The 57,212-nt window shown below is 70.6% G+C and carries 49 protein-coding genes and 1 riboswitch (2 of these 50 cut by a window edge); of the genes, 22 read left to right on the plus strand and 27 right to left on the minus strand.

Annotated features, from left to right (window positions below; all coding sequences use genetic code 11):
• From PV682_RS26400 to cobI, 9 genes are all read left to right on the plus strand, one after another.
• A protein-coding gene (locus PV682_RS26400; protein ID WP_319734058.1) for an inorganic phosphate transporter crosses the window boundary here: on the plus strand, positions 1-1,002 show its 3' portion. It extends 198 nt beyond the left edge of the window; 1,002 of the gene's 1,200 nt are visible here — the last part of the coding sequence; its start codon lies off the left edge, out of view; the stop codon is at positions 1,000-1,002.
• A 20-nt stretch (positions 1,003-1,022) separates the two neighbouring features.
• The gene (locus tag PV682_RS26405) at positions 1,023-1,244 is read left to right on the plus strand and encodes a hypothetical protein (RefSeq protein ID WP_055723602.1); all 222 of its coding nucleotides are present in this window, start codon (positions 1,023-1,025) and stop codon (positions 1,242-1,244) included.
• Between the two features lie 114 nt (positions 1,245-1,358).
• Positions 1,359-1,499, plus strand: a riboswitch (cobalamin riboswitch).
• Between the two features lie 98 nt (positions 1,500-1,597).
• Positions 1,598-2,629 carry a cobalamin biosynthesis protein gene (locus PV682_RS26410; RefSeq protein ID WP_319734061.1) on the plus strand — a complete coding sequence of 344 codons (1,032 nt, stop codon included), beginning with the start codon at positions 1,598-1,600 and terminating at the stop codon, positions 2,627-2,629.
• Positions 2,626-4,134, plus strand: coding sequence for a cobyric acid synthase (locus PV682_RS26415; RefSeq protein WP_319734064.1), 1,509 nt, complete (start codon positions 2,626-2,628; stop codon positions 4,132-4,134). The genes PV682_RS26410 and PV682_RS26415 overlap by 4 nt, the downstream gene beginning before the upstream one ends.
• Positions 4,131-7,781, plus strand: a complete 3,651-nt coding sequence (cobN, locus tag PV682_RS26420; protein ID WP_319734066.1) for a cobaltochelatase subunit CobN — start codon at positions 4,131-4,133, stop codon at positions 7,779-7,781. Before PV682_RS26415 ends, cobN begins: the two co-directional genes overlap by 4 nt.
• A complete protein-coding gene (locus PV682_RS26425; RefSeq protein WP_319734068.1) occupies positions 7,778-9,760 on the plus strand; it encodes a putative cobaltochelatase in 1,983 nt (660 codons plus the stop codon). The genes cobN and PV682_RS26425 overlap by 4 nt, the downstream gene beginning before the upstream one ends.
• On the plus strand, positions 9,760-10,359 hold the full coding sequence (cobO, locus tag PV682_RS26430) for a cob(I)yrinic acid a,c-diamide adenosyltransferase (RefSeq protein WP_319734070.1): 600 nt from the start codon (positions 9,760-9,762) through the stop codon (positions 10,357-10,359). The genes PV682_RS26425 and cobO overlap by 1 nt, the downstream gene beginning before the upstream one ends.
• Complete coding sequence (locus PV682_RS26435; RefSeq protein WP_319734072.1) at positions 10,353-11,834, plus strand: cobyrinate a,c-diamide synthase; 1,482 nt, start codon at positions 10,353-10,355, stop codon at positions 11,832-11,834. Before cobO ends, PV682_RS26435 begins: the two co-directional genes overlap by 7 nt.
• Positions 11,831-12,562 carry a precorrin-2 C(20)-methyltransferase gene (gene cobI / locus PV682_RS26440; RefSeq protein WP_319734074.1) on the plus strand — a complete coding sequence of 244 codons (732 nt, stop codon included), beginning with the start codon at positions 11,831-11,833 and terminating at the stop codon, positions 12,560-12,562. The genes PV682_RS26435 and cobI overlap by 4 nt, the downstream gene beginning before the upstream one ends.
• A 68-nt stretch (positions 12,563-12,630) precedes the next feature.
• Here cobI and PV682_RS26445 read toward each other — a convergent pair whose 3' ends face one another.
• Positions 12,631-13,356, minus strand: coding sequence for a ZIP family metal transporter (locus PV682_RS26445; protein WP_109363000.1), 726 nt, complete (start codon positions 13,354-13,356; stop codon positions 12,631-12,633).
• A gap of 115 nt (positions 13,357-13,471) precedes the next feature.
• Here PV682_RS26445 and cobM point away from each other — a divergent pair, with 115 nt between their 5' ends.
• From cobM to cobC, 6 genes are read left to right on the plus strand one after another with little or no spacing between them, the layout of a single operon-like run.
• Positions 13,472-14,293, plus strand: coding sequence for a precorrin-4 C(11)-methyltransferase (gene cobM, locus PV682_RS26450; protein ID WP_055720271.1), 822 nt, complete (start codon positions 13,472-13,474; stop codon positions 14,291-14,293).
• Complete coding sequence (gene cbiE / locus PV682_RS26455; protein WP_319734077.1) at positions 14,290-15,525, plus strand: precorrin-6y C5,15-methyltransferase (decarboxylating) subunit CbiE; 1,236 nt, start codon at positions 14,290-14,292, stop codon at positions 15,523-15,525. Before cobM ends, cbiE begins: the two co-directional genes overlap by 4 nt.
• Complete coding sequence (gene cobJ / locus PV682_RS26460; protein ID WP_319734079.1) at positions 15,522-17,204, plus strand: precorrin-3B C(17)-methyltransferase; 1,683 nt, start codon at positions 15,522-15,524, stop codon at positions 17,202-17,204. Before cbiE ends, cobJ begins: the two co-directional genes overlap by 4 nt.
• Positions 17,201-17,791 carry a precorrin-8X methylmutase gene (locus tag PV682_RS26465; RefSeq protein WP_112474040.1) on the plus strand — a complete coding sequence of 197 codons (591 nt, stop codon included), beginning with the start codon at positions 17,201-17,203 and terminating at the stop codon, positions 17,789-17,791. Before cobJ ends, PV682_RS26465 begins: the two co-directional genes overlap by 4 nt.
• A complete protein-coding gene (locus tag PV682_RS26470; RefSeq protein WP_319734082.1) occupies positions 17,788-18,717 on the plus strand; it encodes a sirohydrochlorin chelatase in 930 nt (309 codons plus the stop codon). The genes PV682_RS26465 and PV682_RS26470 overlap by 4 nt, the downstream gene beginning before the upstream one ends.
• Complete coding sequence (gene cobC / locus PV682_RS26475) at positions 18,707-19,753, plus strand: Rv2231c family pyridoxal phosphate-dependent protein CobC (protein ID WP_319734084.1); 1,047 nt, start codon at positions 18,707-18,709, stop codon at positions 19,751-19,753. Before PV682_RS26470 ends, cobC begins: the two co-directional genes overlap by 11 nt.
• A 153-nt stretch (positions 19,754-19,906) precedes the next feature.
• Here cobC and PV682_RS26480 read toward each other — a convergent pair whose 3' ends face one another.
• From PV682_RS26480 to PV682_RS26500, 5 genes are all read right to left on the minus strand, one after another.
• Positions 19,907-20,818, minus strand: coding sequence for an SCO1860 family LAETG-anchored protein (locus PV682_RS26480; RefSeq protein WP_319734086.1), 912 nt, complete (start codon positions 20,816-20,818; stop codon positions 19,907-19,909).
• A 126-nt stretch (positions 20,819-20,944) separates the two neighbouring features.
• Entirely contained in the window at positions 20,945-22,036 is a 1,092-nt protein-coding gene (locus PV682_RS26485; RefSeq protein WP_319734088.1) for an amidohydrolase family protein, read from the minus strand.
• A 10-nt stretch (positions 22,037-22,046) separates the two neighbouring features.
• The gene (locus PV682_RS26490) at positions 22,047-22,838 is read right to left on the minus strand and encodes an amino acid ABC transporter ATP-binding protein (RefSeq protein WP_319734090.1); all 792 of its coding nucleotides are present in this window, start codon (positions 22,836-22,838) and stop codon (positions 22,047-22,049) included.
• The gene (locus PV682_RS26495; protein ID WP_319734092.1) at positions 22,835-23,638 is read right to left on the minus strand and encodes an amino acid ABC transporter permease; all 804 of its coding nucleotides are present in this window, start codon (positions 23,636-23,638) and stop codon (positions 22,835-22,837) included. The genes PV682_RS26490 and PV682_RS26495 overlap by 4 nt, the downstream gene beginning before the upstream one ends.
• Positions 23,635-24,486 (minus strand): transporter substrate-binding domain-containing protein, encoded by an 852-nt coding sequence (locus PV682_RS26500; protein WP_319734222.1) that lies wholly within the window; start codon positions 24,484-24,486, stop codon positions 23,635-23,637. Before PV682_RS26500 ends, PV682_RS26495 begins: the two co-directional genes overlap by 4 nt.
• Before the next feature lie 194 nt (positions 24,487-24,680).
• Between PV682_RS26500 and PV682_RS26505 the strand changes: the two genes are divergently transcribed.
• Entirely contained in the window at positions 24,681-25,784 is a 1,104-nt protein-coding gene (locus PV682_RS26505; RefSeq protein ID WP_319734094.1) for a pyridoxal-phosphate-dependent aminotransferase family protein, read from the plus strand.
• A gap of 182 nt (positions 25,785-25,966) precedes the next feature.
• On the plus strand, positions 25,967-26,509 hold the full coding sequence (locus PV682_RS26510) for a DinB family protein (protein WP_319734096.1): 543 nt from the start codon (positions 25,967-25,969) through the stop codon (positions 26,507-26,509).
• 45 nt (positions 26,510-26,554) lie between these two features.
• Here PV682_RS26510 and PV682_RS26515 read toward each other — a convergent pair whose 3' ends face one another.
• The 4 genes from PV682_RS26515 to PV682_RS26530 all read right to left on the minus strand — a co-directional run bounded on the left by PV682_RS26515 (position 26,555) and on the right by PV682_RS26530 (position 30,996).
• A complete protein-coding gene (locus PV682_RS26515; RefSeq protein ID WP_319734098.1) occupies positions 26,555-27,613 on the minus strand; it encodes an aminotransferase class V-fold PLP-dependent enzyme in 1,059 nt (352 codons plus the stop codon).
• A 92-nt stretch (positions 27,614-27,705) separates the two neighbouring features.
• On the minus strand, positions 27,706-28,437 hold the full coding sequence (locus PV682_RS26520; protein WP_319734100.1) for a DsbA family oxidoreductase: 732 nt from the start codon (positions 28,435-28,437) through the stop codon (positions 27,706-27,708).
• A 325-nt stretch (positions 28,438-28,762) separates the two neighbouring features.
• Complete coding sequence (locus PV682_RS26525; RefSeq protein ID WP_319734102.1) at positions 28,763-29,371, minus strand: DUF1349 domain-containing protein; 609 nt, start codon at positions 29,369-29,371, stop codon at positions 28,763-28,765.
• A gap of 95 nt (positions 29,372-29,466) precedes the next feature.
• Positions 29,467-30,996, minus strand: a complete 1,530-nt coding sequence (locus PV682_RS26530) for an aldehyde dehydrogenase (NADP(+)) (protein ID WP_319734104.1) — start codon at positions 30,994-30,996, stop codon at positions 29,467-29,469.
• 140 nt (positions 30,997-31,136) lie between these two features.
• Here PV682_RS26530 and PV682_RS26535 point away from each other — a divergent pair, with 140 nt between their 5' ends.
• Both PV682_RS26535 and PV682_RS26540 read left to right on the plus strand, forming a co-directional pair.
• On the plus strand, positions 31,137-31,910 hold the full coding sequence (locus tag PV682_RS26535) for an IclR family transcriptional regulator (RefSeq protein ID WP_010355548.1): 774 nt from the start codon (positions 31,137-31,139) through the stop codon (positions 31,908-31,910).
• Between the two features lie 77 nt (positions 31,911-31,987).
• Positions 31,988-33,436, plus strand: a complete 1,449-nt coding sequence (locus PV682_RS26540) for a peptidoglycan D,D-transpeptidase FtsI family protein (RefSeq protein ID WP_319734107.1) — start codon at positions 31,988-31,990, stop codon at positions 33,434-33,436.
• A gap of 16 nt (positions 33,437-33,452) precedes the next feature.
• On the opposite strand, the gene PV682_RS26545 is transcribed toward PV682_RS26540, so the two are convergent.
• The gene (locus PV682_RS26545) at positions 33,453-34,910 is read right to left on the minus strand and encodes an NCS2 family permease (RefSeq protein ID WP_319734110.1); all 1,458 of its coding nucleotides are present in this window, start codon (positions 34,908-34,910) and stop codon (positions 33,453-33,455) included.
• Between the two features lie 247 nt (positions 34,911-35,157).
• Between PV682_RS26545 and PV682_RS26550 the strand changes: the two genes are divergently transcribed.
• The 3 genes from PV682_RS26550 to PV682_RS26560 all read left to right on the plus strand — a co-directional run bounded on the left by PV682_RS26550 (position 35,158) and on the right by PV682_RS26560 (position 38,316).
• Complete coding sequence (locus tag PV682_RS26550; RefSeq protein ID WP_055721616.1) at positions 35,158-35,724, plus strand: SigE family RNA polymerase sigma factor; 567 nt, start codon at positions 35,158-35,160, stop codon at positions 35,722-35,724.
• Positions 35,721-36,563: a hypothetical protein gene (locus PV682_RS26555; protein WP_319734112.1), complete on the plus strand. Its 843-nt coding sequence runs from the start codon at positions 35,721-35,723 to the stop codon at positions 36,561-36,563. Before PV682_RS26550 ends, PV682_RS26555 begins: the two co-directional genes overlap by 4 nt.
• 91 nt (positions 36,564-36,654) lie before the next feature.
• Complete coding sequence (locus PV682_RS26560; RefSeq protein WP_319734114.1) at positions 36,655-38,316, plus strand: rhamnogalacturonan lyase B N-terminal domain-containing protein; 1,662 nt, start codon at positions 36,655-36,657, stop codon at positions 38,314-38,316.
• Positions 38,317-38,412: 96 nt separating this feature from the next.
• Here PV682_RS26560 and PV682_RS26565 read toward each other — a convergent pair whose 3' ends face one another.
• From PV682_RS26565 to PV682_RS26640, 16 genes are all read right to left on the minus strand, one after another.
• Positions 38,413-39,534: a right-handed parallel beta-helix repeat-containing protein gene (locus PV682_RS26565; RefSeq protein ID WP_319734116.1), complete on the minus strand. Its 1,122-nt coding sequence runs from the start codon at positions 39,532-39,534 to the stop codon at positions 38,413-38,415.
• Between the two features lie 55 nt (positions 39,535-39,589).
• Positions 39,590-40,621 carry a pectinesterase family protein gene (locus PV682_RS26570; protein ID WP_319734118.1) on the minus strand — a complete coding sequence of 344 codons (1,032 nt, stop codon included), beginning with the start codon at positions 40,619-40,621 and terminating at the stop codon, positions 39,590-39,592.
• 1 nt (position 40,622) lies between these two features.
• Complete coding sequence (locus PV682_RS26575) at positions 40,623-41,747, minus strand: pectinesterase family protein (protein ID WP_319734119.1); 1,125 nt, start codon at positions 41,745-41,747, stop codon at positions 40,623-40,625.
• Positions 41,748-41,823: 76 nt separating this feature from the next.
• On the minus strand, positions 41,824-43,158 hold the full coding sequence (locus PV682_RS26580) for a pectate lyase family protein (RefSeq protein ID WP_319734121.1): 1,335 nt from the start codon (positions 43,156-43,158) through the stop codon (positions 41,824-41,826).
• 52 nt (positions 43,159-43,210) lie between these two features.
• The gene (locus PV682_RS26585) at positions 43,211-43,999 is read right to left on the minus strand and encodes a rhamnogalacturonan acetylesterase (protein ID WP_319734123.1); all 789 of its coding nucleotides are present in this window, start codon (positions 43,997-43,999) and stop codon (positions 43,211-43,213) included.
• A gap of 142 nt (positions 44,000-44,141) precedes the next feature.
• On the minus strand, positions 44,142-45,482 hold the full coding sequence (locus tag PV682_RS26590) for an ABC transporter substrate-binding protein (protein WP_319734125.1): 1,341 nt from the start codon (positions 45,480-45,482) through the stop codon (positions 44,142-44,144).
• 47 nt (positions 45,483-45,529) lie between these two features.
• On the minus strand, positions 45,530-47,518 hold the full coding sequence (locus tag PV682_RS26595) for a pectinesterase family protein (RefSeq protein WP_456154976.1): 1,989 nt from the start codon (positions 47,516-47,518) through the stop codon (positions 45,530-45,532).
• Between the two features lie 96 nt (positions 47,519-47,614).
• Positions 47,615-49,114 carry a glycoside hydrolase family 43 protein gene (locus PV682_RS26600; RefSeq protein WP_319734129.1) on the minus strand — a complete coding sequence of 500 codons (1,500 nt, stop codon included), beginning with the start codon at positions 49,112-49,114 and terminating at the stop codon, positions 47,615-47,617.
• Positions 49,111-50,055, minus strand: coding sequence for a DUF6807 domain-containing protein (locus PV682_RS26605; RefSeq protein WP_319734131.1), 945 nt, complete (start codon positions 50,053-50,055; stop codon positions 49,111-49,113). Before PV682_RS26605 ends, PV682_RS26600 begins: the two co-directional genes overlap by 4 nt.
• Entirely contained in the window at positions 50,052-51,221 is a 1,170-nt protein-coding gene (locus PV682_RS26610; RefSeq protein ID WP_319734133.1) for a Gfo/Idh/MocA family protein, read from the minus strand. The genes PV682_RS26605 and PV682_RS26610 overlap by 4 nt, the downstream gene beginning before the upstream one ends.
• Complete coding sequence (locus tag PV682_RS26615; protein WP_319734135.1) at positions 51,218-52,501, minus strand: pectate lyase family protein; 1,284 nt, start codon at positions 52,499-52,501, stop codon at positions 51,218-51,220. The genes PV682_RS26610 and PV682_RS26615 overlap by 4 nt, the downstream gene beginning before the upstream one ends.
• Complete coding sequence (locus PV682_RS26620) at positions 52,498-53,394, minus strand: carbohydrate ABC transporter permease (RefSeq protein WP_407705745.1); 897 nt, start codon at positions 53,392-53,394, stop codon at positions 52,498-52,500. Before PV682_RS26620 ends, PV682_RS26615 begins: the two co-directional genes overlap by 4 nt.
• Complete coding sequence (locus tag PV682_RS26625; protein WP_319734137.1) at positions 53,391-54,326, minus strand: carbohydrate ABC transporter permease; 936 nt, start codon at positions 54,324-54,326, stop codon at positions 53,391-53,393. The genes PV682_RS26620 and PV682_RS26625 overlap by 4 nt, the downstream gene beginning before the upstream one ends.
• A gap of 97 nt (positions 54,327-54,423) precedes the next feature.
• Complete coding sequence (araD, locus tag PV682_RS26630; RefSeq protein WP_319734139.1) at positions 54,424-56,157, minus strand: L-arabinonate dehydratase; 1,734 nt, start codon at positions 56,155-56,157, stop codon at positions 54,424-54,426.
• The gene (locus PV682_RS26635) at positions 56,154-57,065 is read right to left on the minus strand and encodes a dihydrodipicolinate synthase family protein (RefSeq protein WP_319734141.1); all 912 of its coding nucleotides are present in this window, start codon (positions 57,063-57,065) and stop codon (positions 56,154-56,156) included. Before PV682_RS26635 ends, araD begins: the two co-directional genes overlap by 4 nt.
• A protein-coding gene (locus tag PV682_RS26640) for a GntR family transcriptional regulator (protein ID WP_319734143.1) crosses the window boundary here: on the minus strand, positions 57,062-57,212 show its end. Its footprint extends 506 nt past the window's final position; 151 of the gene's 657 nt are visible here — the last part of the coding sequence; its start codon lies off the right edge, out of view; it ends in the stop codon at positions 57,062-57,064. Before PV682_RS26640 ends, PV682_RS26635 begins: the two co-directional genes overlap by 4 nt.

Genomic DNA, 57,212 nt, shown 5'->3' on the forward strand with positions numbered 1-57,212 from the left:
ATCTCCAAGGGGCTTGTCGACGAAAGCGGTATACGACCCGAGGTGATCTTCGCGGCGCTGGTCGGCGCGATCCTCTGGAACCTGCTGACCTGGCTGGTCGGCCTCCCCTCCAGCTCCTCGCACGCTCTGATGGGCGGCCTGATCGGCGCGACGCTGGCCTCGGCCGGCACGGGCGCGGTGCACGGCGACGTCCTGGTCACGAAGGTGCTGATCCCCGCGGTCGCCGCGCCGATCGTCGCCGGGGTCGCCGCGATGCTGGCGACGCGGCTGTCGTACACCCTGGCGAAGAAGGCCGACGGGAAGGCCGCGGAGAAGGGCTACCGGTTCGGGCAGATCGCCTCGGCCGGGCTCGTCTCGCTGGCGCACGGCACGAACGACGCGCAGAAGACGATGGGCATCATCACGCTGGCGCTCGTCGCGGGCGGCTCGCTCGCGCCCGACTCCGACCCGCCCACCTGGGTCATCCTCTCCGCCGGTCTCGCGATCGCGCTGGGCACGTACCTGGGCGGCTGGCGCATCATCCGCACGATGGGCAAGGGCCTCACCGACCTCCAGCCGCAGCAGGGCTTCGCGGCGCAGACGTCCGCCGCTACGGTCATCCTCGCCTCCTCGCACCTCGGCTTCTCCCTCTCCACCACGCACGCGGTCTCCGGGTCCGTGATGGGCGCGGGGCTCGGCCGCAAGGGCGGGGTCGTGCGGTGGTCCACCGCCACGCGGATGTTCGTCGCGTGGGGGCTGACGCTGCCGGCCGCCGCGCTGGTCGGGGCGCTCGCGGAGTCGGTCACGGACCTCGGTGACTGGGGTACGGCCGCCGTCGCGGTGTTCCTCGTCGCCTCCAGCGCGGCGATCTGGAAGATCTCGCGGCGTGAGGTCGTGGACCACACCAACGTGAACGACGACTCCTCGACACCCGATGCCGGTGCCGCCGACATCAAGGTCGTGATCCCCTCCCCGGCGACCGCCGCCACCGACCCGGCCGCTCCCCCGGCCGCGACCGTCTGACCCCGAAGGACACCGCAACCATGAAGATCGACTGGTCCGCACTCGGCTCCGTCTTCGGTGTCAGCCTCGTGGTCACCGTCGGGCTCGTGACCCTCTTCACGCTCGGCGTCATGGGCCTGTCCCGCCACGAGCGCGCCCAGGCCGACGGCGGCTCCGCCGCGCTCGCGGTGACGGGGGCGTACGCCTGCTTCGCCGCGTGCCTGGGGGCCGTGGCGTACGGCATCAGCCTCATCGTCGCCTGAGCGCCCGGAAAACCGGCAGCAACCGTTTGCACAACCCCGTACGGCACCCGCTGTACGGGGTTTCGTGTGGGGTTCTGCACACTCCGCTCTCGCAGGTCAACGGTGAGTTGACGGGTCTTCGAGGCCCGTGGTGGACTGCCAGGGCCATGTACGGCGGCTCAGGAGGAAGTCCGGTGCGAATCCGGCGCGGTCCCGCCACTGTGACCGGGGTAGTCATCCCCGGGAGCCAGGAACTCCCACCGCCGGTCTCGTCGAACCAGGGCGTGGACACCCTGAGTGAGGACATATCGCCATGCTCGGCCGCCGATTGAGGTACCGACTCCGACCGCTCACCCCTACGGCCGGCTGAGCCGATGGGTGCCGGTCGCATCTACGCGTACGGCGCCGCCGCCGGACTCCTCGGTGACCTGCTGCTCGGCGATCCCCGCCGGGGTCATCCGGTCGCCGCGTTCGGGCGTGCCGCGGCGTGTGCGGAGCGGGCGTTGTGGCGTGACCACCGGGGGTGGGGTGCGCTGCACACGGCCGTCTGCGTGGGGGGCGCGGTGGCTCTCGGGGCCGTCTCGCAGGCTGCTGTGCGCCGCTCCCCCGCCGCTTCCCTCGCGTTGACCGGCCTCGCCACGTGGGCGGTCGTCGGCGGTACCTCCCTCGCGCGCGAGGCCCGGCACATCGGGCGGGCCCTGGAGGCCGGGGACGTCGAGGCGGCGCGGGCCCGGCTGCCGCATCTGTGCGGGCGCGATCCGCAGGCGCTGGACGCGGACGGGATCGCGCGCGCGGTTGTGGAATCGGTTGCTGAGAACACCTCCGACGCCGTGGTGGGCGCGCTGGTGTGGGGGGCCGTGGGCGGGGTGCCGGGGCTGCTCGGGTTCCGGGCCGTCAACACGCTCGACGCGATGGTGGGGCACCGGTCGCCCCGTCATCTGCGGTACGGGTGGGCGTCCGCCCGGCTCGACGACGTCGCCGGGTGGCCGGGGGCCCGGCTGACCGCCGTGCTCGCGTGTGCCGCCGGAGACGATCCCCGGGGTGCCGTACGGGCCTGGCAGGCGGACGCCGTGAAGCATCCGAGCCCCAACGCCGGGCCGGTGGAGGCGTCGTTCGCGGGGGCGCTGGGGGTGCGGATGGGCGGGACGTTGTCGTACGCGGGGCGGGTCGAACACCGGCCCGTGCTCAACGGGGGTGGGCGCGGGGTGGTCGTCGGGGACATCGAGCGGGCGGTACGGCTGTCCCGGCGGGTGAGTTGGCTGGCGCTGGGGGCGACGGTCGCCGGGCGGGCGTTGGCGGGGAGGGCGCTGGCGGGGCGTGGCGCTGCCGGGCGTGGCGCTGCGGGGCTCGGTGCTGCCGGGCGTGGTTTGTGCAAACGGTTGCTGAAAAAGGGGGCCAGCGTATGAGCGGCGGGCTACTGGTCGCCGGGACCACCTCCGACGCCGGTAAGAGTGTCGTCACCGCCGGGATCTGCCGGTGGCTCGTACGGCAGGGCGTGAAGGTCGCGCCGTTCAAGGCGCAGAACATGTCCCTCAACTCGTTCGTGACCCGCGAGGGCGCGGAGATCGGGCGGGCGCAGGCGATGCAGGCGCAGGCGTGCCGGATCGAGCCGACCGCGCTGATGAACCCGGTGCTGCTGAAGCCCGGCGGGGAGCGGAGCAGTCAGGTCGTGCTGATGGGGAAGCCCGTCGGCGAGATGGACGCGCGCCGGTATCACGGGGGCCGCCAGGAGCAGTTGCTCGGAACGGTGCTCGACTGCCTCGCCGAACTCCGGTCCACGCACGACGCGGTGATCTGCGAGGGCGCCGGATCGCCCGCCGAGATCAACCTGCGGCGCACCGACATCGTCAACATGGGGATCGCGCGCAACGCGGCGTTGCCGGTGCTGGTGGTCGGGGACATCGACCGCGGCGGCGTCTTCGCCTCGTTCTTCGGGACGGTCGCCCTGCTCTCGCCGGAGGACCAGGCCCTGGTCGCCGGGTTCCTGGTGAACAAGTTCCGCGGCGATGTGTCGCTGCTGGAACCGGGGTTGGAGATGCTGCGCGGGCTGACCGGCCGGCCGGCGTACGGGGTGCTGCCGTTCCGGCCGGGCCTCGGGATCGACGAGGAGGACGGCATGGCGGTGTCCCTGCGGGGCGCCGTACGGGAGTCCTCGCTCGCGCCGCCGGTCGGGGACGAGATCCTCCGGGTCGCCGTCTGCGCCGTGCCGTTGATGTCGAACTTCACGGACGTGGACGCGCTGGCCGCCGAACCCGGCGTGGTGGTGCGGTTCGTGGACCGGCCGGAGGAACTCGCGGACGCGGACCTGGTCGTCGTACCCGGAACCCGGGGGACGGTGAAGGCACTTGAGTGGCTTCGCGAGCGGGGGCTAGCCGTCGAGTTGGCTCGCAGAGCTGCCGCCGGGAGGCCGACTCTGGGGATCTGCGGCGGTTTTCAGCTCCTCGGCGAGCGCATCGAGGACGACGTCGAGTCGCGTGCCGGCGTCGTCGACGGGCTCGGACTGCTGCCCGTGCGGGTGCGGTTCGCCCGCGAGAAGACTCTGACCCGGCCGGTGGGCGAGGCCCTCGGGGAGCGGGTCGAGGGGTACGAGATCCATCACGGGGTCGCCGAAGTCGTAGGCGGGGACCCCTTCCTGGACGGCTGCCGGGTCGGCGCCGTCTGGGGTACGCACTGGCACGGTTCGCTGGAGTCGGACGGGTTCCGGCGGGCGTTCCTGCGCGAGGTGGCCGCCGCCGCGGGCCGCCGCTTCGTGCCCGCCGACGACACCTCGTTCGCCGTGCTGCGCGAGCAACAGCTCGATCTGCTCGGCGATTTGATCGAACAGCACGCGGACACAGACGCGCTCTGGCGGCTCATCGAGTCGGGAGCGCCGCAAGGACTGCCCTTCATCCCCCCGGGAGCGCCCGCATGAGCACAGTTTTGCTGTTGTCGACCGCCGACACGGACCTGCTGGCGGCGCGCGCCTCCGGCGCCCCGTACCGGATCGGGAACCCGACCCGGGTGGACGTCGCCGGGGAGCTTCCGGCGCTGATCGAGGGCGCCGACATCGCTGTCGTACGGCTCCTGGGCGGCAAGCGGGCCTGGGAGGACGGGCTCGCGGCGCTCAGGTCGGCGGGGATTCCCACCGTGTTGCTGGGCGGCGAGGCCGTGCCGGACGCGGAGCTGATGGCGGAGTCGTCGGTGCCGGCCGGGGTGGTGGCGGAGGCGCTGCGGTATCTCGTCGAGGGCGGGTCGGCGAACCTCGTCGAGCTGGCCCGATTCCTCTCCGACACCGTGCTGTTGACCGGTGAGGGGTTCGAAGAGCCGCAGAAGATGCCGGAGTTCGGGGTCCACGGGTCTTTCGAGATCCGCGAGGGCCGTCCCACCGTCGGCGTTCTCTTCTACCGGGCCCACGAGTTGAGCGGCAACACCGCCTTCGTCGACACCCTGTGCGACGCGATCGAGGCGCGCGGCGCCAACGCGCTTCCCGTGTACTGCGGTTCGCTGCGCGGCGCGGACGCCGGGCTGTACGAACTCCTGGGTGGGGCCGACGCGTTGGTGGCGACGGTCCTCGCGGCCGGCGGCACGCACGCCTCGGAGGCGTCGGCTGGCGGCGACGAGGAGGCGTGGGACATCGGCGCGCTGGCCGATCTCAACATCCCTGTGCTGCAAGGGCTTTGCCTCACCTCGTCGCGCGCGGCGTGGGACGAGTCGGACGCGGCCCTCTCCCCCATGGACGCGGCGATGCAGGTCGCGATCCCCGAGTTCGACGGGCGGATCATCACCGTCCCGTTCTCCTTCAAGGAGCAGGGCCCGGACGACGTCCCGGTGTACGTCGCCGACCCCGAGCGGGCTGGGCGGGTCGCCGGAATCGCCGTGCGCCACGCGCAGTTGAGGCACAAGCCGAACGCGGAGAAGCGCGTCGCGCTGGTCTTCACGGCGTACCCGACGAAGCACTCCCGGGTCGGCAACGCGGTCGGTCTGGACACGCCCGCTTCGGCGGTGCGGGTGCTGGACGCGCTGCGGGACGCCGGGTACGGGGTGTCCGAATACCCCTCCGAGGGCGACGAGTTGATCCACCGGCTCATCGAGGCCGGTGGGCATGACGTGGAGTGGCTGACCGAGGAGCAGTTGGCGTCCGCGCCCGCGCGGGTGCCGCTCGCCGACTACCAGGCGTGGTTCGACAAGCTCGATCCGGAGCTGCGGGACGCGATGACCGAGGCGTGGGGCGAGCCGCCGGGCTCGCTGTATGTCGACGGCGACGAAATCGTTCTCGCCTCCCTCCAGTTCGGGAACGTCGTCGTGATGATCCAGCCGCCGCGCGGCTTCGGGGAGAACCCGATCGCGATCTACCACGACCCGGACATGCCGCCGTCGCACCACTACATGGCCGCGTACCGCTGGCTGAACAACTCGTTCGGCGCCGACGCGATCGTCCACATGGGCAAGCACGGCACGATGGAGTGGCTGCCGGGCAAGGGCCTTGGTCTGAGCGGGGGTTGCGCGCCGGACGCCGTGCTCGGTGAGCTGCCGCTGATCTACCCGTTCATCGTCAACGACCCCGGCGAGGGGACGCAGGCGAAGCGGCGCGGGCACGCGACCGTCGTCGACCACCTGGTGCCGCCGATGGCCCGCGCGGACACGTACGGGGACCTCGCGAAGCTGGAGCAACTCCTCGACGAGTACGCCCTCGTGAGCGATCTCGACCCGGTGAAGGCGCCTGCGGTGCGGGCGCAGATCTGGACGCTCGTGAAGGCCGCCGAGCTCCATCACGACCTGCATGTGGACGAGCAGCCCGGCGACGACGACTTCGACGAGTTCGTCATGCACATCGACGGCTACCTGTGCGAGATCAAGGACGTGCAGATCCGCGACGGACTGCACATCCTCGGCGGCGGGCCGGTCGACGAGGCGCGCGTGAACCTCGTCCTGGCCGTGCTGCGCGCCTCCCAGGTGTGGGGCGGGCAGGCCAACGCGCTGCCGGGTCTGCGGTCCGCCTTCGCGGCTCATTTCGGGCTGGTGGAGAAGGAGTTGCTGGCCGAACCGGGTGCCGCGGTGAAGGTGCCGGTGGAGCTGAGCGAGCTGGTGGAGGGGCCCGCGCGGACCGCCGCCGACGCGATCGATCTGCTGGAGCAGCTGTGCCGGCGGGTCGCGCTCGGGATGGAGGAGCGGGGCTGGGCCGTGGCGGCCGTTCCCGCTCTGGTGCGTGAGGTGCTCGGTACCGAACTGCCGGACGCCGTGGCCGTGTTGACGTTCGCCTGCGAGGAGGTCGTACCCCGCCTGGCTCGTACGACGGACGAGATCGATCACATCCTCCGTGCGCTGGACGGGGGTTACGTCCCCGCCGGGCCCTCGGGCTCCCCGACGCGCGGGCTCGTCAACGTCCTTCCTACCGGCCGCAACTTCTACTCCGTCGACCCCAAGGCCATTCCCTCGCGGCTGAGTTGGGAGGTCGGGCAGGCGCTCGCGGACTCGCTCGTGCAGCGGTACCTGGCGGACACCGGGGAGTATCCGAAGTCCGTCGGCCTCACCGTCTGGGGCACCTCCGCGATGCGCACCCAGGGCGACGACATCGCCGAGATCCTCGCGCTGCTGGGCTGCCGCCCGGTGTGGGACGACGCGTCCCGCCGCGTCACCGGCTTCGAGGTCGTCCCCCTGGACGAGCTGGGCCGTCCTCGCATCGACGTGACCGTCCGCATCTCCGGCTTCTTCCGGGACGCGTTCCCGCACGTCGTGGGGCTCCTCGACGACGCCGTACGCGCGGTGGCGGAGCTGGACGAGCCCGCCTCGGGGAACTTCGTCAAGGCCCACGCCGACGAGGACACGGCCGAGCACGGCGACCGACGCCGGGCCACCGCCCGTATCTTCGGCTCCAAGCCGGGGGCGTACGGGGCCGGGTTGCTGCCGCTCATCGACGCGCGGAACTGGCGGTCCGACGCGGATCTCGCCGAGGTGTACGCGGTGTGGGGTGGTTACGCGTACGGGCGCGGGCTGGACGGGCGGGCGGCTCGGGGGGACATGGAGACGGCGTTCAAGCGGATCGCTGTGGCCGCGAAAAACGTGGACACGAGAGAGCATGACCTCGTCGACGCGGACGACTATTTCCAGTACCACGGCGGCATGGTCGCCATGGTCCGGCACCTCACCGGGGTCAACCCCGAGGCGTACGTGGGGGATTCGGCGACGCCGGACCAGGTGAAAACCCGCACTCTCGGCGAGGAGACCCACCGCGTGTTCCGCGCGCGCGTGGTCAACCCCCGCTGGATGGCGGCGATGCGGCGGCACGGGTACAAGGGCGCGTTCGAGATGGCCGCGACCGTGGACTACCTGTTCGGGTACGACGCGACGGCCGGTGTGGTCGACGACTGGATGTACGAGAAGCTCAGCGCCGAGTACGTCTTCGACCCGGAGAACAGGGACTTCATGAAGAAGTCCAACCCGTGGGCGCTGCGCGGGATCACGGAGCGGCTGCTTGAGGCCGCCGACCGAGGGCTGTGGGCGGAGCCCGACGCGGACACGCTGGAGCGGCTGCGTGCCACGTATCTGGAGCTTGAAGGCGACTTGGAGGGCGACCAGTGAGTACTCCGTTTCCGTTCACGGCAGTTGTGGGGCAGGACGATCTGCGGCTCGCGCTGCTGCTGAACGCGGTGTCTCCCGCTGTGGGGGGCGTGCTGGTGCGCGGGGAGAAGGGGACCGCGAAGTCGACTGCTGTGCGGGCGCTTTCGGCGTTGCTGCCTGCGGTGGATGTGGTGGCCGGGTGCCGGTTCTCGTGTGATCCGGCGGCTCCTGATCCGGCTTGTCCTGATGGGCCGCACGAAGTGGGCGGCGGGGCTCAACGGGCTGCCCGGATGGTCGAGTTGCCTGTCGGGGCGTCCGAGGACCGGCTCGTTGGGGCGCTTGATATCGAGCGGGCGCTCGCCGAGGGTGTGAAGGCGTTCGAGCCGGGGCTCCTCGCCGATGCTCATCGCGGGATTCTGTACGTCGACGAGGTCAACCTTCTCCACGACCACCTCGTCGATCTGCTGCTCGACGCCGCTGCCATGGGGGCTTCCTACGTCGAGCGCGAGGGCGTGTCCGTGCGGCATGCCGCTCGGTTCCTGCTCGTCGGGACCATGAATCCCGAAGAAGGCGAATTGAGGCCTCAACTGTTGGACCGGTTCGGGTTGACCGTCGAGGTCGCCGCGTCCCGGGAGCCCGATCAGCGTGTCGAGGTCGTGCGGCGGCGGCTCGCCTATGACGACAACCCCGCCGAGTTCTCGGCGCGTTGGGCCGACGAGGAGCGTGCCGTACGGCAACGGATCGTTGCCGCGCGGGAGTTGTTGCCGTCGGTGCGGCTCGGGGACGGGGCGTTGCGGCAGATCGCGGCTACCTGTGCGGCGTTCGAGGTCGACGGGATGCGGGCCGACATCGTGATGGCGCGTACCGCTACCGCGCTGGCCGCGTGGGCGGGTCGGACCGAGGTGCTGGCGGAGGATGTGCGGCAGGCGGCGTTGCTGGCGTTGCCTCATCGTCGTCGGCGGAATCCCTTTGATGCGCCGGGACTTGACGAGGACAAGCTGGACGAGACGTTGGAGGAGTTCTCCGGGGAGTCTCCCGAGGACGATCCCGATCCGGACGGGCCCGGTGGGGGTGGTGGGCAGCCGTCGCCCCAGGACGGGCAGGGGGACGGTGATTCCGCTGCTCAGCCCGAGGCCGGGGAAGGCGGGGAACCGGTAGGAGGGGGCGGGGAGCAGTCCGCCGTGCGGGCCTCCGAGCCGTTCCGGACCAAGGTGTTGAGTGTGCCGGGGATCGGTGAGGGTGCTGCTGGGCGGCGGTCCCGTGCGCGGACCGAACATGGCCGTACGACGGGGGCTCGGCGGCCTCAAGGGGCGCTGACCAAGCTGCACTTGGCGGCGACCGTGCAGGCTGCCGCGCCGCATCAGCGGGCTCGGGGGCGGTCGGGTCCCGGGCTTGTGGTGCGGCGGGACGATCTGCGGCAGGCGGCGCGGGAGGGGCGGGAGGGGAATCTCGTTCTTTTCGTCGTCGATGCGTCCGGGTCGATGGCCGCTCGGCAGCGGATGAGTGCCGTGAAGGGTGCCGTGCTGTCGTTGCTGCTCGACGCGTATCAGCGGCGCGACAAGGTGGGGTTGGTGACGTTCCGGGGGACCTCCGGGGACGTCGCACTGCCTCCCACCTCGTCCGTCGACGCGGCTGCCGCGCGGCTGGAGTCGCTGCCGACCGGGGGGCGTACGCCGCTTGCCGCCGGGCTGCTCAAAGCCCATGACGTGCTGCGCGTTGAGCGGTTGCGGGACCCGGCCCGGCGGGCGCTCGTCGTCGTCGTGACCGATGGGCGGGCCACCGGAGGGCCCGAGCCGGTCGCTCTTGCCGGGCGTGCCGCTCGGTTGTTCGCCGCCGACGGGGTCGCCTCCGTCGTCGTCGACTGTGAGTCGGGGCCTGTGCGGTTGGGGCTCGCGGGGCAACTCGCGGGGGAGCTGGGGGGTACGGCCGTCACGCTCGACGAGCTGCGTGCCGACTCGATCGCCGGGCTGGTCAAGGAAGTTCAGAGGAGGGCCGCGTAATGCCTCAGGGGCAGCCGAGTGTGGTGCCGGACGACGGTCTGACGACCCGTCAGCGTCGTAATCGGCCACTTGTCGTCGTCCACACGGGAGTTGGGAAGGGGAAGTCGACCGCCGCCTTCGGGCTCGCTCTGCGGGCCTGGAATCAGGGGTGGCCCATCGGGGTGTTCCAGTTCGTCAAGTCGGCGAAGTGGAAGGTCGGGGAGGAGAACGCGCTTCGGGTGCTCGGTGCTTCCGGGGAGGGCGGGTCCGTCGACTGGCACAAGATGGGTGAGGGGTGGTCCTGGGTCCAGCGGGACGACCAGATGGACAACGAGGAGAAGGCTCGGGAGGGTTGGGAGCAGGTCAAGCGGGATCTCGCCGCCGAGACGTACCGGCTGTACGTCCTCGACGAGTTCGCCTATCCGATGCACTGGGGGTGGGTCGATACCGATGAGGTCGTCGAGGTGCTGCGTGATCGGCCCGGGACCCAGCATGTGGTGATCACCGGGCGCAACGCCCCCTCGGCGCTGGTCGAGTTCGCCGATCTCGTCACCGACATGTCCAAGGTCAAGCATCCGATGGACGCTGGGCAGAAGGGGCAGAGGGGTATCGAGTGGTGAGGTCCGTCCCTCGGCTGGTCATCGCCGCGCCGTCCTCCGGGAGCGGGAAGACCACGGTTGCCACGGGGTTGATGGCCGCGTTCGCCGCGCGGGGGTTCGCCGTGTCTCCGCACAAGGTGGGGCCGGACTACATCGATCCCGGGTATCACTCGTTGGCGACTGGGCGGGTGGGGCGGAATCTCGACGCGTACCTGTGTGGGCCGGAGTTGGTCGCTCCCCTGTTCCTCCATGGGGCTCAGGGGTGTGACCTCGCGGTCGTCGAGGGTGTCATGGGGATGTACGACGGGGCCGCTGGGGAAGGGGAGTTGGCGTCCACTGCTCAGGTTGCGAAGTTGTTGCGGGCGCCGGTTGTGCTGGTCGTCGACGCGTCGTCGCAGTCGCGGTCTGTTGCCGCCCTGGTGCATGGGTTCGTGTCCTGGGACCCCGAGGTTCGGGTGGGGGGTGTGATCCTCAACAAGGTTGCCTCCGACCGGCATGAGGAGTTGTTGCGGGAGGCGTTGGAGGGGGTTGGGGTGGCGGTGTTGGGGGTGTTGCGGCGGGTGGCTCAGGTGGATGTGCCGTCACGGCATTTGGGGCTGGTGCCGGTGGTTGAGCGGCGGGGGGCGGCTGTTGAGGCGGTGGCAGCCATGGCTGCGCAGGTCGAGGCCGGGTGTGATCTGGAGGCGTTGATGGAAGTGGCCCGGGGGGCCGGGGAGTTGGGGGGCGATGTGTGGAGTCCGGGTGCGGCTCTGAGTTTTTCGCCCCCGCCGCCCCTTCCCATTCCCGACCCTGGGGGCTGCCGCCCCCAGACCCCCGCTTCGGCCCTGAAGGGGCCTCGTCCTCAAACTCCCCCAAGCTCTTCGAGCAGGGAGGTGCCCCCAGACGGGCTGAAAAAGCCAGTTGTGGCCGTTGCCGGTGGGGCCGCGTTCAGTTTTTCCTATGCCGAGCACATCGAACTGCTTGCCGCCGCCGGGGCTGAGGTCGTGACCTTTGATCCGTTGCGGGATGAGGCGCTTCCCGAGGGGACGGCCGGGATGGTCATCGGGGGTGGGTTTCCCGAGGTGTATGCCTCCGAGCTGGCCGGAAATGACGCTCTGCGTAAGGCCGTTGCCTCGCTTGCCGAGTCCGGGGCTCCCATCGCTGCCGAGTGTGCGGGGCTGTTGTATCTGTGCCGGGAACTCGACGGGGTTCCTATGTGCGGAGTCATTGATGCTTCCGCTCGGATGAGTGAGCGGCTCACCCTCGGGTATCGGGACGCCGTTGCCGTCAGTGGGAGTGTGCTTGCCGAGGCCGGGACCCGGATGCGGGGGCACGAGTTTCATCGGACTGTTGTCGAGCCGGGTGCGGGCAGTGCTCCTGCCTGGGGGTTTCGGGGGGCTCGGGGTCGAGTGGAGGGGTTCGTGGCGCGTAATGTGCATGCGAGTTATTTGCATACGCATTGGGCGGGCGAGCCCGGTGTGGCCCGTCGGTTCGTGGAGAGGTGCCGGACGTCATGAGCAGCAAGCTGGTCGGGGTCGGTGTGGGGCCGGGGGATCCGGAGCTGGTGACCGTCAAGGGGGTCAACGCGCTGCGGGACGCGGATGTTGTCGTCGTACCCGTGATGGACACCGGAGAGCGGGGCCGCGCCGAGGCGACCGTGCTGCACTACGTCCCGGAGGACAAGGTCGTACGGGTCGTGTTCGCGTTGAACGAGCGCAGTGACCGGGGGCGGCGTGAGGCCGCGTGGGATGCGGCCGGGGAAAGGGTTGCCGGGTTGCTGCGGGAGCACGGGGCTGTCGCGTTCGCGACCATCGGGGACCCGAACGTGTATTCGACGTTCACGTATCTCGCGCAGACCGTCGCGGAGCTGGTGCCGGGGACGGTCGTCGAGACCGTGCCGGGGATCACGGCGATGCAGGACCTCGCGGCGCGGTCGGGGGCCGTGCTGACGGAGGGGACGGAGCCGTTGACGCTGGTGCCGGTGACGGCGGGGGCGGCGGTGCTGAAGGAGGCGTTGGCGGGGGGCGGGACGGTGGTGGCGTACAAGTTCGGGCGGCAGGCCGGGGAGGTCGTCGAGGCGCTGCGGGAGACCGGGCGGATCGAGGGGGCCGTGTGGGGGGCCTCGCTGGGGCTTGAGGGCGAGACCGTGCGGGCCGCGTCCGAGCTGGACGGGGAGCCGTTGCCGTATCTGTCGACGCTGATCTCGCCGGCGCGGCGGGAGAGCGGGCGGGGTGGAAAGTTGTGAGACCGGTTACTGCGGGGGTTGTGCAAGCGGTTGCACAACGCTCACCGCGCCAGCGCCAGCGTCAGCTCTCACCCTGCCAGTCCCACCACCAGCCAGATGAACGCCGCCCCCGCGATCGTGCACAGGACCGTCGAGCGGGCCGGGTGGTCGTGGTGGGCCTCGGGGAGGATCTCGGCGGCGGCGAGGTAGAGGAGGGCGCCGCCGAAGAAGCCGAGATAGCCGCCGAGCAGTTGCTCCGGGATGGTGACGAACGTCGTGGAGAGGGCGCCGGCGACGGGGGCCGCCGCGTCCGCGAAGAGCATGGCCAGGGCCTTGCGGCGGGCGTTCCCGTAGAGGCTCGTGATCGTGTACGTGTTGAAGCCGTCGGCGAAGTCGTGGGCGATGACGGCGAGCGCGACGGCCGTCCCCATGCCCCCGTCGACCTGGAAGGCCGCGCCGATGGCGACGCCGTCCATGGCGCTGTGGCCGACCATCGCGGCGGCGGCCGTGAGGCCGACCTCGGGGGTGCGGCCGTTCTCCTCGGCGCCGTGCGCGGCCCGGCGCAGGGCGAGGAGGCGTTCGACCAGATGGGCCAGCAGGAACCCGGCGACGAAGAGCAGGAGGGCGGCGGGGACGCCGTACACCTCGGTGCCCGCGGCGTCGAGGGCCTCGGGGAGCAGGTCGAGGCCGACGACGCCCAGCATGAGGCCGCCCGCCAGGCCCAGCACCAGATGGCGGCGGTCGGTCACGCGCTGTGCCGTCCAGCCGCCGGCCAGCGTCATCAGGAACGCGCCGAGCGCGACGAAGACCGCCATGAGGACTTCGTATCCGATCTCCCCTTGTTCGCGCATGTCCGCAGGCCGGCGGCCCGTACGGCCGCCCGCGTGACAGCAACGCTCCAGTAACCCCTTTCTGAAAGGAATCTCCCCCATGGCCGATGCCCCCACCGGCAAGGTGACGTTCGTCGGTGCCGGCCCCGGCGCCGCCGATCTGCTGACGTTCCGCGCCGCGCGCGCGATAGCCGAGGCGGACGTGGTGATCTGGGCGGCGAGCCTGGTCCAGGCGGAGGTGCTGGACCACGCGCGCGAGGGGGCGGAGATCCTCGACTCGGCGACGATGTCGCTGGAGGACGTCGTCGCCGTGTACGAGCGCGCCTACCTGGACGGCCTGAAGGTGGCCCGTATCCACTCGGGCGACCCGGCGCTGTGGGGCGGGACGCAGGAGCAGTTCGACCGGTGCGAGGAACTCGGCATCGAGACGGAGATCGTGCCCGGCGTGTCGTCGTTCTCGGCGGTCGCGGCGATCGCAGGGCGTGAGCTGACGATCCCGGAGGTCGCGCAGTCCGTCGTCCTGACCCGGCTCGGCGGCGGCAAGACGCCGATGCCGCCCGGGGAGGAGGTGCGGGAGTTCGCGCGGCACGGTACGACGATGGCGGTGTTCCTGTCGGCGGCGCGCAGCGGGCAGCTGGTGCGGGAGCTGCTCGAAGGGGGTTACCCGACGTCGACGCCGGTCGTGATCGCCTACCAGGCCACGTGGCCCGAGGAGTTGGTCGTGCGGTGCACGATCGAGACGCTGGAGGAGACCGTCAAGGAGCACAAGCTGTGGAAGCACACGCTGTTCCTGATCGGCCCGGCGCTCGGCGCGCGCGGCACCCGTTCGCACCTCTACCACCCCGGCCACTTCCACGGCTTCCGCAAGGCCGACCCGGAGGCGCGCAGGGCGCTGCGGCGTGAACGGGGTGCGAGTACGTGATCACCGTCGTCGGTACGGGCACCGGGGCGCCGGTTCCCCAGGAGGCGCTGGACGGCGCGGAGTTGGTCGTCGGGGGGCGGCGGCATCTGGCGTCGGTCGCGCTTCCCGAGGGGGCGGCTTCCGTCGTCCTCGGGCCGCTCGCGCCCGCGTTCGACGTCGTCGAGGAGTACGTCGGTGAGGGGCGGCGCGTCGTCGTGCTCGCCTCGGGTGATCCGGGGTTCTTCGGCGTCGTGCGGGCGCTCGCGGAGCGGTTCGGGCCGGGGGTGCTGGACGTGCGGCCGGGGGTGTCGTCGGTGGCGACGGCCTTTGCCCGGCTGGGTGTTGTGTGGGACGACGCGGTCGTGGTGAGCGCGCACGGGCGGGACCCCCGGGTCGCCGTGAACGTGTGCCGGGCGTTTCCCAAAGTGGCCGTGTTGACCGGGCCTGGCGGCGGGCCCGCCGAGCTGGGGGCCGGACTCCTCGGGTACGAGCGGGAGTTGGTCGTCGGGACGGCGCTGGGTGATCCGGCGCTCGAGCGGGTCGAGCGGGTGACGCCCGAGGAGGCGGCTGCGCGGGACTGGGGTACGGCGGTGAGTGTCGTGCTGTGTCTCGACGCGCGGCGTTCTCGTACTCAAGTGCGGTCGCTGGCCGGGGGGTTCGCCTTTCCCGACCGGTGGGCCCTGGAGGAGGGCGACTTCGCGCACCGGGACTCGATGATCACGAAGTTCGAGGTGCGGGCGCTCGCGCTGGCCCGACTCGGGCCGCGCGCCGGGGAGTTGGTGTGGGACGTGGGGTCCGGTTCGGGGTCCGTGGCGGTGGAGTGCGCGCGGTTCGGGGCTGCCGTGTCGGCCGTCGAGAAGGCGGCGGACGGGGTGGAGCGGGTGCGGGCGAACGCCGCCGCGCATGGGGTCGACGTCCAGGTGGTGCATGGGGTCGCGCCTGGCGTGCTGGATCAACTCGACGATCCTGACGCCGTGTTCGTGGGGGGTGGGGGTGGTGAGCTGCCCGCCATCGTCGCCGAGTGTGCCCGTCGGGCGCGGCGTGTGGTCGTCGTGGCGATGGCCGCGCTGGACCGGGTGCCCGCCGTGCGGGGGGCACTGTCCGGTGCCGGGTTCTCCTGTGACGGGGTGCTGTTGCAGTCGTCGCGGCTCGCGCCGCTGCCCGGGGATGTGACGCGGCTCGCCGCCACCAATCCCGTGTTTCTGCTGTGGGGCGTGCGAACGTCCCTTTCTGACGAAGGAGTTGCTCAGTGATCGGCCTGATTTCCGCCACGTCGGCGGGGGCTGCGGCACGGGACCGGCTGGCCGTGGCCTGGCCGGACCGTACGCGGGTGTACGACGGGGCGGTGGGGGACGCCCTGCGGGCCGCGTTCGCGGAGTGCGAGCAGGTGGTGTGCTTCCTGGCGACGGGGGCGACGGTGCGGATCCTCGCGCCGCTGCTGTCGGACAAGGGGTCCGATCCCGGGGTGGTGTGTGTCGACGAGGGCGGGCGGTTCGCCGTGTCGCTGCTCGGGGGGCATGGTGGTGGGGCCAATGAACTCGCCGTGGAGGTCGGGGAGTTGCTGGGGGCGCAGCCGGTGGTGACCACGGCGACCGACTCTGTCGGGGTGGCCGGTCTCGACCTGCTCGGGTTGCCGGTCGAGGGGGATGTGGCCGGGGTGACGCGGGCTCTGCTGGACGGGGAGCCGGTCGCGCTGGAGGCGGAGGTGCCGTGGCCGTTGCCGCCGGTGCCGTTCGCCGCCGGCGGTTCGCACACGGTGCGGTTGACGGACCGCGCTGTCGAACCGGCGTCCCGGGAAGTGCTGTTGCGTCCGCCGTCCCTCGTCGTCGGTGTCGGTGCCTCCAGGGGGGCGCCCGTCGACGAGGTGCTGTCGGTGATCGAGGACGCCTTGCGGGACGCGGGGCTGTCGGCTCGTAGCGTCGCTCGACTCGCCACGGTGGACGCCAAGTCGGAGGAGCCCGGCATCCTGGAGGCCGCCGCGCGGCTCGGGGTGCCCGTGGTGACGTACTCCGCCGGGGAGTTGGCCGGGGTCGAGGTGCCCAATCCCTCTGACGCGCCGCTCGCCGCCGTCGGAACGCCGTCCGTCGCGGAGGCCGCCGCGCTGGCCGGGGGTGGTGAACTCCTCGTCCCCAAGCGGAAGTCGGCGGGTTCTCCGGCGATGGCGACCTGTGCTGTCGTACGGCGTCCCGGGCGCGGCCGGCTCGCGGTCGTCGGGCTCGGGCCCGGTGCCCGGGATCTCCTCACGCCGCGCGCGAAGGCGGAGTTGCGGCGGGCGTCCGTCCTGGTCGGCCTGGATCAGTACGTCGATCAGGTCCGCGATCTGCTGCGGCCCGGAACTCTCGTGCTGGAGTCGGGACTCGGCGCCGAGGAGGAGCGGGCGCGGACCGCTGTCGCCGAGGCGCGCAAGGGGCTGGCCGTCGCGCTGATCGGCAGCGGGGACGCGGGCGTGTACGCGATGGCGTCGCCCGCGCTGGCCGAGGCGTCGGACGACATCGACGTCGTCGGCGTACCCGGGGTGACCGCCGCGCTCGCGGCCGGGGCGATCCTGGGGGCGCCGCTGGGGCACGACCATGTGTCGATCAGCCTCTCCGACCTGCACACGCCGTGGGAGGTCATCGAGCGGCGTGTACGGGCGGCGGCCGAGGCGGACTTGGTCGTGACGTTCTACAACCCCCGTTCGCGGGGCCGGGACTGGCAGTTGCCGAAGGCGCTGTCCCTGCTGTCCGAGCACCGGTCCTCCGCGACCCCCGTCGGGGTCGTGCGCAACGCCTCGCGTGTCGACGAGTCGAGCCGGGTGACCACCCTGGGTGAACTCGACCCGGCGACGGTCGACATGATGACCGTCGTGACCGTGGGCAACACGGCCACCAGGATCATCGCGGGGCGCATGGTGACGCCGCGCGGCTACCGCTGGCAGGAGGAGGCGAAGTGAATCGGGTGGTCCACCCCATCGAGCAGGAGTCCTTCCGGCGGCTGCGTGCCCGCCTGGACACCTCGCACTTCCCGCCCCTGTCGCGGGCGGTGGTGGAGCGGGTCATCCACTCCGCCGCCGATCTGGAGTACGCGACCGACCTCGTCCTGGACGAGGGCGAGTTGGCGGCGGCGCACACCGCGCTGCACGCCGGCGCGCCCGTCGTCGTGGACGTGGAGATGGTCGCGGCCGGCATCACCCGGCGGGAGACCGTCTGCCGGCTGAAGGACGCCGAGTCGGGGCCGGGGCTGACCCGTTCGGCCCACGCCGTCCGGCTGGCGTACGAGGAGGTCGGGCCGGGGGCGATCTGGGTGATCGGCTGCGCGCCGACCGCGCTGGAGGAGCTGCTGACCCTGGACGCCTCCCCCGCCCTCGTCATCGGCCTGCCCGTCGGGTTCGTCGGGGCGGCCGAGTCGAAGGCCGCGCTGCGCGAGAGCGGGCTGCCCGCCGTGTCCAACGTGTCCGAGAAGGGCGGTTCGGCGGTCGCCGCCGCCGCGCTCAACGCCCTGCTGTATCAACCGAGTTCCGTTTCCGAGGAGAATCAGTGACCACCCCGCCCGCCCTGCTCATCGCCGGCCACGGCACCCGGGACGACGCCGGAGCCGAGGCGTTCCGCGACTTCGTACGGGAGTTGGGGCGCCGTAACCCTGGGCTCCCGGTGGCGGGCGGCTTCATCGAGCTGTCCCCGCCGCCGCTCGGCGACGCCGTGACCGAACTGGTGGAGCAGGGCGTACGCCGCTTCGCCGCCGTCCCGCTGATGCTGGTGTCCGCCGGGCACGCCAAGGGCGACATCCCCGCCGCGCTCGCCCGCGAGAAGGAGCGCCACCCCGGGATCTCGTACACCTACGGCCGTCCGCTGGGCCCGCACCCGGCGCTGCTCGCCGTGCTGGAGCGGCGGTTGGAGGAGGCGCTCGGCGGTTCGTCCGTCCGCACGCCCGAGGACCGTGCCGATGTCATGGTGCTGCTCGTCGGGCGCGGCTCGACCGACCCGGACGCCAACGCCGAGGTGTACAAGGCGGCCCGGCTGCTGTGGGAGGGGCGCGGGTACGCCGGTGTCGAGACCGCGTTCGTGTCGCTCGCGGCGCCGGACGTGCCGAGCGGGCTCGACCGGTGCGTGAAGCTGGGGGCGCGGCGGATCGTCGTCCTGCCCTACTTCCTGTTCACCGGCATCCTGCCGGACCGGGTCCGCCACCAGACCGAGGGGTGGGCCGCCGCGCACCCCGAGGTGGAGGTCTTCTCCGCCGATGTCATAGGCCCCGAGCCGGAGTTGCTGGATCTGGTGATGGAGCGGTACGCGGAGGCCGTCGAGGGCGACATCCGGATGAACTGCGACTCGTGCGTGTACCGGATCGCGCTGCCCGGCTTCGAGGACAAGGTGGGGGCGCCGCAGCAGCCGCACTTCCACCCCGACGACGACGGGCACCATCACCACGGCCACTCCCACGGCCACCACTCCCACTCCCATGCCCACTGACAGCCACGATCTGCGTCACCACGGCGACGCCGAGGTCCGTGACGACGGCTCCCACCTCGTCGACCTCGCCGTCAACGTCCGGGCCGGCACGCCGCCTTCGTGGCTGCGGTCGCACATCGCCGGCTCGCTGACCGGCCTGGCCGCCTATCCCGACGGCCGGGCCGCGCGGGCCGCCGTCGCGGCGCGGCACGGGCTGCCGGTGGAACGGGTGCTGCTGACGGCCGGGGCCGCGGAGGCGTTCGTGCTGCTCGCTCGCGCGCTGACAGTCCGTCAACCCGTCGTCGTGCACCCGCAGTTCACCGAGCCCGAGGCCGCTCTCCGCGATGCCGGGCATCGGGTGGGGCGGGTGCTGCTGCGGGGCGAGGACGGGTTCCGGCTGGATCCGTCGCTGGTTCCGGCCGACGCCGATCTGGTGGTCATCGGCAACCCGACCAATCCGACGTCGGTGCTGCATCCCGCCTCGTCGATCACCGAACTTGCCCGTCCTGGGCGGGTGTTGGTGGTCGACGAGGCGTTCATGGACGCGGTGCCGGGCGAGCGGGAAGCGCTCGCCGGGCGAACCGACGTACCCGGTCTGGTGGTTCTGCGCAGCCTCACGAAGACGTGGGGGCTGGCGGGGCTGCGGATCGGGTACGTGCTGGCGGAGCCGGAGGTCGTCCGGTCGCTGGAGCGGGCGCAGCCGTTGTGGCCGGTGTCGACGCCGGCGCTGGCGGCTGCGGAGGCGTGTGTGTCGGCGCGGGCGCTGGCGGAGGCGGAGGAGGCGGCGCGTTGTATCTCTGCGGATCGGGCTCATCTGGTCGCCGGTCTGCGGGAGTTGGGCGTCCAGGTTGCCGGTCCGGCCGAAGGGCCGTTCGTGCTGATCCGGTTGCCGGAGGCGGATGCCGTGTGGGGGCGACTGCGTGAGTCAGGGTTCGCGGTGAGGCGGGGAGACACGTTCCCGGGGCTGGACAGGGAGTGGCTGAGGCTGGCGGTGAGGGACAAGGCGACGACGGAGGGATTCCTGGCGGCGCTGGAGAAGGTACTCAGCGGCCCCTGAGCGTCGTCGGGTGCATTGAAAAGGGCCGGGTGACCTGCGTCTTTTTTTGGGGGCGCGGGGCTGTGTCGATTTGCGGCTACCGCCGCGTGGGCGCGATCAACCACGATGGCGCCGCACCCGCCAGTGTTTCCCCGCCCCCCTCCTTTTCAGGCGCTAGTTCCTACGACCCCGGCGAGCCAGGAATACCGCTCCCCCGCCCACCGCAAGCAACGCAGCCGCACCACCGGCGATATACGGCGTACTCGAACTCCCCCCGGTCTCCGCGAGGTTCGCCTCGGAAGGCTCCCCCTTGGGCTCAACAACGCTCTCCTCGGTCTCCCCTTGGGGCTCGGTCTGCTTCACCGGAGCCGCAGGCGTCTCACAGGTCGACTTCACCAGCGTCACCGACCCCTGCACCTCAGCGACGTTGAGGCTCAACGGGTTGACGCTGACGGAGAGTTCGAGCGCGGTGGCCGCAGCCGTACGGGACGTGGTCTCCCGCTTGGACAGATCGAGCCGCACCTCACCGACCCCGGGCACCTTGACCTCGGTCGTACCCCCGGCGGACACCGTGACCTTCTTGCCCAGCACGGTCACCGCGCCCAGCAGATTCGCGTCGGCGACCGGAGCCTTCCCGGCCTCGCAGACCGCCTTGGAGCTGACCGCCTCGATCTCGACGAGGGACAGCAACGGCAGCCCGGGAACGTGAAGTTTCGCGTGGGCGAGCCGACTTGACGCCTCGGCCTTGCCCTCCTGGACATCCGCCTTCGCCTCGGCGACATCCGCACGGAGGACACTGAACGGCTGCCCCTTGTCGACGCCGTCCAGCGTCGCGGTGAGCGCGGTCTTCGCCGCGGACGCGGGCGCCTGGACCTCGTTCAGCGAGACGGCCAGGGGGACTTGGACCGTCTTGTTGAGGAGGGAGACGTCCAGCCCGGTGCGCAGGACGACGGCGCCGGCACGGCCTTGCCCGGTGGCCTGCGCGGCACTCGCACCGGCCAGGGCCGCGGGACCTGCGGCCAAGGCGGTGGCCGTCGCCATCGCGGCGAAACGGCGTGCGGGCATACGGAAGTTGGTGTTGTTCACTGTGGTGGGACCCTCAGTAGAGATTGCTCGGGACCCCGAAAGAATTACGTAGTACGAGCGAACGATCAGCAATGTGGGCCGAGTTCACACGATCGTGGGTACGTCACTCACGTGTTCGACACAACGTCACCTCATGACACGGCCGTTCAGCACGACGTGTGACGGATCGGCCAGTACCCGTACGTCCGTTCGCGGGTCCCGCGCGTAGACGACGAGGTCGGCGGGGGCGCCCTCGTCGAGTCCCGGCCGGCCGAGCCACGCGCGTGCCTTCCACGTCGTCGCCGCGAGCGCCTCGACGGGCGGGATGCCGGCGGTGACGAGTTCGGCGACCTCCTCGGCGACGAGGCCGTGCGGGAGGGTGCCGCCGGCGTCGGTGCCGACGAAGACGGGGACCCCGGCGTCGTAGGCGTTGCGGACCGTGTCGTAGCGGCGTTCGTGCAGGCGGCGCAAGTGGTCTGCCCAGCGGGGGAACTTGGCCTCGCCGCCTGCCGCGAGGGTCGGGAACGTCGCGATGTTGACGAGGGTGGGGACGATGGCGACGCCGCGCCGCGCGAAGAGGGGGATGGTGTCGTCGGTGAGGCCGGTGGCGTGCTCGACGCAGTCGATGCCGGCCTCCACGAGGTCGCGCAGGGAGTCCTCGGAGAAGCAGTGCGCGGTGACGCGGGCGCCGAGGCTGTGGGCCTTGGTGATCGCGGCTTCCACCGCTTCGCGGGGCCAGGTCGGGGTGAGGTCGCCGACCTCGCGGTCGATCCAGTCTCCGACCAACTTGACCCAGCCGTCGCTCCGTCGGGCCTCGCGGGCGACGTACTCGGTGAGGTCCTCGGGTTCGATCTCGTGGGCGTAGCCGCGGATGTAGCGGCGGGTGCGGGCGATGTGGCGGCCGGCTCGGACGATCTTCGGGAGGTCGTCGCGGGTGTCGGTCCAGCGGGTGTCGGAGGGTGAACCGGCGTCGCGGATCAGGAGAGTTCCCGCTTCGCGGTCGGTGAGCGCCTGCTGTTCGGCGGTGTCCTGGTCGACCGGGCCGTGGGGGCCGAGGCCGACGTGGCAGTGGGCGTCGACGAGGCCGGGGAGCGCCCACCCCTGGACGGTGCGGACGTCGCGGGCGGTGGGGGGACGGTCGTGGGAGACGCGGCCGTCGATGATCCAGAGGTCGTCGCGGATGTCGTCCGGTCCGACGAGGATCCGGCCCTTCACGTGCAGCACCGCTTGATCGTTCATGGGAGGCACATTAGTCAGCGCCTTCGTCGACTTCAGCAGCCGCCGGGTCCAGCAGGCGGGACAGGAAGTGGCGGGTGCGTTCGTGGGCCGGGGCGGCGATGACCCTGGCCGGTGGCCCTTCCTCCACCACGACCCCGCCGTCCATGAACACCACCCGGTCCGCCACCTCGCTCGCGAACGTCATCTCGTGGGTGACGACCATCATCGTCATGCCGTCGTCGGCGAGCATCCGCATCACCGCGAGGACGTCGCCGACGAGTTCGGGGTCGAGGGCGGAGGTGGGTTCGTCGAGGAGCATCACCTCGGGGCCCATCGCCAACGACCGTGCGATGGCGACGCGTTGCTGCTGGCCGCCGGAGAGGGAGGCGGGGCGGGCGTGGGCCTTGTCCTGGAGGCCGACGCGGATGAGGTTCTCGTGGGCGACGCGTTCGGCGGTCCTCTTGTCCCGCTTCAGGACGCGGCGCTGGGGGAGGGTGAGGTTCTCGGTGACGGTGAGGTGGGGGAAGAGGTTGAACTGCTGGAAGACCATGCCGATGTGGCGGCGGGCGGCGTCGATGTCGACGTCGGGGTCGGTGAGTTCGACTCCGCGTACGACGACTTTTCCGCGCGTCGGCTGTTCGAGCAGGTTGACGCAGCGCAGGAGCGTCGACTTGCCGGACCCCGAGGGGCCGATGACGCAGACGACCTCGCCGCGGGCGACCTCCAGGTCGATGCCGCGCAGGACCTCGTTGTCGCCGAACGTCTTGTGGAGGCCGGTGAGTTGGATCTCGGGGGCCACGAAGTGGCTCGTCGGCCCGCTCACTTGGACTCCATCCGCCGGACCACGAACCCGAGCGGCACGGTCACCAGCAGGTAGCAGAGCCCGGCGACCAGGATCGGCGTCGAGTTGGCCGTCGTACTCGCCAGGTCGCGGCCGTACTTGGAGAGTTCGCGTTCCTCCAGGGTGACGCCGAGGAGCAGGACCAGGGACGAGTCCTTGAACAGGATGATCAGTTCGTTGGTGAGCGGCGGCAGGATGATGCGGACGGCCTGCGGGATGACGACGGAGAGCATCGCGCGGGCGGGGCTGAACCCGAGTGAACGGGCCGCCTCCGTCTGCCCCTTGGGGACGGCCTGGATGCCGGCGCGGAACGTCTCCGCCATGTAGGCGGCGCCGACGAGGCCGAGGGCGAGCGCGGCCTTGCCGTACGTGCCGCCGACGATCTCGGTGCCGGGGAAGGCGAGCGGGACGGCGACGCCGATGAAGACGAAGATGAGCAGGGCGGGCAGGCCCCGGAAGATCTCGATGTAGACCCCGGCGACCCAGCGGTAGGGGCCGACGGACGACAGCCGCATCAGCGCGATGACCAGGCCGAGCGCCAGGCCGAGGGCGAACCCCGACAGGGTGTACAGCACGGTGTTCTTGAGGGCCAGCGTGATGACGTCCGGGAACATCCGGCGGGCGATGCCGCCCTGCGCGAACTGGTTGCGCAGCCGGTTCCAGTCGGCGCCGAGGGCGAAGGCGAGGACGGCGGCGACGAAGACGGCGTACTGGGCGGCGCGGCTCAGCCGCTGTTTCTGGCGTCGCGTCAACTTGGCCGTCTGGACGCCCTGTTCGGTCATGACGCGGACGGCGAGGCGGCTGCGGCGTCGTACGGGCCGATCCACTTCTCGTACAGCGTCTTGTACGTGCCGTCCGAACGGGCCTTGGCGAGCGCCTTGTTGATGGCGGCGAGGAGTTTCGTGTTGCCCTTCTTGACCGTGAAGCCGTACTGCTCACCGGTGTTGAGGTTGTCGACGACCTGGAAGGCGTCCGCGTCGGCCTTGGTCTTCAGCCAGCCTTGTACGACCGGGTAGTCGATGATGACGGCCTTGACCTGGCCGGTGCGCAGGCCGCTCAGGACGGCGTCGGAGGACTCGAAGGAGACCGGGTCGAAGCCCTGTTTCTTCGCGTAGTCCTCGCCGGTGGTCTGGGCCTGGGCGCCGAGCTTTGCGTTCTTGGCCTTGATGTCGGCGAGGGAGGTCAGGCCGCTGTTGCGGTCGACCAGGACGGCCTGGGTGGCGTCGAAGTAGGGGTCGGAGAAGTCGACGTTCTTCCTGCGTTCGGCGGTGATGGTCATGCCGGCGGCGGCGACGTCGCACTGTCCCGAGTTGAGGAAGGCGCCGGTCTTGAAGTTCTCGAAGGGGGTGTCGAGGATCGTCTGCCTGACGCCGAGGTCCTTGGCGACGAGGTCGATCAGGGAGACGTCGAAGCCCTGGACCTTGCCGTCGATCTCAGACTGGAACGGGGGGTAGGGCAGGTGGGTGCAGGTGGTGAGCTGCCCGGCCTTGGCGAGTTCCACGCCGCCCGCGGCCGTCCTGGAGCCGCTGCCGCCGTCGTCGCTCGATGTGCAGGCGGTGAGGGCGGCGAGGAGGAAGGCCGCGGCGGTGAGGGCCTTCAGGCGGGTACGGCGGCCGGGGAGCGGGTGCACGTGGACCTCCGTAGGGGGGTTGCCCTGGTAGTGCCTGGTGTAGCTCTGCGGTCGTAGGGACGTAGTACCGACGATCGGGGAGGGCGGGCGGTCTCTCAAATCGGGCCGGGGGTGGTGGGGGCCGTACGGATGAACGGGCACGGGTTTACGCTCTTGTGCGTCGACCGTTCGTGAGCAGCGAAAAGAGCAGCGCCGTGACCTCCCATCCCTTCCTCGACCTCCCTCCGCTGAGCGCCGCGCACTTCGCCTCGATCGAGGACCGGGTCGCGAAGCTGCTGGGCACCTCGCAGGACGTCGTGATCATGCAGGGCGAGGCGCTGCTGCCGCTGGAGGGGGCGATCCGGGCGACCGCTGGGCCCGGGACGACGGCGCTGAACATCATCACCGGCCCCTACGGGCAGACCTTCGGGAACTGGCTGCGGGACTGCGGCGCGACGGTCGTCGACCTCGCCGTGCCGTACCACACGGCCGTCACGGCGGCGCAGGTCCGTGAGGCGTTCGCCGCGCACCCCGGGATCGACTTCGTGTCCCTGGTCCACGCGGAGGCGGCGACCGGCAACACGAACCCCGTCGCGGAGATCGGGGAGGTGCTACGGGACTACGACGCGCTGTTCTACCTCGACGCCGTCGCCTCCGTCGGGGCCGAACCCGTCCTGCCCGACGTATGGGGCGTCGACCTGTGCGTGATCGGCGCGCAGAAGGCGATGGGCGGGCCCGCCGGGGTGTCGGCGGTGTCGGTGAGCGAGCGGGCGTGGGCGCGGATGGCCGCGAACCCGGCGGCGCCGCGCCGCTCGTACCTCTCCCTCCTGGACTGGAAGGACCGCTGGGTCGACGCCGGTCGCACGACCCTCCTGCACGCGCCCGCGCAGCTGGAGATGCTCGCACTGGAGGCGTGCCTCGACCGCATCGAGGCGGACGGCCCGGACACCGTCATGTCCCGCCACGCCTCCGCCGCCGCCGCGACCCGCGCGGGCGTGCGGGCGCTGGGCGGCGGCCTGGAGCCGTACGTGCACGACGCCCGCGAGGCGGCCCCCGTCGCCACGACCCTGCGGACTCCGGCGGGCCTCCCGGCCTCGGAGCTGGTCGCTCGGGCCCTGGAGCTGGACCCCTCGCTGCCGCTCGCGGCGGGCGGGGGTGCGCTGGCCGCCGAGATGATCCGGGTGAACCACTACGGGGCTCACGCCGCGCTGGACGTGGTGGTGGGGTGCTTGTCGGTGCTGGGAGATGTGCTGGTGGAGCGGGGGGTGGAGGCGGACGCCGGGGCGGCGGGGCGCGCTGCGGCGGAGGTCTGGGGGTAGGGGGTACTGGAGGTAGGGGGTACTGGAGGTAGGGGGTACTGGAGGGGTAGCGGGGGTGCGGGCGTCCCCGGGGGTACCCGGGTAGTCCTGGGGTACGAGGGTTTCGGCCATCCTCCGTGTCTTCACGACGCCGCCGCCGTAAATCCCCCGCGTGGTCCCGGCGGCTGCGCCATGCTCCCCGTATGACGACCGACTCCCCGACCCCCACTCCCCCGCTCGCCCTCCCCGACGGGCGGCCCGTGCCGCCGTGGACGGCGGACGAGTCCGCCATGCTGGAGGGCTGGCTCGCCTTTCACCGGGCGACGCTGGAGCTGAAGTGTGCCGGGCTGGACGACGAGCAGGTGCGGCGGGCCGCCGCCGCGCCGTCCGAGCTGACGCTCCTCGGGCTCGTCCAGCACATGGCCGAGGTCGAACGGAACTGGTTCCAGCGGACGTTCGCCGGCCTTGAGGTGCCGTACGTCTACGAGGAGGAGACCGGTTACCGCCTCTCCCCCGACCGAGGGCTCGACGAAGCGCTCGACGTGTGGCGCCGGGAGATCGCCCGGGGCCGGGAGCTGATCGCCGGGCACTCCCTCGACGAGCTCGGGCACCTCGCCGACGGCCCCTTCGCCGGCGCGCCCCTCAATCTGCGCTGGATCCTCGTCCACCTGATCGAGGAGTACGCCCGGCACAACGGGCACGCGGACATCCTGCGCGAGGCGATCGACGGGGCGAAGGGGGCGTGAGGGCGGAGGCGGGCGCCGGGTGGGGTCATATGCGGCCGGGTCGGGTCAGCGCAGCGCCTCCAGCAGGGTGGCCACGTCCTCCCGCGTGTTGTTGAGGTGGAAGGACGCCCGCAAGTTGCCCGCCCGGTTGGAGACTTGGATGTCCTTCTCGGCCAACTCCGGCTGGCGTGCGCCGAGTCCGGGCACCGACACGATCGCCGAGCCGTCCGACGGGAGTGTCCGGTGGCCCAGCGCCTCGACTCCCGCGCGGAAACTGTCGGCGAGCTCCAGGTCGTGCGCGTGGATCGCCGGTACCCCTATCTCCTCCAGGAGTTCGAGGGACGCCCGCAGGCCCGCGTAGCTGAACAGCGCCGGGGTCAGGTCGAACCGCCTTGCCGAGTGGGCCAGTTCGGTGACCGGGCCGTAGCAGCTGTCCCACGGGTTCTCCGCGGCGACCCAGCCCGCGAGGAGGGGGACCAGGGTGCCGAAGTCCTCCGGGACCGTCAGGAACGCCGAACCATGCGGGCCCAGCAGCCACTTGAAGGTGACGCTCGCCGTGTAGTCGTACGCGTCCGCGTCGAACGGGAGCCAGCCTGCCGCCTGCGAGAAGTCGACGTACGTGCGGGCGCCGTGGTGCTTGGCCGCCTCCCTCAGGGCCGGGAGGTCCGCGATGCGGCCGTCCGCCGACTGGGCCGCGCTCACCGCGACCAACTCCGTGCCGGGGCGCACCGATTCGGCCAGCCGGTCCAGCGGGACCGTGCGGACCTTGAGGTCGCCGCGGACGTGGAAGGGGTTCAGTACGGACGTGAAGTCGTCCTCCGCCGTGAGGACTTCGGCGCCCGGCGGGAGGGACGCGGCGATCAGGCCCGTGTGCGCGGCCACCGAGGCGCCCGCCGCGACCCGCTCAGCGGGGACGCCGGCCAGCCTTCCGTACGCCGCCCTGCACGTCTCCACGTCCGACCACAGGCCGTCCAGGGGGCGGCCCTGCGCCCTCAGCGTCACCGCCTCCTGGATCGCGGTGACCGCGCGGGCCGGGAGGAGGCCGCTGCTGGCCGTGTTGAGGTACGTGGTGCGGGGGGTGAACTCGGTGCGGACGAGGGCTGCGAAGGTCTCCGGCGTCTCCATGCGTCCACTGTGGGGGCGCCGGAGGCCCTCGTCCATCTCTGTTTGCTACGTCATACCTTGAAGCGGTGCTTGAGCGAGCGCCGTCGGCCCTCCTACCGTGCGGTTTCCTCTCGCTGCGGGACCTCGCAGCCGTCCGGGCCGCACGCCTGCGCGTCGCCCTGGTCCAGCAGCGTCAGCGGGGAGCGTTCGCCCCATGCCTGGGTCAGCGCCTGCGAGAAGACCTCCGCCGGCTGGGCTCCCGAGACGCCGTACTTGCGGTCCAGCACGAAGAACGGCACGCCCGTCGCGCCCAGCTGCGCCGCCTCCCGCTCGTCCTCCCGTACCGCGTCCGCGTACGCCTGCGGGTCCGCCAGCACCTTACGGACCTCGTCCGCGTCCAGGCCCGCCTCCGTCGCCAGCTCCACCAGGCGTTCGTCACCCTCCGTGAAGACGGAGCGCTCCTCCGCGAAGTTCGCGCGGTAGAAGATCTGGATCAGCTCGTCCTGCCTGCCCTGTTCCTTCGCGAAGTGCAGGACCCTGTGCATGTCGAACGTGCTGCCGTGGTCCCTGCCCCGCGTCCTGTACGCCAGGCCCTCGGCCTTCGCCTGCGTGCCGAGGTTGTCCTCCGCCGCCTCCGCCTGGGCCTCGCTGATGCCGTACTTCTTCGCGATCATCGGGATGACCGGGCCGTTCTCGGTCTTGCTCCGGCCCGGGTCCAGTTCGAACGACCTGTGTACGACCTCCACCTGCTCCTTGTGCGGGAAGGCCGCCAGCGCCTTCTCGAAGCGGGCCTTGCCCACGTAGCACCACGGGCAGGCGATGTCGCTCCAGATCTCGACGCGCATGTCTTCGGCTCTTTCCGGTCGTCTCGTGCGGAGACTTCCTCCGCCGTCTTACGTGAACGTTCAACCAGGGGGGTTCATTCCCCGGCTCGTCCTCCGTCCTGGGTTGGGCTTATGCCTGCGGCGGCCTCGCTGCCTTCGGTGGGGGCTTGGGTCGCGCCCCAGGCCGTCGTGTGAGTCGGTGCCGCACCGGGGGGTGTCCGTCCTCGGGTCGGCTGACGCGTTTCTTGAGTTCTTTGCCTGCGAATGCGCCGACCGCTGCGGGCGGACACCCCCCGGTACGTCCCCTTCCCGCCGTTTGCGGCTTTTCCCCTCCCGGGTGCTCCTGTCAGCTGCCGTCCCTCAGGTCCTTTGGCCAGTACGGGCGGTACTCGATGTGGTCGTAGGTGACCACGCACTGTTCGCCCATCGGGGACTGGGCCATGAAGCCGATCAGGGCCGCGCCCGTTTCTTCTGTGTCGCCCAGGGTGAAGAGGCGGACGAAGGTCCAGTGGTTGCCGTCCTTTGAGGCGTGGAAGGCCAGGGCTCGGCCGGTGCGGCTGATGCGGAGCCAGGCTGACGTGCCGTCCACGGTGAAGGAGTTGGCGTCGTCCGAGTGGCCCCGGGTGACCACCGTGCAGACCGTGGGGGTGGCCGGGGAGAGTTCCAGGCAGAGTTTGGCCCAGGCGCGGTCCGCTACGTGGACGTACAACACGCCTGCGTCGAAGGGGGACTTGAAGCCTACGGTGACGCGGGCGATGAGTTGGAAGTCGCCTTCCGGGGCGCCCAGGAGGCGGGGGGCGTCGGAGGCCGGTTCGAGGGATTCCTCGGTGGGTGAGACGAAGCGGTCCTGTCGCGCCCCGGCCCAACCGCTGAGCACGCCGTCGTCGTAGGACCAGTGGCCGTCGGGGCCGTAGGTCCGTAGGGGGAAGGGGAGTTGAGGGAGCGAGAGGTCCATGGCGGAATCATCTCAGGGTGCGGGGCCGTGTCCCTGCGCGGCTCCGCCACGTGGGCGTGAGCAGGTGTGCGCGGAAGGACACAGCCCCGTGAGGTCTAGCGCTCCAGGACCCCGTTGAACCGGCGGGGCAGGCCCAGTTCGTTCTCGTCCCTCAGTTCCAGGGGGAGGAGGGCCGTCGGGGTCGTCTGGTAGACGACCGGGCGCATCCAGCGTTCGATGGCCGTGCCGCCCACGGAGGTGGACGTGGAGGTCGTGGCCGGGTACGGGCCCCCGTGGTGCTGGGCTGCGGCGACGGCCACGCCCGTGGGCCAGCCGTTGACCAGGACGCGGCCCGCCAGGGGGGTGACCTCGGCGAGGAGGTCGGCGCCCCGGCCCTCGCCGGCCGCCTCGGACTCCGAGAGCTGGACGGTGGCGGTGAGGTTGCCGGGGAGGCGGGAGAGGACGGAGGTGACCTCGGCGTCGTCCTCGTAGCGGACGACGACCGTGACGGGGCCGAAGCACTCTTCGAGGAGGAGGTCGTGGTCGCCCTCGGTGGCGAGGCGGGCGGCCGGGACCGTGAGGAAGCCGGGGCTGACCGTGTGCTCGCCGCCCGCGCCCGGGGTGACCGGGGACTCGACGTCGGGGAGCTGGGCGCGTTCGGCGACACCCGCGATGAAGTTGTCGCGCATGCGGTGGTCGAGGAGGACGCCCGCGTCGGTGTCGCTGACGGCTGCCGTGAGGGACTTGACCAGGCCGTCGCCCGCCTCGCCGGAGGGGACGAGGACGAGGCCCGGCTTGACGCAGAACTGGCCGACGCCGAGGGTCATGGAGCCGGCGAGGCCCGTGCCGATGGCCTCGGCGCGCTCGGTGGCGGCGGCCTCGGTGACGACGACGGGGTTGAGGGAGCCCAGCTCGCCGTGGAAGGGGATGGGCGTGGGGCGCGCGGCGGCGGCGTCGAAGAGGGCGCGGCCCCCTCGGATGGAGCCGGTGAAGCCCGCGGCGGCGACCAGCGGGTGCTTGATCAGCTCGACGCCGGCCTCGAAGCCGTGGACGAGGCCGAGGACGCCGGCCGGGATGCCGTGCTCGGCGGCGGCGCGGCGGACGACCTTGGCGACCAGCTCGGAGAGGGCCGGGTGGTCGGGGTGGGCCTTGACGACGACCGGGTTGCCGGCGGCCAGCGCGCTCGCGGTGTCGCCGCCGGCGACCGAGAAGGCGAAGGGGAAGTTCGAGGCCGAGTAGACGGCGACGACGCCGAGCGGGACCTTGTAGCGGCGCAGGTCCGGGATCGGCGGGGTGGCCGTGTCGTCGGGGTGGTTGATGACGACGTCGAGGAAGGCGCCCTCGTCGACGATGGCCGCGAAGGCGCGCAGCTGGTAGCAGGTGCGGGCCAGCTCGCCGTTGAGGCGGACCGGGCCGAGCGCGGTCTCCGCGTCGGCGGTCTCGACGAGGGCTTCCTTGGCCGCTTCGAGCTGGTCGGCGGCGCCGCGCAGGAAGGCCGCGCGGACCGTGCGGTCGGCGAGGGAGGCGCGCGCTGCGTGGGCGGCGCGGACGGCGGCGTCGACCTCCTGGGCCGTCGCCTCGTCGGCGACCTGCTCCCGCTGCTTCCCGGTTCGGGGGTCGACACTCCAGACTGGTGCTGCTGCCACCGGGGGTCCCTCCAACAAGTCGTGCCGCGGTGTCCTGTCACCACCAGCGCTGTTCGATATACTGAACACTGTCTGTGCTGGTGAATATGCTGTTGCAGACTATAACTTCAGCTTCTCGTCGAACGAAGGGGTCACAGTCGATGTCGGCAGGCGAGGCGGGGGGCGGGGCCCAGGTCAAGTCCGCGGTGCGGACGGTCGAGCTGCTGGAGTACTTCGCGGGCCGTCCCGGGATGCACTCCCTCGCGGCGGTCCAGGAGGCCGTCGGGTACCCCAAGTCCAGCCTCTACATGCTGCTGCGCACGCTCGTGGAACTGGGCTGGGTGGAGACGGACGCGACGGGCACGCGGTACGGCATCGGCGTGCGCGCGCTGCTGGTCGGTACGTCGTACATCGACGGCGACGAGGTCGTCGCGGCGGCCCGCCCGACCCTGGACCGGCTGTCGGACGACACGACCGAGACGATCCACCTCGCGCGCCTCGACGGCACGAACGTCGTCTACCTCGCGACCCGCCAGTCCCAGCACTACCTGCGCCCCTTCACGCGCGTGGGCCGTCGCCTCCCCGCCCACTCGACGTCCCTCGGCAAGGCCCTCCTGTCGACGTACACGGACGAACAGGTCCGCAAGATGCTCCCGGAGACCCTCCCGGCGCTCACCGAGCACACCATCACGGACCGCGAGAAGCTCATCGAGGAGCTGCACGTCATCCGCGAGCAGGGCTTCTCCGTCGACCGCGAGGAGAACACGCTGGGCCTGCGCTGCTTCGGTGTGGCGATCCCGTACCGCACGCCCGCGCGCGACGCGATCAGCTGCTCGGTGCCGGTGGCCCGGCTGACGCCCGCGCACGAACAGCTGGTGAAGGACGCGCTGTTCGACGCGCGCGACCGGCTGACGCTGGCGACGCGCAGACTCTGACCGCGCGTACATGAACGTCGGGTGAGAAAACGGGCGGACGGGAACTCTCCGGCCGCCGCGTTCGTCTGTTTGTTCGTATGAACAGGACCATCAGGCGTACCGCCGTCTTCGCGCTGCTGCTCGTGTTCGCCCTGCTGCTGAGGGCGACCTGGGTGCAGTTCTACGAGGGGCAGGCGCTCGCGGACGATCAGCTGAACCGGCGGAACGCGATCGAGACGTACTCGGACCCGCTCGGGAACATCATCGTGGCCGGAAAGTCGGTGACGGGGTCGGCGCGGACGAACGGCGACCTGAAGTACAAGCGGACGTACACGGACGGCGAGCTGTACGCGGCGGTGACGGGGTACGCCTCGCAGGCGTACGCGCCGACGCAGCTGGAGGGCATCTACGCGGACGTGCTGAACGGCACGGACCCGCGCCTGAAGACCGTGATGGACACGGTCACGGACCAGCGCGCCACCCCGGGCAACGTGATCACGACGATCGACCCGGCCGTGCAGAAGGCCGCGTACGACGCGCTGGGCGACAAGAAGGGCGCGGCCGTCGCGGTCGACCCGAAGACGGGGCGCGTCCTCGCGGTCGTGTCGACCCCGTCGTACGACCCCTCGACGCTGACGGACGCGAACACGGCCGGCTCCGCCTGGAAGAGCCTCAACGCGGACGAGGACAAGCCGCTGGTCAACCGCGCGCTGCGCCAGCCGCTGCCCCCGGGGTCGACGTTCAAGCTGGTCGTCGCGGCTGCCGCGCTGGAGGACGGCCTGTACGACAGCGTGGACGCGCGCACGGACAGCCAGAACCCGTACACCCTGCCGGGCACGCGCCAGGTGCTGGCCAACGAGAACGCGTCCGCGCCGTGCGAGAACGCCTCGATCCGGGTCGCGCTCCAGTACTCCTGCAACAACGTCTTCGCGCACATGGCCGTCCAGCTCGGACAGGACAAGGTGCGGGCGATGGCGGAGAAGTTCGGGTTCAACGACGAGGCGCAGGACGTGCCGGTGCGCGCGTACGCGAGTGTCTACCCGAAGGGCATGGACCCGGCGCAGACGGGCCTGACCGGTATCGGCCAGTTCGACGTGACGGCGACGCCGCTCCAGATGGCGATGGTGTCGGCGGCGATCGCGAACGGCGGCAAGCTGGTCTCGCCGCACATGGTGTCGCAGGTGACGAACAGCGGCGGTGACGTCCTGGAGGACGTGGACGGGGCGACGACGACCAGGCAGGTCGTCAGCTCGGGCACCGCCGAGCAGTTGCAGTCCGCGATGCAGACGGTCGTCCAGGACGGGACGGGGACGAACGCGCGGATCAGCGGGGCGACGGTGGGGGGCAAGACGGGGACGGCGCAGCACGGCGAGAACAACAGCAAGACGCCGTACGCCTGGTTCACGTCGTACGCGAAGGCCGGGGACAAGGAGGTGGCCGTCGCGGTGATGGTCGAGCAGTCGGACGCGGCGCGGTCGGAGGTCAGCGGGAACGGGCTGGCCGCCCCCGTCGCGAAGGCGATGATGGAGGCGGCCGTCAAAGGGTGACGTTTCCCGCTGAGGGCTACTTCGTGCCGAGGAGCTGCTCGATCGGGTCGATCGCGAAGTACACGGCGAACAGCGCGGACGTCCCCCACAGCAGCCAGTGGACGTCCTTCGCCTTCCCGAGGACCGTCTTGATCAGGACGTACGCGAGGAACCCGGCGCCGATGCCGTTCGTTATGGAGTACGTGAAGGGCATCACGGCGATGGTGAGGAAGGCGGGGATGGCGATCTCGTAGCGGTCCCAGTCGATGTGCTTGACCTGGGTCATCATCAGGAAGCCGACGGCGATGAGGGCGGGCGCGGCGGCCTGGAGGGGGACGATGGTCAGCAGGGGGGTGAAGAAGAGGGCGAGGGCGAAGAGGCCGCCGGTGATCAGGTTGGAGAACCCGGTGCGTGAGCCTTCTCCGACGCCTGCCGCGGACTCGATGTAGGAGGTCGCGGAGGACGAGGAGGCGGCGCCGCCGGCGACGGCAGCCGCGCCGTCGATCAGCAGGACGCGGCCGAGGTTCGGCACCTTGCCCTCCTCGTCCAGCAGCCCCGCTTCCGCGCTGATCCCGACGACCGTGCCCATCGTGTCGAAGAAGTCCGACAGGATCAGCGTGAAGATCAGCAGGACGACGGTGATCACGCCGACGCCGGGCGCGGAGAACGCGCCGAACAGGCTGAAGTGGCCGATCAGCCCGAAGTCCGGGGTGTCGACGACCTTGTCGGGCCAGCTCGGCGTGGTCAGCCCCCAGCTCTTGATGTCGGCGACCGCGTCGATGACCATCGCGAGGGCGGTCATGGCGACGATGCTGATCAGGATCGCGCCCTTGACCTTGCGCGCGAGCAGCCCGATGGTCAGCAGGACGCCGAGGCAGAACACGAGGATCGGCCAGCCGGAGAGGGTCCCCGTGCCGCCGAGCTGAACCGGCACGGTGGTGTTCGCGGCGTCGGGGACACGCGTGACGAACCCGGCGTCCACGAACCCGATGAACGCGATGAACAGCCCGATCCCGACGCTGATCGCCTGCTTCAGCGGCTGCGGTATCGCGTGCATCACGGCCTCGCGCAGCCCGGTGACGACGAGCGCGCAGATCAGCAGCCCTTCCAGGACGACGAGGCCCATCGCGTCGTCCCAGCTCATCAGCGGCGCGATCTGGAAGGCGACGACCGCGTTGAGGCCGAGTCCGGCAGCGAGGGCGAGCGGGAGGTTGCCGCCGACGCCCATGACGATCGTCATCACGGCGGCGACGAGCGCGGTGGCGGTGGTCAGCTGGACGGGGTCGAGGGTGTGGCCGTACTTGTCCTTGGCGCTCCCGAGGATGATCGGATTCAGGACAAGGATGTACGCCATCGTGAAGAACGTCGCGAGGCCGCCGCGTGTCTCCCGGGCGAACGTCGAGCCGCGTTCGGAGATCCGGAAGAACCGGTCGACGCTGTTCGGCGCGGGTGGTGCGGCGCTGGGCCGGTCGGTCTTCGCTTGCGCCTCGGACATGGCGGACACTCCTGGTTGCCTGGTGGATCAGTGTGCGGATGCTGGCTGGATTGTTCCCGCACTGAACTCTCTTCAGGTTTTCGACGTGTTACGGATTCGGGCTCCGTAACGGCCGGTCCCCCACACGGCGTTCGAAGACCCGTACGAACCAGGCAAGTCGATCACTGCTACGCTTCCGCATCTCGTCCCGGCAATCTCCCCGGGGCATTCCCATGTCATTCACATGCCACACAGAAGAGGTCAACCCGTGGGCACTGTCGTGGACGACGCCGCCTCCGTGGAGTTCCATGCCTTCTTCGACCGCCACTACGCCGAACTGTCACGGCTGGCCTACCTGCTGACCGGGGAGTCGGACACCGCCGACGATCTGGCGGCGGACGCGCTGCTCGCGCTGTGGCACCGCTGGGACCGGGTGCGCGCGGCCGACCACCCGGTGGCGTACGCGCGCGGCGTCGTCGCCAACCTGGCGCGGACGAAGATCCGCAGCGCGGTGCGGGAACGGCGCAGGATCGCGCTGTTCTGGTCGCAGCGCGAGGAGAAGACGGAGAACCCGGATGTCGCCGGCGTGGTGGACGTACAGTCCGCGCTGCGTAGACTCCCCTTCCGCAAGCGCGCCTGTGTCGTGCTGCGGCACGCCTTCGACCTCTCCGAGAAGGACACCGCGCTCGCCCTCGGGATCTCGGTCGGTACGGTGAAGAGCCAGACCTCCAAGGGGATGGCCGAGTTGCAGAAACTGCTCGGCGCCGAGAAGGCTCCGAAGCGGGTGCACGCGGTGATGGCGCGCACCTCCGAGTCCGCGGGAAGGGACCGATGACGATGCGCCGGGACGTGCACGACGACTTGCGTGCCCGGCTGCACGAGGCGGCCGAGCGGCACGAGCCCGACCGCGCGCGCATCCTGGCCCGGGTGGAGCGCGGCATGATGGCCGAGCCGGACCGGCAGAAGGGCCACCGCTCGACGCGGCCGGTGCTGGGCTGGGCGCGGATCGTGGGCGCGACGGCGGCGGTCGCCGGGATGCTCGCGGTCGGCGGGTACGCGGTGGCGTCGGCGGTGAAGAGCGAGCCGCCGGCCGAGCAGACGGTCGCGGTCTCGCCGACGCCGGTGGTGTCGCCGGACGCGACGAGCCGTCCGCCGAACTCGCCGTCCCCGTCGCCGAGTTCGAAGGGTGAGGCGCCCAGGTCCACGGACCCGGGACCGAGCCGCGGCGCCGAGGCGTCGCCGTCGCCGCGGGCCGGCACTCCGCCGCCGGCGTCCGGGACGAGCGACGGGCCGCTGTGGTCCGACGGTTCGGTCGATCCGCACAGCAACGACTTCTGGGCGCAGAGCAACGTCACGCTCAAGGTGTCGAAGGAACTCACCGCGCTCACCGTGCGGTTGAAGGTCGCGCAGACCGGCGGGGTGACGAACACGGGGGCCTGGCGGTCGCTGCAGGAGGGCGACTTCACGTTCACCGTCGGCGAGCAGGACGGGTTCCTGGTCTACACGTGGGTGCTCAAGGACGGGCGCACGGTGCCTCCCGGGGAGTGGGTGTTCGCCGGTCAGTACGACCACGACCGGGGCGGGCGGGACGCGCGCGACGACTCGTACGCCGTCACCGGGACCGCCGAGGGCAGGGCGCGGTCGGTGGGCGGGGGCTTCGCGGCGGCGGACTAGGGGAAAAAAGTTTCCGCACCAGCGGCAACCCTTTCCCCACCCGTGACGACTTCAGGGCGGCACCACCCCCCTGAACGACGGAGCACCACCCTTGAGCACGCACAGAAAACACCTCTCCCGGCGCCGTGTCCTCGGCGGCTCCGCGATCGCCGTCGCCGCGGCGGGCGCGGCCGGGGTCGCCGGGGTCGTCTCCTCGGCGTCGGCGGCGGCCTTCGGGTACGCCGACGACGGGAAGAACTACGTGGTCGACACGGGTGCGTCCGTGGTCTTCAAGGTCTCGAAGACGACCGGCGACATCACCTCGCTGGTGTACAAGGGCAAGGAGTACGAGGGGTACGGCGGCCGGCACTCGCACGTCGAGTCGGGGCTCGGCTCCGCGACCGTCACCGTACGGCAGTCCGGCTCGACGATCCTCGTCAAGGCGGTGCACGGTCCGATCACCCAGTGGTACGCGGCGCGCAGCGGCCAGGACAACGTGTACCTGTGGACGCACAAGGCCGACGCGTCGTTCACGGCGACCCGGTTCATCGTCCGCCTCAGGCCCGGCGTCTTCCCGAACGAGGGCCCGGACTCCTGGATCGAGGCGTCGGACAAGGTGATCGAGGCGGGGGACGTGTGGCGGCGGGCCGACGGGACGACCCACTCCAAGCACTACTCCGGCAAGCGGGTCGCCGACTACGACTACGTCGGCTTCAAGGGCTCCGACTCGGCGCTGTGGATGGTCCGTTCGAACCACGAGAAGGCGTCCGGCGGCCCCTTCTACCGCTCGCTGCTGCGGCACTCCAACGACCTCGGCGCCGGGCTGTACGAGATCCTGCACTACAACCAGGCCCAGACCGAGCCGGAGCGGTTCGGTCTCCAGGGCCCGTACGTCCTCGCCTTCACCGGCGGTGCGGCTCCCGCGTCGTCGCTGCTGCACGGCAGCCTCGACACGTCCTGGGCCGACGGGCTCGGGATCACGGGCTGGGTCGGGAAGAAGGGGCGCGGCAAGGTCGCGGGGGTCGGGCTCAAGGGGATGTCCTCGGCGCACCCGTACACCGTGGGGTTCGCCAACGCGGACGCGCAGTACTGGGCGAAGGCGGCGAGCGGGACCGGCGCGTTCTCCTGCCCGGGGATGCTGCCAGGGACGTATGAACTCACCGTCTACAAGGGCGAGTTGGCCGTACACCGGACGACCGTGAAGGTGACGGCGGGGGCGACGACCGCCCTCAACTCCCTTTCCATCGGCGGCGATCCGTCAACGGCCAAGGTTCTCTGGCGACTCGGCGACTGGAACGGCACGCCCTCGGAGTTCAAGAACGCGGCCCTCATGACGTACGCGCACCCCTCCGACGCGCGCGCCGCGAAGTGGACGGGGAACGTGACGATCGGGAGCGGGGACGCGGCGTCGTTCCCGGCGTACATGTGGAAGGCCGTCAACGACGGGGTGCGGGTGCACTTCAGGCTGACGGCCCAACAGGCGTCGGCGGCACGGACGTTGCGCATCGGGGTGACCGACGCGTTCGCGGGCGGGCGGCCCCGGGTGACGGTGAACGGGTGGACCTCGGCGGTGCCCGCGGCGCCGGCCCAGCCGTCGACACGGTCGCTCACGACGGGGTCGTACCGGGGGAACAACCACACGTTCACGTACACGATTCCGGCGTCGGCGCTGGCAGTGGACAATGTGCTGACGCTGAACATCGTGAGCGGTTCGAGCGGCGAGACGTTTCTGAGCCCGGGGACCTCTTTCGACTGTATCGACCTACTGGCGTGAGCCGAGGGCGTCGTTCCGGTTGCCGGAGGCCGCGCGGGCACTGTCGTCCCCGCGAAAGCCGATCGCGACTTTTCGCGGGGACGGCGCCGCCGGGCGTCAGTTCATGGTCGAGCCGATGGTCGTCGACCCGGTCGTGAGGAACGTCGTCGCGGGCAGAGTCCCGCTGGAGCCGCGGGAGTTGTACGTCGAGGAGGCGTCCGTGGAGCGGAAGGCGGGCGTACTCACCCCGGAGTCCCAGTTGTTGCCGGACGACGTGACGCCCGACCCTTTGGTGACCGAGCCGCCGCCGTTGCTGACGGCGAGGTTCTTGCCGAGCTTCGCGGCGCCGGTCGCGAAGTAGTAGCCCCACTTGCCGTTGGCGTACGCGGTGGTGCGGTTGATGGAGATCGCGCCGGTGTTGCTGTTCTCGGTGAAGCCGTTGCCCGCGTTGCCCCAGGCCGCCGAGTTGTTGACGGCGTGGGCGACGGAGGGCCCGTTGCCGCCGAGCTTGTACCCGTTGCCGTTGCCCTCGAACGCGGAGTCGCCCCAGCGGTTGACGCCGTTGCCGAAGGCCCAGGTGTGCTCGATGGTGACCGGCGAGGAGAAGGACCAGAGGTCGATCCCGTCGTCCGAGTTGTTGTAGAGGCGCGCCCCGGTGACGAGGTTGCCGCTGCCGGAGCCGAACTTGATGGCGACGCCGTCCGCGTTCTGGCCGTGTGTCGCGGCGTCGTAGTTGCCGTAACTGTCCAGGTTCTTCACGGTGTTGTTGACCGTGTTGGCCCCGGTGAGGGTGAACCCGGAGTCGCCGCCGTTGATGGTCTTGATGTTGTTCCAGGTGGTGCCGGTGCAGGACTGGCAGACGACGGCGCTGTCCTTGGAGTTCTGGAAGGTGATGTTGGAGACGTTCCAGTAGGACGCGGTCAGTTTGAAGATCCAGGAGCCCGCGGCCATCGAGGACCCGTCGATCTTCACGGTCTCCGAGCCGTACGCGGTGAGCGTGATCGGCGCGGAGGAGGTGCCGTTGGCGGTCGACTGGAGGGTGGCCGTCGGGTAGTAGGTGCCGCCGCGCACCTGGATGACCGTACCGGCGGTGGCGTTCTTGACGGCGTTCGCGAGGTCGGTGGAGTTGCTGACGACGACGGTCGCGGCCCGCGCCTGGGTGGGCAGGACGGCGATCCCGGCCCCGATGGTCAGGGCGGCGAGTGCGGTGAGGGGGGTGAGAACGGTACGACGAGACATGGAGTGCGGTCCCTTTCGCCGTGTGGGGAGGGGGAGTTGGGGTGTTGGGGTGGTGCTAGCGGTGCGCTCGGGGACGCCATGTCCCGAGGTAGGTACGCGGGGTGTGTACGACCGCCGCCGCGTCCGTCAGGTGGGGCCGGTTCTCCGGCACCGGAACCACCGCGCCGGGGCCGGAGTTGGCGTACTCGGCGAAGCGCATGGTCTGCCAGGGGTACGCGTCGCGCATGTTGGTGTACGGCGCGACCGCGTCGATGCCGGGCCCGATCCAGGTGTCCCGAACCACCAGGGAGGGCCAGGCGGTTGTCTCGTACGACGGCACCCAGGGGCGGGCGATCTTGTACGCCGCGTCCTCGGCCGCGGAGGTGATCCGGCCGCGCACGGCGAGGAAGCCGTAGGGGTTGGCGCGGGCCGTCGAGGGGGCGAAGACCATGCCCTTGGGAGTGAAGGACACGTCCCGCTGGAGGGTGTGGAAGCGGCAGGTGTCGAAGACCGCGCGGGCCCGCCCGAAGACGAAGTCGACGTCTCCTTCGATGTGGCAGCGCCGGTAGTAGTGGCGGTCGAAGACGTCCAGCGCGGTGGTGTCCGCGAACAGGGTGTCCTGGTGGGCCAGGAGGCGGACGTTCTCGACGTGCGTGCGGTCGCCGGTGAGGTAGGCGGCGACCGCCTGCGTGCCGGTGATCTCGGGGTGCTCCGCGCGCAGCCAGTCGTTCGCGAGGGTGAGGTCGAGGACGGTGAGGCCGGGGGCCGCCGAGGTGAACGTCGCGGAGCCGGCCGTGCCGTAGGTGCCCGAACCGTCGGGCTTCGGGGTGCCGTTGGCGTTGTCGTAGACGATGACGGCGGCGCGGGGGTCGCGGACGGCTCCCCTGATCGTCAGCTCGGCCTTGTCGGCGGGGACGTCGACGACTTCGCGGTACGTGCCGGGGTGGACGACGATCGTCCAGCCGGGGCCGGTGACGCGGTCCACGGCGGCCTGGACGGAGTCGCCGGGGCGGACGTGGACAACTCGCCTGCCGGTGGCGGCGGTTGCGGGGGCAGTTGTGGTGATCGCTGCGGCTGTCCCGCCGATCAGGAAGGCACGGCGGCGCATCTCAGCAGCCCTCCGGTTCCCAGTCGCCCAGGTACGCGGCCCGGGTCGCCGACTCGGCCTGTACGGCGGTGAGTTGGGGCCGGTTCTCCGGCACCGAGATCGCCGCGCCGGGGCCCGAGTTGCGGTACTCGGCGAAACGCTGGCTCTGCCAGGGGAAGCTGTCCGACATGTTCGTGTACGGGGCGACCGCGTCGATGCCGGCGCCGAGGCGGGTCTCGCGGACCGTGAGCATCGGGCGGGCGGTCGGATCGGAGCTGGGCACCCAGGGGCGGGCCAACTTGTAGTAGGCGTCGGGTGCTTCGCTGGAGACGCGGCTGCGCGAGACGAGGTAGCCGCGCGGGTTGGCGCCCGCCGTGGAGGGCGCGAAGACGAAGCCGTACGGCGCTCCCGCGAGGTCGGTGCGGGTCAGGGTGCGGAAGTGGCAGCGCTCGAAGACGGCGGTCGCGCGGCCGAAGACGAAGTCGACGTCGCCCTCCACGTAGCAGTCCGCGAAGTACTGGCGGGCGAAGGTGGCGAGGCTCGACGAGTCGGCGTACAGGGTGTCCTGGTGACCCAGGAAGCGGCAGTGGTGGAACGCGCCGCGGTCGCCCTGCACCTTGATGGCGACGGCCTGGGTGCCGGTGATCTCGGGGTGGTCCGCGCGCAGCCAGTCGTTGGCGAACGTGATCCAGCGTGCGGTGAAGCCGGCGGCCTGGACGGTGGTCGTGGCCGAGCCCGTGGTGCCGTGAGTACCCCCGCCGGGCTTGGGAGTTCCGGCCGCGTTGTCGTAGACGACCACCACGTCACGGGGGTTGCGGGAGGCGCCGATCCAGGTCATGCCGGTGCGGGTGGCGTCGACGGCGACCGTCTCGCGGTAGGTGCCGGGGGCGAGGACCAGGGTCCAGCCGGCGCCGGTGGCGGCGGTGACGGCGGCGCGGACGGAGGTGAAGTCGCCGTTGCCCGCGGTGTCGACGTACAGGGTCTGGGGGGTGAGGCGGTTCGACGGGGAGCCGTAGCGGCCGAACGGCCTTGCGGGGCGGGGGTGGTGGGCCGAGGCGGGGGTGGGGGTGAGTGCGAGGGTGGCCGCCGTTGCGGCGGCGGTGGTGATGAATCCCCTTCTGGAGAGGGGGAGTTGGGGCGAGGGCATGGCGGGTGCTCCTTCGCGGAGTGCGGGAGGGTGCCGGGACGGTGTGCAGGACCGTCCCGGCACGTCTGGGGAGGCGTCAGCGCGCCCGGCCGACGCCCGCGCCGCGCGCGACGACCGACGGGACCAGGCACGGGGAGTCGACCCGGGTGCGCAGGGTCGGGGTCCAGCCCGCGCCGGACTGGAGGGTCTCGGCGGGGATCTCCGCGTTGTGCACGGCGATGAGGTCGACGCGGCGGCCGTTGACGTAGTTGTTCTCGGCCGTCAGCGGGGACTCGTTCCACTTCTTGATGACCTTGCCGACGCTGGTGCCGGCGGGCAGCGAGATCGCGTTGTCGCTCGCGTACAGCGCGGAGTTGGTGCCGACGCCGAAGAGGTAGTAGTCCGACTTCTGCGCCTCTTCGACGACGTAGTGGTTGTTGTAGACGTCGACCTGCCCGAACCGCACGCGCGGGGAGCGCTGGAGGATGCCCGCGAAGCGGTTGTGGTGCATCGTGACCTTGAGCTTGCCCGCGTCGAGCGCGGAGGTGCTGTCGCTGTTGCCGATCAGCATGTTCTTGTCGTGGTTCTCGAACGAATTCCACGACACGGTCACGTAGTTGGAGCCGCGCACGATGTCCGTGAGGCCGTCGTGCTGCTGGAACACCTTGCCGAAGTAGACCGGCCGCTCACTGTCGGGGTAACGCCCGTCGGTGAGCGTGTTGTGGTCGATCCACACGTGGTCGGTGCCGAAGACGACGACCGCGTCGTACTCCGAGTTCCAGTTGCCGGTGTGGTTGTCGTCGGTCGGGTCCCACTTGGGAAAGCAGTCGAGGGGCGCCTCGATCGTGAGGTTGCGCAGGATGACGTTCGAGACGCCCTTGATCTGGAGACTGCCGCCGAGAATCCCGGAGTTCTTGCCGACGCCGACGATCGTCGTGTTGCTCGGGACGTTGGCCTTGATGACCGAGTCCTGGTTCGCGGCGGAGGCGACGCGGGCGTCCTCCTGCGGGCCCATGGCGACCTTGTCGTTGCCGTAGACGGCCGGGTCGTAGTCCTTCAGGTACTGCTGGAGGTCGTACCCGCCCGCCTCGAAGGCGTCGCAGCCCTCGGAGACCGCGTCGATCATCCCCTGCACCTTGATGATCTTGGGAGCGCTCCCGCCGGCCGCGAGGGCGGCCTTGAACTCCGCCCAGGTGGTGACGGTGTAGACGTGCTCGGCGTCGGCCGCCGCGCCGCCCGTGGTGCCGGTGCCGTACGAGCCCCAGCCGTCGCCCGCGCCGAGGGTCTGGCGGGACAGGTCCGTCGCGCGCTGCGGCTGGGCCTGGGCCGCGACGCCGGTCAGCGAGAGGGCGAGGGCCGTGCAGCCCAGGATCGCGCCGGATCGCTTCAGACGGCGTGCACTGACATGATCATGACACTTCCGTGCGTACATGGTGCGGCTCTCCTTCTTCGGAACAGGGGGGTGGGGACAGGGGGGCGGGGTGCTACTCGGCCACGGCGTCCGGCCAGGTGATCCACGACTCCGGGATCTCCTCGTCCAGGCGGCGCACCTCGCTCCGCGCCAGCACCCTGGTTCTGGCCAACTCCCGTGCCACCAGGCGGGCTACGGCGATGGCGCCCGGCGGGTTGAAGTGCGTGTTGTCCTGCTCGGTGGCGGTCCAGTTGAAGTACTTCTTCGTCTCCTCCACGCCGAGCTGCTGCCACAGGGCGAGGGAGAGGGCCTGGGTGTCGAGCAACGGGACCTTCGCCGCGGCTGCCAGGGCTCTCATCGATGCCGGGTACTCGCCGTGGGTGGGTACGGAGTTGCCCTGGGCGTCGAATCTGCGGCGCTCTATGGAGGTGGCGAGGACCGGGTTCGCTTTTCGGGCTCGGGCGCCGTTGATGTACAGGCGGAGGTAGTCCTGGTACGTCGTCCAGGGCTCCGTGTAGCGGGTGGGGTCCTCGGTCTTCTCGTCGTTGTGCGCGAACTGGATGAGGAGGAAGTCGCCGGGTTTGATTGCGTCGAGGATGACTTTGAGACGGCCCTCGTCGACGAAGCTCTTGGAACTCCGGCCGTTCACGGCGTGGTTGGCGACGGAAATCCCCTTGTGCAGGAAGAAGGGGAGGGCCATTCCCCAGCCGGTTTCGGGGGCGGCGGGGGCGTATTTCTGGGCCGCGGTGGAGTCGCCGGCGATGTAGAGGGTGCGGCGGTTGGCTGCCTGGGCGGGAGCGGCGATACCGAGGGGAATAGCGGCAAGGGTGACCGCGGCGATCTGTCTACGGCTGATGGACATACGTTTACCCTTTCAACCGGGAGTGCTTGTCTTCAGGGGCGCGGGGCTGTGTCGATGTGCGGCTCCGCCGCGTGGGCGCGACCAGCCAGGGACGGCCTGCACCCTGCGACGTACAGGCCATCCCAACGGCGAAACCCAGCGATTAACCGCGCTGCTGCTTCCATTCAGCCTGGGCGGCATTGAGCTCCTCGGCCAACTTGTCCAGGAAGTCCTTCGCGCTCATCTTCCCGAGCAGCACCTTCTGGAAGTTCGGCTCGTTGTCGGCCTTGGAGATCGTGTTCCAGTCAGGCAGGTAGTACGGCAACTGAACGATGCTGGTGGACCCGTCGGTCAGCGCCGCAGCCGCCAGCTTCGTGGGCTCCGACTTCTGGACCCACGCATCGGTGGCGGCCTCCGTATTGGACGGCACCTGCCCGGCCGACTCGTTGAACTTCGAGTTCTCCGCCTTGGACAGCGCGAACTCGATGAACTTCCACGCGGCCTCCTTGTTCTTGGAGCTCTTGAAGATCCCGAGCCCGTCGACGGGGTTGGAGACCTGAACCCGCTTGCCGTTCGCGACGGTGGGAGAGGGAATTCCCCGGAACTTCCCGACCCCGAGCGCCTTCACGTGGTCCTGGTAGGAACCGAGGTTGTGGTTGAGCATCCCGATCGTGCCGGAATCCCACTGCGCGACCATCTTCGTGAAGTCGTTGTTGAGGTCGGCGGAGGGGGTGACCTTCTTGTAGAGCGCGGCGTACTTCTCCAGCGCGGCGACGTTCTTGGGATCGTTGACGGTGGTCTTGTCACCGTTCCAGAAGGAGGTGATCTGGGACTGACCGTACATCGCGTCGAGGGCCTGCGCGATGGACCCGGCGCCCCCGCGGATGGTGTAACCGAATTCGTTCTTGCCGGAGTCGGTGAGTTTCTCGGCGGCGGCGTAGAAATTGTCCCAGGTGGTGGGCGGCTGGAGGCCGGCTTTCTGGAAGAGGTCGGTGCGGTAGTAGAGGACGCCGTTGTTGGCGGAGGTGGGAATGGAGTAGAGCGTCCCGTCGCCGCCCCCGGCGGCCTTGAGGGAGGCGACCATGTCCTTGTTGAGCTTGCCGCTCAGCGGCGATTTCGCAAGCTTGTCGTCGAGCGGCTCCAGCGCCTCCTGCGCGGCGAACCCGGCGAGCATGGCCGCGCCGACCCCGCCGACGTCGGGCAGGCCGCCGCCGCGGATCGTGGTGTCGACCTTGGACTGGTACTCGGTCGCGGCGATCCCGACGTACTCGACCTTGATGTCGGGGTTGGCCTTCTCGAAGTCGGCGATGACCGTCTTCCAGATGTCGGTGCGGACACCACCGTTGTTGTCCCAGAAGACGATCTTCCCGGTGCCGCTGCCCTCGGACCCCTTGTCGCCGCTGCCGCTGCCGTCGTCGCCGCAGGCGGTTGCGGTGAGGGCGAGCACGGACCCCAGGGCGACGGCCGCGGCGGCGCGGCTGTTTCTGCGGTTTCTGTTCTTCATCGGTCGGCTCTCTTCATTGAGGTGTCTGCTTGGTCCGGTCGTGGGGGTCAGTGCGTGCGGGCGGTGTGGGGTGCCCAGCCGTCGGTGCCCTTGAGGTAGGCGGTGACGGTGTGTCCTGTGGCCTGATCATCCGTCAACTGGGGTCGGTCCGGGGTGACTTCGGCTCCAGCTCCGTGATTTCGGTACTCGGCGAGGCGGGCGTCGCGCCAGGAGAAGCCGCCCATGTCGGTCCAGGGTGCCGCCTTGATCGCGGCGGGAAGTTCGGTGTCGCGGATCAACACCTGTGCCACGGCGTCGGGTTGGCCGCCGGGGTGCCAGGGCCGGCCGAGGTGGAAGCTGCCGGCGGGGGCGTCGCTGACGATCCGGGAGCGGGTGATCAGGAACCCGTAGGGGTTGCCCGTCCAGGTCGAAGCGGCCGTGATGTAGCCGTTGTTGGTGTCGGAGCCCCGGCTCAGCGCCCGGATCTCGGACCGTTCGATCACGGTCGTGGCGCGTCCGTAGACGAAGTCGACGTCCCCCTCGATGTAGGAGTCGCGGATGTAGACCCGGCTGACGGTGGTCAGGTTGGGGCTGTCGGTCATCAGGGTGTCCTGGTTGCCCAGGAAGGCGGTGTCCTCGAAGACGATCCGGTCACCGGTCGTCTTCATCGCCAGCGCCTGTTCGCCTTTCAGCTCGACCGCGGCCTCGTCGAAGTCGTTGCTGAAGGTGAGGTGCCGGGCGGTGACGTCGTTCGCGGCGATCCGTACCGTCGCGCTTCCCGTCGAACCGCCGTACTCGGCGGGCGTGTCGTAGACGATGACGGTGTCGGCGCGGCTGTGTCCAGTCCCTTGCAGGAGGATCTTCGGCTTGTTCGCGGGGACGAACACCTTGGCGCGGTAGGTGCCGGGGGCGATCGCGATGGTCACGGGTACGTCGTTGCCCGCCGGTACGGCGTCCACGGCGGCCTGGACGGTCGGGTAGGCGGCGGGGACGTTCAGCGTCGTGCCGATCTGCTTCTGCGGGCCGGAGAAGCGCGTCACCAGCGCGGGTACGGCCGCGGCCGGGTCGAGCCGATAGCCGTAGAAGTCACGGGGGTTGAAGGCGGTTCCCCAACTGTCCCTGCGGCCGGTCGTGTTGCGCAGGATCGAGCCGCGTTGCACCAACTCGGCGGTGGTGTCGGCCTGGTAGGGGTGCTGGACGCCGTCGTAGTAGCTGTTCTCGATGACCATCCTGGTGCGGCCCCGGGCCCAATTGCCGTACGTCCAGACCGGATCGGCGTCGGCCACCGGTGCGGACAGGTAGTTGTTGTAGAGGTGCGCGTAGGCGCAGTTGTCCGCCGATGGGTTGCGTTGTTTGGTGCCGGTGAACCAGTTGTGGTCGATGGTGATCTGGGTGAGCGCGTTGGTGGTCCAGCCGATGCCGAGCGCCTTGTTGTGGTTGCGGAACTGGTTGTGGGAGACGGTGATGTACTGGCTGTCCTTGCGGATGTCGAGCAGTCCGTCTCCCATGTGCTGGAGGCGGTTGTGGTCGATCCACACGTGGTCGACGGTGTCCATCTGGATCGCGTCGAAGTCGGTGGTCTTGCCGTCCCAGTCGCCCTCGACGTACGAGTCGCGGATCGTCAGGTTGCGGATGATGACGTTGCTGGTGCCGGGGGTGAGGTGGAGTTCGCCGTGGACGATCTCGCCGGTGTCGCCCACGCCGATGACGGTCTTGTCCGAGGCGACGACGATGTTCGAGCCGAAGGGCTCCACGGCGATCGAGCCCTTGACGCGGATGACGTAAGGCTCGGGCGCGGAGGCGTACTTGGCCAGGGACGCCTGGTCGGTGACGGTGACGACCTGGCCGCCGGCGCCGCCGGTGGTGCCGCCCGCGAGGGAGGCGAAGCCGTGCGGGGTGTCCGTCCAACGGGAGGGGTGCGGACGGGAGTTGTCGAGGGGCAGGGTCGCGGAGGGGCTGCTTGTCGAGCGGGCGCCCTCAACGGCCGTTCCCGCAGGGGCCGTTGCTTCGGCGGCCCCCGCCTCCCCGGTCGTTCCGAGTCCCAGTGCTGCGACCATGCCGAGCAGGGCGGCCAGGACCAGTCCGGCGCCCGGTCTGCGCTTGCTAGGGAAGTGCGTCATTGCGGCTCCCAACAGGCGTGCTGAGTCAGTGAGTTACAGAGGGGTGATCCTGAAGCGGGTGAACACGGCGGACCCCGCGTGCCCGCTCCCCTCGGGTGCGAGGGCGACGAGTCCGAGCAGGGCGCCCACCCACCGCCAGGGCGTGGCGGCGAAGACGGGTCCCGACGGGCGCAGTCCCTCACCGATGTCGTGGAAGAACCGGCAGCGTGCCCCCTCGCCGATCTCGATGCGCAGCCGGACCCGTCCCGTGGGCACCAACTGCGGGTGTGCGGCGTCCCGTTCGCGCTCGGCGACGCCTTCGGCGAACCGGTGCACGAGGTGGACCGTGCCGTCGGGTCCGCGCTGGAGCCCGATCCAGCTGAACGCGTCCCCGAGGACGGCGAGTCCGCCCCGGGCGCCGGGGTCCTCGCTGGGCAGTTCGAGGTTCACCTCTACGGCCGACGGGCGCCCGGGGAGCCGCTGGGTGAGGATGTTGGGGAGCTTGCGCAGGTCGTGCGCGTCGGCGGTGCGGACGCAGGACAGCCGCAGGCCGTCCCCTGAGTGCTGGGTGGCCCAGCCGTCCTGCGGGTTCGCCGTCCACGCCCACTGCCGGCCGAAGCGTCCGCCGGGGAAGTCGTCGTCGGTGGCGGGCGCGGCGTCCGGCTGCGGGGGCAGGTCGGGGCGCTTGTGTACGGCGACGGGGGCCCCGTCGGCGCCGAGGACGGGCCAGCCGTCGTCGCCCCAGCGCATCGGCTGGAGGTGAACGACCCTGCCGTAGGCGCCGCGTTGCTGGAAGTGCAGGAACCAGTCCTCGCCCGTCGGGGTGCGCACCCAGCCGCCCTGGTGGGGGCCGTTGACGTCGGTGTCCTTCTGTTCGAGGACGATGCGTTCCTCGTAGGGGCCGAAGAACTCCCGTGCGCGGAAGGCTCCTTGCCAGCCGGTCTCCACTCCCCCGGCGGGCGCGAGGATCCAGAAGCGGCCCTCGTGGCGGTAGAGCTTGGGGCCTTCGAGGGTGAACCAGCCGGGGATGCGGTCGGCGTCGACGATGACCTTGCCCTCGTCGAGAAGTGACCGTCCGTCAGGGTTCATGCGGTGGCCGGTGAGGCGGTTCTTCACGCCGGAGCGGGACTTGGCCCAGGCGTGGACGAGGTACGCCTCGCCGGTCTCGTCGTCCCACAGGGGGCAGGGGTCGATCAGGCCCTTGCCGGCCTTCACCAGGTGCGGGCGGGTCCAAGGGCCCCTGATCTCGGGGGCGTTGACCTGGTAGATGCCCTGGTCGGGGTCGCCCCAGAAGATCCAGAACCGGTCGTCGTGGTGCCTGAGCGAGGGCGCCCAGACTCCGCAGTCGTGCCGGGGGCTCCGGAACTCCGCCGCGGGCTCCAGGAGTTGGAGCGCGTGTCCGACGAGCGTCCAGTTGACGAGGTCCCGGGAGTGCAGCAGCGGCAGTCCCGGTGCGCGGCCGAAGCTGGACGCGGTGAGGTAGAAGTCGTCGCCGACGCGCAGGACGTCGGGGTCGGACCAGTCCGCGTTGAGGATCGGGTTGGTGTACGTCACTGGCTGACCGCCTTCCGGACCAGGGCGCTCGCCTCGTCGCGCCCGAGCCGCCCGTCGGCGACGACGGTGACGATCCGGCGTACGGCGGTCTCGCCGGGCGGCACCGCCAGCCGCCCGTCGGACGCCAACGACGAGCCCACGCCGGGGTATTCGGCGGTGCGGACGAACCACGGGTCGCGCCGGGTGCGGTCGGTGGCGCCCGCGAAGACGAGGGTCCAGCCGGCGCCGGCGAGCGCGAGCCAGTCGGCGCGCGTGCCGTGCACCTCGGTCTCGCCCTCGGCGTCCGGGGTGAAGACGTCGGGCGGTGAACTCTCCTTGCGGGCCCGCCAGAAGAAGCCGCCGTACGCCGCGCCGGGGCGGCCGTTGGTGGCGGGGCTGCCGATGGTCAGGGGGGCGGGGCCGGGGTTGGTGAGGGAGAAGGTGAAGTCCAGGGCCCAGGCGGTGTCGGTGAGTTCGGTGGCGGCTACGGTGCGGCGTTCGCGGAGGAGTTCACGGGCTGAACTTCCTGAAGTTCGCGAATTTCCCGAAATCTGCAAACTTTTCGTTATCTGCAAACTTTCCGAAATTCGTGAATTTTCGGAATTTCCCGAACCTTCCCACACCACCCACCGCAGCTCCTCCACGAACCCGTCGGGATCCCTGAGCTGGAACCCGGCATGCCGCTGGACGCCGTGGTTGTCCAGCTCCGTCGGCCCCCGCCCCTCGACGTACGTGCGCCCGCCCCAGAAGTTGAACCCCTCGACGTCGGGTACGGCTACACCGACGCCGAGGTGGTGGAGGTGGTCGGCCGGGGTCAGTTCGGTGACCGCCGTGCCGGCGAGGGTGGTGACGGGGTGGAGGTAGGGGCGCGGGGAGAGCCGGGCGGGCAGTTCGGGCCGGGTGACGTACCGGCCGACGGGTCGGCCCGCGACGCGCAGGACGGCGGTGTCGGGGGCGGTCATCGGGAACTCACCTCTTTCGGCTGCGCCCACGGGGCGCCTTCGCGCTGCGCCCAGGGCGCGCCCAGTTCGGAGTAGAGCGCGAGGGAGTCGGCGACTTTTTCCACGATGCCGTCGATTCCGGGAACCACGCGGCGTTCCTCCTCGTTCAGGAGGTACCAGGCGGTTTCGGGCAGTGGAGCCGGGTCCGGGGCGGTGCGGATCGCTTCCACGACCGTCATGAAGGCGCCGGTGGAGTCGGGTGGTACGAGAAGGGTGGTGTTGTCCGTCAGGTGATCGACGAGGTTCTCCAGGAGGTCGGTGCGGCCGTACTCGTACTCCTCCGGGCCGTGCCCGGCGCGCTGGAGGAGGACGCGGTCCTGCTTGTACCAGTAGGTGATCCGGCCCTTGCTGCCGTGGACGAGTACGTACGGCTCGCCCGGCCGCTCGGCGCACAGGGTCGCGGCGACGGTGACCGGTCGCCCGTGGGAGGTGGTGACGCGAACGCAGGAGGTGTCGTCGGACTCGATGGTGTTGGCGTGGAACAGCTCGGTCTCCACGCGGACCACGTCCTCGGCGCGGACGGCGCCGTCCAGGGCGAGGGCGGTGGCCACGGCGTGGGCGAGGGGGTTGGTGAGGGCGCCGTCGATGACGTCCACACCGTTCAGGCGCCGCTTCCCGGCCCAGGGGGCGCGCCGGTAGTAGGACTCGGCGCGAGCCCAGGCGCCGGCTCCCCCGACCCCGGTGACCTCGCCGATCGTCCCGTCGGCGATGAGGTCCCGGATCGCGGGGACGGCGTGCGAGCCCAGCGACTGGAAGCCGATCTGGCAGGCGACGCCCGCCGCGGCGACGCCGTCGGCCATGCGGCGGAACTCCGCGTAGGACGGCGCCGGGGGCTTCTCCAGCAGGAGGTGGACGCCCCGGCGCGCGGCGGTCAGCGCGAGGTCGGTGTGGGTCGGGATCGGCGTGCAGACGACGGCGATCCGGGCGCCGGTGGAGTCGAGGAGGGCGCCGAGGTCCGGGGACTGCTCGGGGGCGCCGAGCCCGGCGGGGATCTCGTCGGGGGTGAGCGGGGTGAGTTCGCACAGCCCCGCGAGGCGGACGATGCCCTTGTCCTGGAGGCGGAGGATGTTGTCGAGGTGCCAGCGGCCGTGGCCGCGCGCGCCGGCGAGGACGATGTCGGTGCTCACGGGTGCCTCCCCGCGCCCGCGCCCCGGGCCACCGCCCGGTCGGCCGCGTCGGCGCTGTCGATCGTGGTGTGCAGGGTGGGTGTCCAGCCGACGTCGGCGGTCAGGTCGCGTTCGCTGCCGGAGTTGTAGGCGTTGTGGATGGTGAGGAGGTCGACGGGATAGCCGTTGAAGAGGGTGCCGCTCTGGTGGAGGGCGGTGCCGTTCCAGCTCTTGACGAGGTCGGCGGCCTCGATGTGGCCGGGGGTGTGGAAGGCGTTGTTCTCCGCGTAGATGGCGGATTCGGTGGAGACGCCGATCGAGTAGCGGTGGTCGTCGCCGGTGACGAGGTAGCGGTTGTTGTAGAGGTGCACCTGTCCGAAGCGGACGCGGGGTGCGCGCTGGACGACGCCGCGGAACTCGTTGTGGTGGAGGGTGACGCGCAGCTTGCCCCGGTCGCCGGTCGCGGTGTCGCCGGAGCCGATGAGCATGGCCTTGTCGTGGTCGGCGAAGCGGCTCCAGGAGACGGTGACGAGGTCGGAGGCGTTGGTGATGTCGAGGAGGCCGTCGTGGCGCAGGTAGTTGCGGGCGAAGTGGGTGGGCTCGTCGGCGTCGGGGTGGTTTCCGTCGCCGAAGGTGACGTGGTCGACCCAGACGTGGGTGGCTCCGGAGAGCCACAGGTTGTCGTACGCGGTCTTCCAGTCGCCGAGGCCGCCGTCGTTGGGCTGCCAGACGGGGAAGCAGTCGTAGGCGTCGCGCAGGTCGAGGTTGCGGACGATGACGTTGGTGGCGTTCCTGACCTGGAGGTTCGCGCCCTTGATGACGGCTTTGCCGACCCCTACGAGGGTGGTGTTGGACCCCACCTTGAGGACTACGCGCTCGGCCTGCTTCGCCGCCGAGGCCTGGCGGGCGTCCTCCTGGGGTCCGGCCGGCTTGGCTGCCCCCCAGGTACGGGGGTCGTACGCGGCGAGGTACGCCTTGAGGTCGTACCCGTCGGTGGCGTAGTCGGCGCAGTCCAGGCGGCGGCCCCGGTCGTCGGTGTTGGCGTCGATGGTCCCGGCGACCTTGATGATCTTCGGGGTGTCGCTGCCGCCGTCGAGGGCGCGGGCGAGTTCGGCGCGGGTGGTGACGGTGAAGACGTGCGCGGGGTCGGCGGCCGAGCCGCCGGTGGTGCCGGGTCCGTACGAGGCCCAGCCGTCGTTCGCGGGGAGGGTGTCGCGGGAGAGGTCGCGGGCCTCGGCGTGGGCCGGGAGGGCGAGTAACGGCAACAGGGCTGCGGCTACCGCGAATTGACGGAGTCTCATCCCTTCACCGCCCCCGCGCTGAAGCCGGTGATGAGCCACTTCTGGATGAACGCGAAGACGATCACGACGGGTACGGCGGCGATGATGCCGCCCGCGGCGAGCGCGCCGAGGTCGACGCTGTCGGAGCTCATCAGGGTGTTGAGGCCGACGGGGATCGTCTGCTTGTCCTGGTTGCTGAGGAACATCAGCGCGAACAGGAAGTGGTTCCAGGAGTGCACGAAGGCGAAGGAGCCGACGGCGATGATCCCGGGCCGCAGCAGGGGCAGGACGACGATGCGGAAGGCGGTGAAGCGGTTGCAGCCGTCGACCCAGGCGGCCTCTTCGAGGGAGTAGGGCACGTTCTTGATGAAGTTGCTGATGAGGATCATCGACAGCGGGAGCTGGAAGACCGTCTCGGCGATGATGACGCTGACCAGCGAGTTGATCATCTTCAGCTCGGCGAAGATCTCGAAGAGCGGCACGAGCAGCAGCGCGCCCGGTACGAACTGCGAGCACAGCAGCGCCAGCATGAACCCGCGTTTGATCTTGAAGTCGAAGCGGGCGAGGGCGTAGCCGCCGGCGAGGGCGACCAGGGTGGTGACGAGGAGCGTGGCGATGCCGACGTACACGCTGTTCTCGAAGTAGGTGCCGAACTGCCTCTCCGTCCACACCTTTTCGAAGTGGTCGAAGGTGACGGGCCACGGTACGAGGGACGTTGATCCGGCCGGGCGCAGGGCGAACAGGAGGATCCAGTAGAAGGGGATGAGGGTGAAGACGAGGTAGATCGACAGGGGCAGGTAGATCTGCCAGCGGGGGACCTCGTCCCAGGCGCGGCGGTGCTTCACCGGGCGCTCGGGCGTGGGGACTTGGCGCACGGGAGCGGGTGCCGGCTCGGTGGCGTGGGTGGTGGTCACTTGGACTCGCCTCCGAACTTGCTCAGCCGCAGATAGATCATCGAGCAGAAGAGCAGGATCACGAACGCGACCGTGGTCAGGGCGGACGCGTAGCCGAAGTTGTGGGATTCGACGCTGGTGTTGGCGATGTAGAGCGGGAGGGTCGTCGTCTCGCCGGCGGGTCCGCCGCCGGTCAGTGTGTAGAGGAGGTCGACGTTGTTGAACTCCCAGACCGCGCGCAGCAGCGTGGAGAGGATGATCGCGTCCTTGAGGTGCGGCAGCGTGATGTGCCAGAACTGCTTGAGTCTGCTCGCGCCGTCGACCTCGGCGGCCTCGTAGAGGTCCTTCGAGACGGATTGCAGGTCGGCGAGGATGAGGATGGCGAAGAACGGCACGCCGCGCCACAGGTCGGCGACGACGACGGCCGGGAAGACGGTCGAGGTGTCGGACAGCCAGCTCGTGCCGTAGGAGCCGATACCCATGTCGGCGAGGTAACGGGTGATCCCTGTCTGGGAGTTGTAGAGGAGCACCCAGATCGCGGAGGTCAGTACGCCGGAGACGGCCCAGGGCGAGAAGACGAGCGCGCGTCCCAACGCCCGTCCCACGAACGTCTGGTTGACGATGAGCGCCAGCGCGAGGCCGAACAGCAGCTGGAGTCCCACCTCGACGAAGACCCATTTGGCGCTGAAGGTCAGCGTGTCCCAGAACTGCGGGTCGTCGGTGAAGATCTGCCGGAAGTTGTCGAGTCCGGCGAATCCGTCGCGCCAGGGCTTGGTGGGGTTGAAGTGCTGGAGGCTGTAGTAGAAGACGCTGATCACGGGGTAGGCGATGAAGCCCAGCATCAGCAGGGCCGCCGGCGCGATCAGCAGGTACGGGAGCCTGCGCGGGGTGGCGGAGGCCCGGCGCCGCCGGGGTGGCGCGGGCTTTTTCGCCACGGCTGCGGCTTGGGCCATGACTGTTCTCCGTTCATGTACGTCGTCGTGCGGTAAGCGCTTTCTTCGCAGGCAGGCGGGTGCCTGGCGGTGTGCTGCGGTGGTGCCGTGCGGTGGTTCAGCCGGCGTACGGGTCCTGGACCTTGCCGGGGCGCGCGAGGAACTCGAAGTCGCAGCCGGTGTCGGCCTGCGTGATCTGCTCGTTGTAGAGGGCGCCGTAGCCGCGCTCGTAACGGGTGGTCGGAGGCGTCCAGTTCGCCCGCCTCAGAGCCAACTCGTCGTCGTCCACGTCGAGTTGGAGGGTGCGGGCGGCGACGTCCAGCGTGATGGTGTCGCCGGTGCGGACCAGGGCGAGGGGGCCGCCGACGTACGACTCGGGCGCGATGTGCAGGACGCAGGCGCCGTAACTCGTGCCGCTCATGCGGGCGTCGGAGATGCGGACCATGTCGCGGACGCCCTGCTTGAGCAGGTGGTCGGGGATCGGCAGCATGCCGTACTCGGGCATCCCCGGACCGCCCTTGGGCCCGGAGCCGCGCAGGACCAGGACGCTGTCGGCGGTGATGCCCAACTGCGGGTCGTTGATGGTGCGTTGCATGGTCTTGTAGTCGTCGAAGACGACCGCGCGGCCGGTGTGCTTGAGGAGGTTCTGGTCGGCGGCGATGTGCTTGATGACCGCGCCGTCGGGACACAGGTTGCCGCGCAGGACGGCGACCCCGCCCTCGGCCGCGACCGGGTTGTCGCGGGGGCGGATGACGTCGTCGTCGTGGACGACGGCCCCTTCGAGCTGTTCGCCCAACGTCCCGTTCACCGTGGGCCTGTTCAGGTGCAGCAGGTCGGTGATGCGGGACAGGAAGGCGGGCAGGCCGCCCGCGAAGTAGAAGTCCTCCATGAGGTAGGTCCGGCCGCCGGGGCGGACGTTGGCGAGGACCGGGACGGTGCGGGCGATGTGGTCGAAGTCGTCGAGAGTGAGGGCGACTTGGGAGCGCCCCGCCATCGCGATGAGGTGGATGACCGCGTTGGTGGAGCCACCGAGCCCGAGCACGGTCGTGACGGCGTCCTCGAATGCCTCGCGCGTCAGGATCGTCGACGGCTTCAGCCCGGTCCAGGCCAGTTCGACGGCCCGGCGCCCTGACGCGGCGGCCATCCGCTCGTGCGCGGAGTCGACGGCCGGGATGGAGGAGGCGCCCGGCAGCGTCATGCCGAGGACCTCGGCGGCGGCGGTCATCGTGGACGCCGTGCCCATGGTCATGCAGTGCCCGGGACTGCGCGCCAACCCGCCCTGGAGTTCCCGGAGTTCACAGTCCGTCAGATTTCCGGCGCGGTGCTCGTCCCAGTACTTCCACATGTCGGTGCCGGAGCCGAGGGTCTCGCCGCGCCAGTGGCCGGGCAGCATCGGCCCCGCAGGCACGAAGAGTGACGGCACGTCAGCCGATGCGGCGCCCATGAGGAGAGCGGGCGTCGACTTGTCGCAGCCGCCGAGCAGGACGGCCGCGTCGACCGGGTACGACCTGAGCAGCTCCTCCGTCTCCATGGCGAGGAGATTGCGGTAGAGCATCGGGGTCGGCTTCTGGTAGGTCTCCGAGAGGGTGGAGACCGGGAATTCGAGGGGGAAGCCGCCCGCCTGCCACACGCCCCGCTTGACCGCCTCGGCGCGTTCCCGCAGGTGGACATGGCAGGGGTTGATGTCGGACCAGGTGTTGAGGACGGCGATGACCGGGCGGCCCCGGTACTCCTCGGACTCGTAACCGAGCTGGCGCATACGGGCGTTGTGCGACCAGGTGCGCAACTGGCCTTCCGTGCCGTACCACTGATGGCTTCTCAGGTCTTCCGGTGCTGTGCGCGGTGCGTTCATATGGACCACCCGGCGGCTATGGCGGCGACCTCGGCGCGCTCGTCCTCGGGCAGCGTCCGGCTCGGCGGGCGCACCTCCCTGCGGCACAGGCCGAGCGAGGCCAGGGCCTCCTTGACGACGGTGACGTTGTTCGCGGAACCGCCCGCCGCGCGCAGTTCCTCGAAGCGCCGGATCTGCTCCCAGACCTTCATCGCGGCCGGATAGTCCCCGGATCGCAGCGCTTCGATCATGTTCAGCGAGACGGCCGGGGCGACGTTCACGAGCCCCGACGTGAAGCCGGTCGCGCCGGCCGAGAAGTACGAGGGGGCGTACGGCTCGGCGAGCCCCGCGACCCACACGAACCGCTCCAGGCCCGCGTCCCGCGCGAACGCCGCGAACCGGGAGGCGTCCGGGACGGCGTACTTGACGCCGATCACGTTCGGGCAGGCGTCCGCGAGCTCCGCGAGCCGCTCGCCGCGCAGCTGCGCGTTGCGGACGTACGGCACGACGCCCAACTCCGGTACGGCCTCGGCGATCTCGCGGTGGTAGTCGACCCAGCCGGCCTGCGAGACGTACGGGTGCACCGGCTGATGGACCATCACCATCTGCGCGCCGAACGCCCGTGCGTGGCGGGCGGCTTCGACGGCGCTCGGGATGTCGTGGCCGACGCCGACGAGCACCGTGGCGCGGTCGCCGACCTCTTCGAGGGTGAACTCCGTTATGCGGCGCCGCTCTTCGGGAGTCAGCGTGTAGTACTCCCCGGTGTTCCCGTTGGGGGTGAGCGTGGTGATCCCGGCGTCGAGGAGCCGGCGCAGCAGGGCCCGGCAGACGGTCTCGTCGACGCCGCCGTCCTCGGCGAACGGGGTCACCGGGATGGCGACGACGTCGGCCAGGGCCGCGCGCTGGGTCTCGAACGCCACGTTGCTCATTCCTGACCTTCCTGGTTCGCCGCGTGGGGGAAGGCCCGCTCGACGAAGGATCCGATGTGGGCGTGCAGGGCACGGGCGGCGCCGTCCGCGTCGCCGGCCAGGGCGAGCCGCAGGATCTCGCGGTGCTCGCCGGCCTCGCGCTCCCAG

The sequence above is a fragment of the Streptomyces niveiscabiei genome (assembly GCF_033794345.1).
GTDB classification, from domain to species: domain Bacteria; phylum Actinomycetota; class Actinomycetes; order Streptomycetales; family Streptomycetaceae; genus Streptomyces; species Streptomyces niveiscabiei.

What these genes read in the sequence shown, in the direction of transcription:
- PV682_RS26590 (WP_319734125.1), bottom strand. Translation starts at nt 45,482, where the DNA reads ATGAAGAACAGAAACCGCAGAAACAGCCGCGCCGCCGCGGCCGTCGCC.
- PV682_RS26540 (WP_319734107.1), top strand. Translation starts at nt 31,988, where the DNA reads ATGAACAGGACCATCAGGCGTACCGCCGTCTTCGCGCTGCTGCTCGTG.
- PV682_RS26565 (WP_319734116.1), bottom strand. Translation starts at nt 39,534, where the DNA reads ATGTCTCGTCGTACCGTTCTCACCCCCCTCACCGCACTCGCCGCCCTG.
- PV682_RS26580 (WP_319734121.1), bottom strand. Translation starts at nt 43,158, where the DNA reads ATGTACGCACGGAAGTGTCATGATCATGTCAGTGCACGCCGTCTGAAG.
- PV682_RS26570 (WP_319734118.1), bottom strand. Translation starts at nt 40,621, where the DNA reads ATGCGCCGCCGTGCCTTCCTGATCGGCGGGACAGCCGCAGCGATCACC.
- araD (WP_319734139.1), bottom strand. Translation starts at nt 56,157, where the DNA reads ATGAACGCACCGCGCACAGCACCGGAAGACCTGAGAAGCCATCAGTGG.
- cobM (WP_055720271.1), top strand. Translation starts at nt 13,472, where the DNA reads ATGGCCGATGCCCCCACCGGCAAGGTGACGTTCGTCGGTGCCGGCCCC.
- PV682_RS26535 (WP_010355548.1), top strand. Translation starts at nt 31,137, where the DNA reads ATGTCGGCAGGCGAGGCGGGGGGCGGGGCCCAGGTCAAGTCCGCGGTG.
- PV682_RS26495 (WP_319734092.1), bottom strand. Translation starts at nt 23,638, where the DNA reads ATGACCGAACAGGGCGTCCAGACGGCCAAGTTGACGCGACGCCAGAAA.
- cobO (WP_319734070.1), top strand. Translation starts at nt 9,760, where the DNA reads ATGCCTCAGGGGCAGCCGAGTGTGGTGCCGGACGACGGTCTGACGACC.
- PV682_RS26605 (WP_319734131.1), bottom strand. Translation starts at nt 50,055, where the DNA reads ATGACCGCCCCCGACACCGCCGTCCTGCGCGTCGCGGGCCGACCCGTC.
- PV682_RS26595 (WP_456154976.1), bottom strand. Translation starts at nt 47,518, where the DNA reads ATGGTCGCAGCACTGGGACTCGGAACGACCGGGGAGGCGGGGGCCGCC.
- PV682_RS26510 (WP_319734096.1), top strand. Translation starts at nt 25,967, where the DNA reads ATGACGACCGACTCCCCGACCCCCACTCCCCCGCTCGCCCTCCCCGAC.
- PV682_RS26585 (WP_319734123.1), bottom strand. Translation starts at nt 43,999, where the DNA reads ATGTCCATCAGCCGTAGACAGATCGCCGCGGTCACCCTTGCCGCTATT.
- PV682_RS26545 (WP_319734110.1), bottom strand. Translation starts at nt 34,910, where the DNA reads ATGTCCGAGGCGCAAGCGAAGACCGACCGGCCCAGCGCCGCACCACCC.
- PV682_RS26625 (WP_319734137.1), bottom strand. Translation starts at nt 54,326, where the DNA reads ATGGCCCAAGCCGCAGCCGTGGCGAAAAAGCCCGCGCCACCCCGGCGG.
- cobN (WP_319734066.1), top strand. Translation starts at nt 4,131, where the DNA reads ATGAGCACAGTTTTGCTGTTGTCGACCGCCGACACGGACCTGCTGGCG.
- PV682_RS26405 (WP_055723602.1), top strand. Translation starts at nt 1,023, where the DNA reads ATGAAGATCGACTGGTCCGCACTCGGCTCCGTCTTCGGTGTCAGCCTC.
- PV682_RS26415 (WP_319734064.1), top strand. Translation starts at nt 2,626, where the DNA reads ATGAGCGGCGGGCTACTGGTCGCCGGGACCACCTCCGACGCCGGTAAG.
- PV682_RS26555 (WP_319734112.1), top strand. Translation starts at nt 35,721, where the DNA reads ATGACGATGCGCCGGGACGTGCACGACGACTTGCGTGCCCGGCTGCAC.
- PV682_RS26525 (WP_319734102.1), bottom strand. Translation starts at nt 29,371, where the DNA reads ATGGACCTCTCGCTCCCTCAACTCCCCTTCCCCCTACGGACCTACGGC.
- PV682_RS26615 (WP_319734135.1), bottom strand. Translation starts at nt 52,501, where the DNA reads ATGAGACTCCGTCAATTCGCGGTAGCCGCAGCCCTGTTGCCGTTACTC.
- PV682_RS26445 (WP_109363000.1), bottom strand. Translation starts at nt 13,356, where the DNA reads ATGGCGGTCTTCGTCGCGCTCGGCGCGTTCCTGATGACGCTGGCCGGC.
- PV682_RS26635 (WP_319734141.1), bottom strand. Translation starts at nt 57,065, where the DNA reads ATGAGCAACGTGGCGTTCGAGACCCAGCGCGCGGCCCTGGCCGACGTC.
- PV682_RS26575 (WP_319734119.1), bottom strand. Translation starts at nt 41,747, where the DNA reads ATGCCCTCGCCCCAACTCCCCCTCTCCAGAAGGGGATTCATCACCACC.
- PV682_RS26520 (WP_319734100.1), bottom strand. Translation starts at nt 28,437, where the DNA reads ATGCGCGTCGAGATCTGGAGCGACATCGCCTGCCCGTGGTGCTACGTG.
- PV682_RS26515 (WP_319734098.1), bottom strand. Translation starts at nt 27,613, where the DNA reads ATGGAGACGCCGGAGACCTTCGCAGCCCTCGTCCGCACCGAGTTCACC.
- PV682_RS26410 (WP_319734061.1), top strand. Translation starts at nt 1,598, where the DNA reads ATGGGTGCCGGTCGCATCTACGCGTACGGCGCCGCCGCCGGACTCCTC.
- cobI (WP_319734074.1), top strand. Translation starts at nt 11,831, where the DNA reads ATGAGCAGCAAGCTGGTCGGGGTCGGTGTGGGGCCGGGGGATCCGGAG.
- cobC (WP_319734084.1), top strand. Translation starts at nt 18,707, where the DNA reads ATGCCCACTGACAGCCACGATCTGCGTCACCACGGCGACGCCGAGGTC.
- PV682_RS26485 (WP_319734088.1), bottom strand. Translation starts at nt 22,036, where the DNA reads ATGAACGATCAAGCGGTGCTGCACGTGAAGGGCCGGATCCTCGTCGGA.